General features: G+C 66.0%; 48 protein-coding genes (2 of these 48 running past the window's edge). 24 read left to right on the forward strand and 24 right to left on the reverse strand.

The genetic code is table 11. The features are described 5' to 3' along the window. The 6 genes from K7H93_RS05140 to guaA all read right to left on the reverse strand — a co-directional run. Positions 1-168, reverse strand: partial view of a hypothetical protein gene (locus tag K7H93_RS05140; RefSeq protein ID WP_230782761.1) — the start only. It extends 186 nt beyond the left edge of the window; only the first 168 of its 354 coding nucleotides appear in the window; the start codon lies at positions 166-168; the stop codon falls past the left edge of the window. Positions 169-223: 55 nt separating this feature from the next. Next, complete coding sequence (locus tag K7H93_RS05145) at positions 224-376, reverse strand: hypothetical protein (RefSeq protein WP_230782762.1); 153 nt, start codon at positions 374-376, stop codon at positions 224-226. A 146-nt stretch (positions 377-522) separates the two neighbouring features. Then, positions 523-1524 (reverse strand): zinc-dependent alcohol dehydrogenase family protein, encoded by a 1002-nt coding sequence (locus K7H93_RS05150; RefSeq protein ID WP_230782763.1) that lies wholly within the window; start codon positions 1522-1524, stop codon positions 523-525. Positions 1525-1576: 52 nt separating this feature from the next. Next, positions 1577-2719 (reverse strand): alkene reductase, encoded by a 1143-nt coding sequence (locus K7H93_RS05155; protein WP_230782764.1) that lies wholly within the window; start codon positions 2717-2719, stop codon positions 1577-1579. A 132-nt stretch (positions 2720-2851) separates the two neighbouring features. After that, on the reverse strand, positions 2852-4321 hold the full coding sequence (locus tag K7H93_RS05160) for a M61 family metallopeptidase (protein WP_230782765.1): 1470 nt from the start codon (positions 4319-4321) through the stop codon (positions 2852-2854). 21 nt (positions 4322-4342) lie between these two features. Next, positions 4343-5917 (reverse strand): glutamine-hydrolyzing GMP synthase, encoded by a 1575-nt coding sequence (gene guaA / locus K7H93_RS05165; protein WP_230782766.1) that lies wholly within the window; start codon positions 5915-5917, stop codon positions 4343-4345. 497 nt (positions 5918-6414) lie between these two features. Between guaA and K7H93_RS05170 the strand changes: the two genes are divergently transcribed. Beyond that, positions 6415-7200 (forward strand): PIG-L deacetylase family protein, encoded by a 786-nt coding sequence (locus K7H93_RS05170; protein ID WP_230782767.1) that lies wholly within the window; start codon positions 6415-6417, stop codon positions 7198-7200. 15 nt (positions 7201-7215) lie between these two features. On the opposite strand, the gene K7H93_RS05175 is transcribed toward K7H93_RS05170, so the two are convergent. Both K7H93_RS05175 and K7H93_RS05180 read right to left on the reverse strand, forming a co-directional pair. Further along, the gene (locus tag K7H93_RS05175; protein ID WP_230782768.1) at positions 7216-8613 is read right to left on the reverse strand and encodes an L-serine ammonia-lyase; all 1398 of its coding nucleotides are present in this window, start codon (positions 8611-8613) and stop codon (positions 7216-7218) included. 40 nt (positions 8614-8653) lie between these two features. Next, complete coding sequence (locus tag K7H93_RS05180; protein WP_230782769.1) at positions 8654-9358, reverse strand: ZIP family metal transporter; 705 nt, start codon at positions 9356-9358, stop codon at positions 8654-8656. Positions 9359-9480: 122 nt separating this feature from the next. Here K7H93_RS05180 and gyrB point away from each other — a divergent pair, with 122 nt between their 5' ends. Then, positions 9481-12000 (forward strand): DNA topoisomerase (ATP-hydrolyzing) subunit B, encoded by a 2520-nt coding sequence (gene gyrB / locus K7H93_RS05185; RefSeq protein WP_230782770.1) that lies wholly within the window; start codon positions 9481-9483, stop codon positions 11998-12000. Between the two features lie 64 nt (positions 12001-12064). Here gyrB and K7H93_RS05190 read toward each other — a convergent pair whose 3' ends face one another. Then, positions 12065-13201: an acyltransferase family protein gene (locus K7H93_RS05190; RefSeq protein ID WP_230782771.1), complete on the reverse strand. Its 1137-nt coding sequence runs from the start codon at positions 13199-13201 to the stop codon at positions 12065-12067. A gap of 118 nt (positions 13202-13319) precedes the next feature. Between K7H93_RS05190 and K7H93_RS05195 the strand changes: the two genes are divergently transcribed. Continuing rightward, on the forward strand, positions 13320-14501 hold the full coding sequence (locus K7H93_RS05195) for a BaiN/RdsA family NAD(P)/FAD-dependent oxidoreductase (RefSeq protein ID WP_230782772.1): 1182 nt from the start codon (positions 13320-13322) through the stop codon (positions 14499-14501). Between the two features lie 82 nt (positions 14502-14583). After that, positions 14584-16293 (forward strand): bifunctional metallophosphatase/5'-nucleotidase, encoded by a 1710-nt coding sequence (locus K7H93_RS05200; protein ID WP_230782773.1) that lies wholly within the window; start codon positions 14584-14586, stop codon positions 16291-16293. Between the two features lie 242 nt (positions 16294-16535). Here the strand turns inward: K7H93_RS05200 and K7H93_RS05205 are convergent, their stop codons facing one another. Next, positions 16536-18143 carry a carboxyl transferase domain-containing protein gene (locus K7H93_RS05205; RefSeq protein WP_230782774.1) on the reverse strand — a complete coding sequence of 536 codons (1608 nt, stop codon included), beginning with the start codon at positions 18141-18143 and terminating at the stop codon, positions 16536-16538. 85 nt (positions 18144-18228) lie between these two features. Between K7H93_RS05205 and K7H93_RS05210 the strand changes: the two genes are divergently transcribed. Continuing rightward, the gene (locus tag K7H93_RS05210) at positions 18229-18780 is read left to right on the forward strand and encodes a GNAT family N-acetyltransferase (RefSeq protein WP_230782775.1); all 552 of its coding nucleotides are present in this window, start codon (positions 18229-18231) and stop codon (positions 18778-18780) included. A 22-nt stretch (positions 18781-18802) separates the two neighbouring features. Here K7H93_RS05210 and K7H93_RS05215 read toward each other — a convergent pair whose 3' ends face one another. After that, positions 18803-19108 carry an alkylphosphonate utilization protein gene (locus K7H93_RS05215; protein WP_230782776.1) on the reverse strand — a complete coding sequence of 102 codons (306 nt, stop codon included), beginning with the start codon at positions 19106-19108 and terminating at the stop codon, positions 18803-18805. Next, the gene (locus K7H93_RS05220) at positions 19105-20274 is read right to left on the reverse strand and encodes an acyl-CoA dehydrogenase family protein (RefSeq protein ID WP_230782777.1); all 1170 of its coding nucleotides are present in this window, start codon (positions 20272-20274) and stop codon (positions 19105-19107) included. Before K7H93_RS05220 ends, K7H93_RS05215 begins: the two co-directional genes overlap by 4 nt. A 144-nt stretch (positions 20275-20418) precedes the next feature. Between K7H93_RS05220 and K7H93_RS05225 the strand changes: the two genes are divergently transcribed. From K7H93_RS05225 to K7H93_RS05235, 3 genes are read left to right on the forward strand one after another with little or no spacing between them, the layout of a single operon-like run. Next, on the forward strand, positions 20419-21930 hold the full coding sequence (locus K7H93_RS05225) for a sensor histidine kinase (RefSeq protein ID WP_230782778.1): 1512 nt from the start codon (positions 20419-20421) through the stop codon (positions 21928-21930). Positions 21931-21941: 11 nt separating this feature from the next. Beyond that, a complete protein-coding gene (locus tag K7H93_RS05230; protein ID WP_010233803.1) occupies positions 21942-22697 on the forward strand; it encodes an ATP-binding cassette domain-containing protein in 756 nt (251 codons plus the stop codon). After that, positions 22694-24244 carry an ABC transporter permease/substrate-binding protein gene (locus K7H93_RS05235; RefSeq protein ID WP_230782779.1) on the forward strand — a complete coding sequence of 517 codons (1551 nt, stop codon included), beginning with the start codon at positions 22694-22696 and terminating at the stop codon, positions 24242-24244. Before K7H93_RS05230 ends, K7H93_RS05235 begins: the two co-directional genes overlap by 4 nt. A gap of 22 nt (positions 24245-24266) precedes the next feature. On the opposite strand, the gene K7H93_RS05240 is transcribed toward K7H93_RS05235, so the two are convergent. The 3 genes from K7H93_RS05240 to lgt form a co-directional block, all read right to left on the reverse strand. Continuing rightward, on the reverse strand, positions 24267-24692 hold the full coding sequence (locus K7H93_RS05240; RefSeq protein ID WP_230782780.1) for a DUF2147 domain-containing protein: 426 nt from the start codon (positions 24690-24692) through the stop codon (positions 24267-24269). A gap of 46 nt (positions 24693-24738) precedes the next feature. Continuing rightward, entirely contained in the window at positions 24739-25734 is a 996-nt protein-coding gene (locus K7H93_RS05245) for a class I SAM-dependent methyltransferase (protein WP_230782781.1), read from the reverse strand. A gap of 65 nt (positions 25735-25799) precedes the next feature. After that, positions 25800-26684 (reverse strand): prolipoprotein diacylglyceryl transferase, encoded by an 885-nt coding sequence (gene lgt, locus K7H93_RS05250; RefSeq protein WP_197635286.1) that lies wholly within the window; start codon positions 26682-26684, stop codon positions 25800-25802. A gap of 140 nt (positions 26685-26824) precedes the next feature. Here lgt and K7H93_RS05255 point away from each other — a divergent pair, with 140 nt between their 5' ends. The 3 genes from K7H93_RS05255 to K7H93_RS05265 all read left to right on the forward strand — a co-directional run bounded on the left by K7H93_RS05255 (position 26825) and on the right by K7H93_RS05265 (position 33360). Beyond that, positions 26825-28516 (forward strand): class I adenylate-forming enzyme family protein, encoded by a 1692-nt coding sequence (locus tag K7H93_RS05255; protein WP_222824630.1) that lies wholly within the window; start codon positions 26825-26827, stop codon positions 28514-28516. Further along, positions 28513-31281, forward strand: a complete 2769-nt coding sequence (locus tag K7H93_RS05260; protein ID WP_230782782.1) for a [protein-PII] uridylyltransferase — start codon at positions 28513-28515, stop codon at positions 31279-31281. Before K7H93_RS05255 ends, K7H93_RS05260 begins: the two co-directional genes overlap by 4 nt. A gap of 492 nt (positions 31282-31773) precedes the next feature. Then, on the forward strand, positions 31774-33360 hold the full coding sequence (locus tag K7H93_RS05265) for a ComEC/Rec2 family competence protein (RefSeq protein WP_230782783.1): 1587 nt from the start codon (positions 31774-31776) through the stop codon (positions 33358-33360). 216 nt (positions 33361-33576) lie between these two features. Here the strand turns inward: K7H93_RS05265 and K7H93_RS05270 are convergent, their stop codons facing one another. Beyond that, positions 33577-34248, reverse strand: a complete 672-nt coding sequence (locus K7H93_RS05270) for a YggS family pyridoxal phosphate-dependent enzyme (protein ID WP_230782784.1) — start codon at positions 34246-34248, stop codon at positions 33577-33579. A 25-nt stretch (positions 34249-34273) separates the two neighbouring features. Between K7H93_RS05270 and K7H93_RS05275 the strand changes: the two genes are divergently transcribed. Then, a complete protein-coding gene (locus tag K7H93_RS05275; RefSeq protein ID WP_230782785.1) occupies positions 34274-34816 on the forward strand; it encodes a thiamine phosphate synthase in 543 nt (180 codons plus the stop codon). Positions 34817-34911: 95 nt separating this feature from the next. Then, positions 34912-37278, forward strand: coding sequence for an FtsK/SpoIIIE family DNA translocase (locus K7H93_RS05280; protein ID WP_230782786.1), 2367 nt, complete (start codon positions 34912-34914; stop codon positions 37276-37278). A 333-nt stretch (positions 37279-37611) separates the two neighbouring features. On the opposite strand, the gene K7H93_RS05285 is transcribed toward K7H93_RS05280, so the two are convergent. Next, entirely contained in the window at positions 37612-38670 is a 1059-nt protein-coding gene (locus K7H93_RS05285; protein WP_230782787.1) for a hypothetical protein, read from the reverse strand. Between the two features lie 366 nt (positions 38671-39036). On the opposite strand from K7H93_RS05285, the gene K7H93_RS05290 reads away from it, so the two are divergent. Further along, complete coding sequence (locus K7H93_RS05290; RefSeq protein WP_230782788.1) at positions 39037-39471, forward strand: DUF983 domain-containing protein; 435 nt, start codon at positions 39037-39039, stop codon at positions 39469-39471. A 24-nt stretch (positions 39472-39495) separates the two neighbouring features. Here K7H93_RS05290 and K7H93_RS05295 read toward each other — a convergent pair whose 3' ends face one another. Beyond that, positions 39496-40287 (reverse strand): hypothetical protein, encoded by a 792-nt coding sequence (locus tag K7H93_RS05295; protein ID WP_230782789.1) that lies wholly within the window; start codon positions 40285-40287, stop codon positions 39496-39498. On the opposite strand from K7H93_RS05295, the gene K7H93_RS05300 reads away from it, so the two are divergent. Continuing rightward, on the forward strand, positions 40286-40951 hold the full coding sequence (locus tag K7H93_RS05300; RefSeq protein ID WP_230782790.1) for a COG4705 family protein: 666 nt from the start codon (positions 40286-40288) through the stop codon (positions 40949-40951). The two genes, K7H93_RS05295 and K7H93_RS05300, sit on opposite strands and share 2 nt — an antisense overlap. 84 nt (positions 40952-41035) lie before the next feature. Here the strand turns inward: K7H93_RS05300 and K7H93_RS05305 are convergent, their stop codons facing one another. Continuing rightward, positions 41036-42145, reverse strand: a complete 1110-nt coding sequence (locus K7H93_RS05305) for a substrate-binding domain-containing protein (protein ID WP_054523480.1) — start codon at positions 42143-42145, stop codon at positions 41036-41038. A 195-nt stretch (positions 42146-42340) separates the two neighbouring features. On the opposite strand from K7H93_RS05305, the gene ald reads away from it, so the two are divergent. From ald to K7H93_RS05320, 3 genes are all read left to right on the forward strand, one after another. Next, positions 42341-43456: an alanine dehydrogenase gene (gene ald / locus K7H93_RS05310; RefSeq protein ID WP_230782791.1), complete on the forward strand. Its 1116-nt coding sequence runs from the start codon at positions 42341-42343 to the stop codon at positions 43454-43456. Positions 43457-43486: 30 nt separating this feature from the next. Beyond that, a complete protein-coding gene (locus tag K7H93_RS05315) occupies positions 43487-44482 on the forward strand; it encodes an oxidoreductase (protein WP_230782792.1) in 996 nt (331 codons plus the stop codon). Between the two features lie 687 nt (positions 44483-45169). Next, the gene (locus tag K7H93_RS05320) at positions 45170-45640 is read left to right on the forward strand and encodes a hypothetical protein (protein ID WP_230782793.1); all 471 of its coding nucleotides are present in this window, start codon (positions 45170-45172) and stop codon (positions 45638-45640) included. On the opposite strand, the gene K7H93_RS05325 is transcribed toward K7H93_RS05320, so the two are convergent. The 4 genes from K7H93_RS05325 to K7H93_RS05340 all read right to left on the reverse strand — a co-directional run bounded on the left by K7H93_RS05325 (position 45633) and on the right by K7H93_RS05340 (position 50351). Continuing rightward, entirely contained in the window at positions 45633-46055 is a 423-nt protein-coding gene (locus K7H93_RS05325) for an acyl-CoA thioesterase (RefSeq protein WP_230782794.1), read from the reverse strand. The genes K7H93_RS05320 and K7H93_RS05325 overlap by 8 nt on opposite strands. A 10-nt stretch (positions 46056-46065) precedes the next feature. Beyond that, positions 46066-46710 carry an HAD family hydrolase gene (locus K7H93_RS05330; RefSeq protein WP_230782795.1) on the reverse strand — a complete coding sequence of 215 codons (645 nt, stop codon included), beginning with the start codon at positions 46708-46710 and terminating at the stop codon, positions 46066-46068. 73 nt (positions 46711-46783) lie between these two features. Beyond that, on the reverse strand, positions 46784-48184 hold the full coding sequence (locus K7H93_RS05335) for a M1 family aminopeptidase (protein WP_230782796.1): 1401 nt from the start codon (positions 48182-48184) through the stop codon (positions 46784-46786). Between the two features lies 1 nt (position 48185). Then, positions 48186-50351, reverse strand: a complete 2166-nt coding sequence (locus K7H93_RS05340) for a S9 family peptidase (RefSeq protein WP_230782797.1) — start codon at positions 50349-50351, stop codon at positions 48186-48188. A 112-nt stretch (positions 50352-50463) separates the two neighbouring features. Between K7H93_RS05340 and K7H93_RS05345 the strand changes: the two genes are divergently transcribed. The 6 genes from K7H93_RS05345 to K7H93_RS05370 all read left to right on the forward strand — a co-directional run bounded on the left by K7H93_RS05345 (position 50464) and on the right by K7H93_RS05370 (position 56176). Further along, complete coding sequence (locus K7H93_RS05345) at positions 50464-52308, forward strand: aminopeptidase P family protein (RefSeq protein WP_230782798.1); 1845 nt, start codon at positions 50464-50466, stop codon at positions 52306-52308. Positions 52309-52380: 72 nt separating this feature from the next. Continuing rightward, positions 52381-52779 carry a VOC family protein gene (locus K7H93_RS05350; protein WP_010233720.1) on the forward strand — a complete coding sequence of 133 codons (399 nt, stop codon included), beginning with the start codon at positions 52381-52383 and terminating at the stop codon, positions 52777-52779. Next, on the forward strand, positions 52772-53170 hold the full coding sequence (locus K7H93_RS05355) for a cupin (RefSeq protein WP_230782799.1): 399 nt from the start codon (positions 52772-52774) through the stop codon (positions 53168-53170). The genes K7H93_RS05350 and K7H93_RS05355 overlap by 8 nt, the downstream gene beginning before the upstream one ends. A gap of 216 nt (positions 53171-53386) precedes the next feature. After that, complete coding sequence (locus tag K7H93_RS05360; RefSeq protein WP_230782800.1) at positions 53387-53977, forward strand: EF-hand domain-containing protein; 591 nt, start codon at positions 53387-53389, stop codon at positions 53975-53977. 4 nt (positions 53978-53981) lie between these two features. Beyond that, complete coding sequence (locus K7H93_RS05365) at positions 53982-54725, forward strand: response regulator (RefSeq protein WP_230782801.1); 744 nt, start codon at positions 53982-53984, stop codon at positions 54723-54725. Positions 54726-54730: 5 nt separating this feature from the next. Then, a complete protein-coding gene (locus tag K7H93_RS05370; RefSeq protein WP_230782802.1) occupies positions 54731-56176 on the forward strand; it encodes an ATP-binding protein in 1446 nt (481 codons plus the stop codon). Between the two features lie 91 nt (positions 56177-56267). On the opposite strand, the gene K7H93_RS05375 is transcribed toward K7H93_RS05370, so the two are convergent. Then, on the reverse strand, positions 56268-57671 hold the 3' portion of the coding sequence (locus K7H93_RS05375; RefSeq protein ID WP_230782803.1) for a helicase HerA-like domain-containing protein. Its footprint extends 171 nt past the window's final position; 1404 of the gene's 1575 nt are visible here — the last part of the coding sequence; the start codon falls outside the window, past its right edge; its stop codon occupies positions 56268-56270.

Genomic DNA, 57671 nt, shown 5'->3' on the forward strand with positions numbered 1-57671 from the left:
GGAGGTTTCCGAGCGCGTGCGCGCGCCGATCACACCCTGCACCAGCACCCATTCGGGCGCGCGCCTCTCCCTCGGCGCACGCTCGATCCGCCCGAACCGCTGGATCAGCCGCGGCTGAAGCTGGCGTAGCGTTTCGGTCCGCGGATCATCGCCAAGGGGAAGCTGCATCGCCCCGGCATAGGCTGGCGCTCGCAAGGACCGCAAGCGGCCTGGCAGATGATGGTCAGCCGCCCAGACCCGTCTTGGCGACGATCTTGCGGCCGACGAACCACGAGATCGGAACCGCGAGAACGAAGCCCGCCGCCGAGGCGACCGCAATCGGCCGCCACCCGGCCTGCATATCCATCGACAGGACGGCGATAACGGCGATGCCCATGAGAGTGGTCGCTACGATCGGTAAAAGGATCAGCGTTATTCGAAACATCAAACGGCTCCCGCATTGATGGCGATTGTGCCTCAATACAGCGGGCCTGCCGCAAGATCATTGACGCCGATCAAATCCGCGCGAGTCTTCGAGACGCGTCAGATGTCGATCGCAATCTTGCCGAAGTGCTTCTGATCCTGCTCGTGACGGAAGGCATCGGCCAGATCGGCAAGCGCAAAGCGGTCCGAGATCACCGGCTCGATCCCCGTAGCCTCGATCGCGGCGATCATGCGCAGCTGCATCGCGCGGCTGCCCACGGTCAGGCCCTGCAACCGCCCCATCTTGCGCATCAGTGCGGCGGTTTCGACCTCGCCCTTCTGTCCGGTGAGCACCCCAATGAGGTGGATGTGCCCGCCCGGACGGATCGCCTTGATCGCCTGATTGACCGTACCCGGCCCGCCGACCTCGACCACGTGATCGACACCTCCCGACCAGTCGAACGCCTCGTCGCCCCAGTCGTCATTGCTCTTGTAGTTGATCGTATGATCGGCACCCAACTCGCGCGCCCTCGCCAGCTTCTCGTCCGAGCTGGAGGTGATGATCACCCGCGCGCCCGCCGCCTTGGCGATCCTGAGCGCGAAGATCGAGACGCCGCCGGTGCCCTCCAGCAGCACGGTCTGCCCGGCCTGAAGATTGCCGTCCTCCATCAGCGCGCGCCAGGCGGTCAGCCCGGCGCACGGCAGACACGCCGCCTGCGCGAAGTCGAGATTGTCGGGCATCCGGGTGAAGGCACGCGCGGGCTTCACCACGGACTCGCAGGCGAACCCGTCGATCCCGTCGCCCGGCGTGGTCTCGAAACTGCCCATGGGTGGACGTCCATCCTGCCATTCGGGGAAGAAGACCGACATCACCCGGTCGCCGACCGCGAACTCCTCGACGCCCTCGCCAACCGCCTCGACCTCGCCCGCGCCATCGGACAGCGGAATGCGCCCGTCGTCGGTGGGGATCATCCCCGCGACGACCGCATAATCGTGGAAGTTGAGCGAAGAGGCGTGCAGCTTCACCCGCACCTCGCCCGGGCCGGGCTCGCCCGGAGCGTCGATGTCGACGACCTCGAGCGAGTCGAGACTGGCAGGATTGCGGACTTTGACGGCTTTCATATCGGGCTCCAGTGTCTGGAAAAATGGCGTGCTGATGAGTGGTTTCGCGTTCTTAGGCCGGGACCGGCAGCGGGTCCGTGACGCGGTCGAGCGTGGGATAATCGACGTACCCCTCGGCCCCGCCGCCGTAGAAGGTGTCTTCGTTGGCCTCTTCGTAGGGGCCGCCCGCTGCGATGCGGGCGGGCAGATCGGGGTTGGCGATGAACAGCCGGCCGAAGGCGATCGCGTCGGCATGGCCGTCGGCGACCCATTGCGCGGCTTCCTCGGTCGAGAATTCGCCATTGGCGACGAACACACCGTCGAACCGCTTGCGCATGTCCTTGACGATCGCGTTGCCCTCGTCCGATCCGCCACTGCCGGTATGGCCGTTGGGGCGCACGACGTGCAGATAGGCGAGCCCGCGCCCGGCGAGCTTGGCGGCGGCTGCGGGGTAGGTGTCTTCCGGCTTGGCATCGGACGAACCGCCCGGCCCGCCCATGGGCGACAGGCGCACGCCGACGCGGCCTGCGGGCAATACTTCGGTCACTGCGGCGACCACTTCGTCCAGCAGGCGCAGACGATTTTCGAGGCTCCCGCCGTACTCGTCCTCACGCCGGTTGGTGCTGCTGCGCAAGAACTGGTCGATCAGGTATCCGTTCGCCGCGTGCACCTCCACACCGTCGAACCCCGCGCGCGCCGCGCAGCGCGCGGCATGGCGGTAATCGTCGAGCAGGCGGGGAATCTCGCTCAGTTGGAGCGCGCGTGCCTCGGGGAAGGGCACGGTCGGGCCTTCGCTCAGCCGGTCGCCGACGAAGGCCTCGCCCTCGGGCGTCCACACGCTGGCGGAGACGGGCGCGCCGCCTTCGGGCTGGAACACCTGATGACTGATCGCGCCGACATGCCACAGCTGGCAGAAGATCCGTCCACCCGCATTATGCACCGCGTCGGTCACCAGCTTCCAGCTTTCGACCTGCTCGTCGGTAAAGATCCCCGGCGTCCAGGCATAGCCTTGCCCTTCGTGGCTGATCTGCGTGGCCTCGGAAACGATCAGGCCCGCGCCCGCCCGCTGCGCATAGTAGAGCGCGTGGAGCGGCGTCTGCTCGCAGTCGCCCGCCGTCGAGCGGCTGCGGGTGAGCGGGGCCATCCACACCCTGTTGGGCGTGGTGATATCCGCCATGTCGAGCGGGTCGAGCAGCGGTGCGAGGGTATCGGTCATGGAAAGCTCCGGGATAGCTGGCGCCGCGCAGGAATTGGCGGCTGTTCGCCAATCACAACGCGAGCGCAAAGCGGAGCGTTCCGGTCATCTTGCGCGAGAGCGCCGGGCGTATTCCAGGCTGATCCTCCCGCTTCAGGCCGGGCCGAGAATCTCCGCTCGGCAAGTGTCGCGGGACCTACCGCCCTCAATCGCGAAGCGCACCGTGCCGGAGGGCCCCTGCATCGCGACCACGCAGCGCGGCCGGGTCAGCGCCATCGGATTGAGCACCTGTCCCTGAACGACATAGCGCGCCAGATCGCTGTCGAATTGCGTGCCGATCCGTCGCGCCATTGCCGCGTGGATCCGCGCATCGGTCAGCTCTGCAGCGCCGCCCTCGTCGATCAGGTCGGCGATCGCCGCGTCGAGCGATGCGCCCCGCGCGCGGGCAAGCATGTCCCAGTGCCAGGCCAGCAGCGCGCCGCGCTGATAGGGCAGGCGCTGCGCCTCCTCGCTTTCGAAGATGCGCTCCGCCAGCTCGCCCGCAGGCAGCTCCCTCACGGGTGAGGAGAGGTACTCGTTCGCCAGATCGGACATGCCGGCGAGAAAGGCCTGCGTGTCGATCAGCCCGGCGGCGAGTTGCAGCTTCCACGCGAAGTACTCGGTCGCGCCTTCGGTGAACCACATGCGCTGCGCGTCGGTCGCTTCGTCGGTGGGCCCCATCCGGCGCGTGATCCATTCGTGCACGATCTCGTGCGCGATCGTGTGGCGCAGCCGCTCGGCATCGGCATTCTCGCTCGCCAGCAGCAGGAAGCTGCGATGCAGGCCGGTGCCCACGACCGCCGAACCCTGCGGCGGCGCGGGGATCGGGTTCACGGCGAAGAGGTAGGATGCGAAGGGCGCGTCGTCGAACCGCTTCGCCCCCTGGTCGAGCATTCCGGCCAGCACGCCGGACATTGCGTCCGCGTCCATCGCGAAGGAACCGCGAATGGCGCTGCGGACCGTGGTGTCCCCGGCCTGCCTCGTATCGAAGGCGAAGTCGCCGAGCGCGAGCACCGAATTCGCCAGATCGTCGAGAGCACAGCCGGTCGCGCAATCGCCGCGCGCAAAGCTGAAGGCCGCGCGCTGCGGGAGCGATTGCAGGTCGAGCGTCAGCGGCACGCCGCCCTGCGACCATGTGGGAAGGACAGTCTGGCCGAGGAGGAAGGCGTGGCTCTGTGCGGTCCGGGCCCGCATCCCGGGCAGCCGGTGGGTCTGCCAGTCGGGCTCCCCGTCGTAATCCTGCGCCACCGTATAGGCGATCCAGCCGCCGCCGGGAGCGACGCGGTAGGCCTCCCCCTCACCGGGCAGCCGTTCCAGCCCGCGAGTCGCGGTGTCTCTGCGCAATTGCGACAGGTCTTCTTCCGGCCCCCAGGATTCGGGAAAGGACAGCACCGATCCCGCCGCGGAAGCCGGCAGGTCGAGCCTTACCGTAACCGCCTCGAACCGGCCCGGCTGCGCGATGCCGAGCGAGAGCACGCCTAACTCCGCAGCGGCGCGGTCACTGGCATCGGGCTGAGGAGCAAGGGGAGCGCATGCAGCAAGCGCCAGAATGCCAAGAGCTGCCACCATCGCGCGAACCATCATCGTACCCCCCGATACGCCCGGCTATTCCCATTCGATCGTGCCGGGCGGCTTGCTCGTATAGTCGTAGACCACCCGGTTGATCCCGCGCACCTCGTTTACGATGCGCGTCGCCACGCGTCCGATGAACGCCCCGTCGAAGGGGTAGACGTCGGCGGTCATCCCGTCGGTGCTGGTCACGGCGCGCAGGGCGCACACGCTGTCGTAGGTGCGTCCGTCGCCCATCACGCCGACCGTCTTCACTGGCAGCAGCACCGCGAAGGCCTGCCAGATCGCATCGTAGAGGCCCGCATTGCGGATTTCCTCGAGATAGATCGCGTCCGCCTTGCGCAGGATGTCGCAGCGTTCCTTGGTCACTTCGCCCGGGATGCGGATCGCGAGGCCGGGTCCGGGGAACGGGTGGCGGCCGACGAACATGTCGGGCAGGCCCAGCTCACGGCCCAGATCGCGGACCTCGTCCTTGAACAGCTCGCGCAGCGGCTCGACCAGTTTCATGTTCATGCGTTCGGGCAGGCCGCCGACATTGTGGTGGCTCTTGATCGTGACCGAAGGCCCGCCGGTGAAGGAGACCGACTCGATCACGTCGGGATAGAGCGTGCCCTGCGCGAGGAAATCCGCGCCGCCGATCTTGTTCGCCTCTTCCTCGAACACATTGATGAACTCGCCGCCGATGAACTTGCGCTTCTTCTCGGGGTCGGTCTGGCCCGCGAGGCCCGCCATGAAGCGCTCCTCTGCGTCCACCACCACCAGCGGGATGTTGTAGTGGTCGCGGAACATGGTCTCGACCTGTTCGCGCTCGCCCATCCGCAGCAGACCGTGATCGACGAACACGCAGGTCAGCTGCTCGCCAATCGCTTCGTGGATCAGGATCGCGGCGACCGAGGAATCGACCCCGCCGCTGAGGCCACAAATGACCTTCGCATCGCCCACCTGCTCGCGGATTTCGGCGATCTTGGTCGCGCGGTATTCGGCCATCGTCCAGTCGCCCGACAGGCCGCAGACATGGCGCGCGAAATTGGCGAGCAGCTTCGCGCCATCCGGCGTGTGGAACACCTCGGGGTGGAACTGCGTGCCGTAATAGCGCCGCTCGTCATCGGCGATCAGCGCGAAGGGCGCCCCGTCGCTGGTGGCGACGATGCGGAAGCCCTCGGCGAACTGCGTCACCTTGTCGCCGTGGCTCATCCACACCTGGTGCCGCTCGCCGACGTTCCACAGGCCTTCGAACAATACGCAGGGCTCGGTCACGGTCAGGAAGGCGCGGCCGAATTCGCCGCCTTCGCCGGTTTCGTGCCCCGGCTTCACCTCGCCGCCCAGCTGGGTGGTCATCACCTGCTGGCCGTAACAGATGCCGAGAATCGGGAGCCCCGAGTCGAAGAGCACCTGCGGCGCGCGGGGCGAGCCTTCGTCGCACACGCTGGCGGGCGATCCGGACAGGATGATGCCCTTCGGCTTCATCCGCTCGAACGCCTCTTCGGCCTGGGTGAAAGGCGCAATCTCGGAATAGACGCCCGCTTCGCGCACGCGGCGCGCAATCAGCTGGGTCACCTGGCTGCCGAAATCGACGATAAGGATGGAATCGGGGAGATGGTCTGGCTGCATGGCCGCGCGGTAAGTGCTGCCCCGCCGCCTGTCCAGCGGGTGCCGTAGCGGTGCAGGTGAGGCTTTATACCGCGAGTTGCATCGGATCGAACCTGACGCCCTCCTCCCAAATTTCCGAAAGCCTGGCGCAAAAGCAATATTGATGCCCATACCGGGCCCGAAAATGACCTGAAGCCAGCCCATAGAGTTGGTTGCAAAAAACTGCACTGCCCTGCGTGTTTTCTCACTTTCATAAAGCAGGGCGTAAGATTATTTCCCTTCTCGAGCCGGCGGTGGATCGACCTCTCCCCCCCCTAAGATCCCCGCCGGCCAATTTTTCCTCCAGGCTGATGCGCCCCAAGCGGGCCTGCGTTGCCGGAGGGCGGTCCCTCTCTCTCCAAGGGGACCTCAAGGCCCGCGTGCTCCTCAGGGCGCGCGGGCCTTTTCGCGTGTGCGCTCGACATTGCGAAACGCGAGAGGCAGGGTTTCGCGCGGGAATGGAACAGGGGAGAATCGCAATGTCCAAGCCGCTTCTTGCAGGCGTGCCCGCCCTGCTGCTCGCCAGCGCGGCGCTGGCCCAGCCGTCCGGCGATGCGCGCCCGGTGATGGTGATTCTCGCGCACCCGGACGACGAGCTGCCGATGGCCCCCGCGCTCTCCGCCCTCGCCCGCGCCGAAGCCGACGTACGGCTGGTCTATGCGACCAGCGGCGATGCCGGGCCGGGCGTCTCTCAGCTGGAACCGGGCGAAGCGCTGGCCGCCGCGCGCGAGGATGAAGCGCGCTGCTCCGCCAAGGCGCTGGGCCTCGGTGCGCCGATGATGCTCGGCTATGGCGACGGAAAGCTGGCGGACGAGGCGCGCGGCAATCCCGATGGCGATGGCCTGATCGCCCGGCTCGCCAGCGAAATCGCGGCGGCCGATCCGGAGACGATCATCACCTGGGGGCCGGACGGCGGATATGGCCATGCCGACCACCGGCTGGTCAGCGCGTTTACCAGCCAGCTGGTCGAGGCGATGCCCACAGACAAGCGCCCCGCGCTGCTCTATTTCGGCATCCGGGCGGATCGGCAGGCACCGGTCGCGGAACTGGCCAACTGGGCGAAGACCGACCCCGCACTGCTTAGCGTGCGAATCGGCTATGACGAGACCGACCTGGCCGCTGCCGCCGCCGCAACCCAGTGCCACGCGACCCAGTTCGACGCCGCGAGTCGCGCCATGCTCGCCCCGGTATTCGATCAGGCAATCTGGCAGGGCGCGGTCGATTTCCGCCCCGCCTTCGCTTCGGGAGGCGGCTCCGCGGACTGAGCGCGCGTCAGCCGGTCAACACTCCACCACGTTGACCGCGAGCCCGCCCTGGCTGGTTTCCTTGTACTTGTTGCTCATGTCGAGCCCGGTCTGGCGCATCGTCTCGATAACCTGATCCAGCGTGACGAGGCTTTCCGCGCCCGTCCGGTGCAGTGCGAGGCGCGCGGCGTTGACCGCCTTGACCGCGCCGATCGCGTTGCGTTCGATGCACGGCACCTGCACCAGCCCGCCAACCGGATCGCAGGTCAGGCCGAGGTTGTGTTCCATCCCGATTTCCGCCGCGCTGGCGACTTGATGCGGGGTCGCACCCCATAGCGCGGCGAGGCCACCGGCGGCCATCGAGCACGCCACGCCGACCTCACCCTGACAGCCCATTTCCGCGCCCGAGATGCTCGCCCGCTGCTTGTACAGCAGGCCGACCGCACCTGCGGTCAGCAGGAACAGCCGTCGCTTCTCCGCACAGTCGGCATCATCGGCGGTCTTGCAATAGAAGCGGATCACCGCCGGGATGATTCCCGCCGCGCCATTGGTCGGCGCGGTCACCACGCGGCCTCCGGCGGCGTTCTCCTCGTTCACCGCCATCGCGTAGCAGTTGAGCCAGTCGAACAGCTGTTCGCGCTCGTTCGACAGGGGATTGCCGGAAAGCTTGTCCCACAGGTCGGGCGCGCGGCGCTGGACCTTGAGGCCGCCAGGCAGGATGCCGCGCTGGGTGAGCCCGCGATCGATGCACCCGTCCATCGCCTGCGCAATCCGGTCGAACCCAGCGACAGTTTGCTCGCGCGGGCGCATCGCGTCTTCATTGGCGAGGATCAGCTCGGCGACGGACAGGCCGTGCGCATCGCACAGCGCGAGCAGCTCCTGCGCCGAGCCGAACGGGTGCGGCACCTTCGCGCCCGCCTTCACCTGATCGTCCTTCGGCGGCTTCTTGAGCTGCGCCTGCGAGGCGACGAAACCGCCGCCGGTGGAGAAATAGGTGCCCTCGCGCAGCAGTTTGCCCGACGCATCGTAGGCGCGCAGGACCATGCCATTGGGGTGCAGATCGGGGATCACGTGGCCCGCCAGATCGATGTCTTTCGCCCGCTCGAAGCGGATCCGGCGATGGCCACCGTCAACCCCGCCGAGCGCGAGGCACTTGTCCGCATCGACCCCGCGCAGCGCGGCAGCCGCCTCGTCCGGGTCGGTCCGCTCGGGCCGGAAGCCCGCGAGGCCCAGAATGGTCGCATCGACCGTGCCGTGCCCGATCCCGGTCAGCGCGAGCGATCCCTGCAGTTCGACCGCCACCCGCTCGACCTGCGGCAATTCGCCTGCTTTTTCGAGAGCACGGACAAAGCGCCGGGCGATCCGCATCGGCCCGACCGTGTGCGAGGAGGACGGGCCGATCCCGATCCGGAAGATGTCGAGTACTGAGAGCATGCCCGTGCCGATGGGGCACGCCTTCCGCTACGTCAATCGCTCACCCTCCGCCGATTGAGCCGAGCATGAAGGCGAGCACCGCACCGATGGCGGTGGCTATACCGGCCCAGTAATCGTCTTCCCTGAAAGCCTGCGGGAAGACTTCGATCGCAAGGCTGGCGATCACCGCCCCTGCGGCAAAGCACCGGATTGCGCCCAGGTGCGTCTCGCTCGCGCCTTCGAGCAGCAGGTTGCCAGCGATCGCGGCGAGCGAAAGCAGCACGGCGGTGCCCGCCCACAGCGCAAAGATCTTGCCCCGCGACCGGCCGTCGCCGCGCATTTCCTTTGCGCCGCCCGCCGCCTCGGGCAGGTTGGAGAGCAGGATCGATCCGGCCAGCGCGGCGACCTCCATCGGCCCCGCACCGATCAGCGCGACGCCCAGCGCGAGGTTTTCAGGGATTCCGTCGAGGGTGATGGCAGCGAGCAACCCGCCGCCCGAGCCGCCGCCCCATTTTTCCTTCACCAGCCAGTCGGCCAGCGTGAACACACCCGCGCCTGCCAGCACGGCGAGCCCTGCAACCATCAGCGATCCGCGCTCTATCGAAGGCTGGATCAGTTCGCTGGTGACCGACAGCAGCAGCGCGCCCCCGGCCAGCGCGACCAGAAAGCCCTTGGTCTTCTTGTTCAGCGGCGCGTAGAGCCCCCAGGCCGCGCCCAGCAGCAGCGCGCCGGAGACGACTGCAACCACGATCAGTGTCATCATCATCGCTGCACTTACGGCTCTGTCCGGACAAAGTGCCCGTTCGGCACCGCCCACCTCGGGGAAAAGCCGTGTTTTTCCTTGCCGAAAGGTTTGGGAATCGGGCCATCAGCGCCTATATTCGCCCGATGGACGAGAACACGAAGAATGGCCGGAATACCGGCGAATATGGTGCGGATTCGATCAAGGTGCTCAAGGGCCTCGACGCGGTTCGCAAACGCCCCGGCATGTATATCGGCGATACCGACGACGGATCGGGCCTCCACCACATGGTGTTCGAGGTGTCGGACAACGCGATCGACGAAGCGCTGGCGGGCCATTGCGATCTCGTCCTGATCGAACTCAACCCCGACGGCAGCGTCTCGGTGGAAGACAACGGCCGCGGCATCCCGGTCGACATGCACAAGGGCGAAGGCGTCTCCGCCGCAGAGGTCATCATGACCCAGCTGCACGCGGGCGGCAAGTTCGAGAACACCAGCGACGACAATGCCTACAAGGTCTCGGGCGGGCTCCACGGCGTGGGCGTCTCGGTGGTCAACGCGCTGTCCGAATGGCTCGAACTGGTCATCTGGCGCGACGGCAAGGAGCATTGGATGCGCTTCGAGCATGGCGATGCGGTCGCCAGCCTCGAAGTGCGCGGCGATGCGCCGCCGGTCGATGCGAACGGCGACGAGAACGGCCTCAAGAAAGGCACGCGCGTCACCTTCAAGGCCAGCGAAGAGACGTTCAAGAACGTCACCGAGTTCGATTTCGAGAAGCTCGAGCACCGCTACCGCGAACTCGCCTTCCTGAACTCCGGCGTGCACATCAAACTGCGCGACCGCCGGGGCGAGGATGTGGCCGAGCATGACCTGTTCTACGAGGGCGGGATTGCCGCCTTCGTCAACTATCTCGACCGCAACAAGGAAGCGCTGATTCCCGAGCCTATTTCCGTTTCGGCGGAGAAGGACGGGATCGGCATCGACGTCGCGCTCGAATGGAACGATTCCTATTACGAGAACGTGCTCGCCTTCACCAACAACATCCCGCAGCGCGACGGGGGCACGCACCTGGCCGCGTTCCGCACCGCGCTGACCCGCACGCTCAACAACTACGCCGCGTCCTCGGGCCTGCTCAAGAAAGAGAAGGTCACACTTTCGGGCGAAGACATGCGCGAAGGGCTGACCGCGATCGTTTCGGTCAAGCTGCCCGATCCCAAGTTCAGCTCGCAGACCAAGGATAAGCTGGTTTCGTCAGAAGTCCGCTCGCCGTTGGAAAGCCTGATGGGCGACAAGATGACCGAGTGGCTGGAGGAAAACCCCAACCACGCCAAGACCATCATCCAGAAGATCGTCGATGCCGCCGCCGCCCGCGAAGCCGCACGGCGCGCGCGCGAAATGAGCCGCAAGGGCGCGATGAGCGTCGCGTCGCTGCCCGGCAAGCTCGCCGACTGCCAGGAACGCGATCCGAGCAAGTGCGAACTTTTCCTGGTCGAGGGTGACTCCGCCGGTGGTTCCGCCAAGCAGGGCCGCGACCGCAAGACACAGGCGATCCTGCCGCTGAAGGGCAAGATCCTGAACGTCGAGCGCGCGCGGTTCGACCGGATCATTTCGTCCAAGGAAGTCGGCACGCTGATCCAGGCGATGGGCACCGGCATCCGCGACGATTTCAACCTCGACAAGCTGCGCTACCACAAGATCGTCATCATGACCGACGCCGACGTCGACGGCGCGCATATCCGCACGCTGCTGCTGACCTTCTTCCACCGCCAGCTGCCCGAGATCGTGAGGAACGGCCACCTCTTCATCGCCCAGCCGCCGCTCTACAAGGTCGCGCGCGGGCGCAGCGAGGTCTACCTGAAGGACGAGCGCGCACTCGACCGCTACCTCGTCGCCGAGGGTCTGCAGGACCGCGTGCTCGACAGCCCTACCGGCGTGCGCGCGGGGGCGGACCTGTCCGCGCTCGTCGATCACGCGCTGCGAATGCGCAACCTGCTCGCCTACGCGCCGCGCAAGTACGACACCGCGATTGTCGAAACGCTCGCAATGGCGGGTGCGTTCGATCCGGAAAACCTCGCGGCGGGCGATGCGCTCGACCGCGCGGCAGCACGCCTCCAGATGGGCGACACCGAAGCCAAGTGGAGCGGCGAGCGTTCGCCCGATGGCGGGATCATGCTCAGCCGCCTGTGGCGCGGAGTGACCGACACGCACCTGATCGAGGAAAAATTCCTCGAAAGCGCCGAAGCGCGCAAGTTGCACAAGGTCGCCGCCGAAAACCTCGATGCCTACGAAAGCGCGGCAAAGTTGGTGAAGCCGAGCGCGGTCGAAGATTCTCCCGAACCCGACAGCGAGGATGACGGCGGCACGCCGGATCGCTCCGCTACCGTAGGCCAAGGCACGATCATTCGCCCGACCCAGCTGTTCGACGCAGTGATCGCGGCGGGGCGCAAGGGCCTGGCCGTGCAGCGCTACAAGGGTCTTGGCGAGATGAACGCGGAACAGCTGTGGGAAACCACGCTCGACCCGGACAACCGCGCGCTGTTGCAGGTGAAGATCGAGGATGCCGACGTGACCGACGAGATCTTCAGCCGCCTGATGGGCGACGTGGTCGAAACCCGGCGCGAGTTCATTCAGGACAATGCGCTGAACGTCGCTAATCTCGATATCTGACCAGCGTCAGACATCGGCTTCGCTTGGGGCCCTGAACGTCGCTAATCTGGACATCTGACCTGCGTCAGGCGGGTGCGCCCTCGCGCGCGCCCACCAGCAGGCCCCAGCCGCGCTGCTGCGGACGCACGCCGTTGAGCAGCCAAAGCGCCAGGGGGCTGCGGCGGACCAGCCGGTGCGCGGCATAGGGCAGCGCGAAAGCGCCCAGGCAGATCGCGATCCACGCCAGCAGTGGCGGAACCGCGGCGGTGATGCACACAATCACCAACCCGACCACCACCGGGTGGTGCAGCAGGTAGATCGTGAAAGAGGCGTCGACCATCCGGTCGACCCGCGCCGAAGGCTTGCTGAACAGGCGCAGCAAGAGTGCGAGGATGGTCTGCACGAGGCACACCGACGACAGCCCGTCGAACAGGATGTCGAGCGCCATCCCGATCGTCGAGCGATCCTCCCACAGGCCGACATGCAGCACCAGCGCGAGCAGCCCGATGAACGCCACCGCCGGATCGAACCGAGCGAAGCGATTCCACAGCGCGGGCGACCGCCGCATCGCGACACCCAGCGCAAAGAACGGCAGGAAGATCGCCAGCGATCGCAGATCCAGATATCCGCCTGCAAAGCTCAGATCGCTGTCCAGCACGTGCTCGGCGACGACCAGACCCAGCTCGTACACCGCCAGCCCCGCCGCCAGTGCGGTCACCGGCGGGGCGGCAAAGGCTCTTGCGCGGGCGACCAGCGGCCACACCGCCGCGAGCAGCGCGCACAGGATGAGCAGAGTGGGCAGGAACCACAGGTGCGCCAGCGGATGGGCCGCGGCAGCGGGGTCGACGATCCCGCGCGGCGCATATCGCAGGATCGCGGCCTGCAGCGGCAGGATGATCGCCATCCCGGTCAGCAGCGGCACGCCCAGACGCTCGGCCCGGCCCTTGAGCCACGCGCCGCGAGAGCGCCGCTCCAGCAGCATAGCGGCGAAGAACCCGGCGATCAGGAAGAACCCGGGCATGCGGAAATCGCTAAGCAGCGGCGGGACCAGCGCCAGCACCGGATCGCGCGATCCGCTCATCACCAGCCAGTGCCCGCCTGCGAAGGCAAGGCTCGCATGGAAGGGAATGCCCAGCAGCATGAACAGCGCACGCGCGGCGTCGAGGTGGTGGTAGCGCTGCGCGCCGGAGGGCGACCCGGGGTCCATGGATCGCCGTTGCACCGGACCCGGCGCAATGTCGCGCGCGCGAAATGCACCGTCTCCGGATAGGACGATGCGCGCGCCAATCCCTACCGCCCCCGCTCGACATGCGCGCGGGGAAGGTCCACGGCGCTGGCCCATGGATCATGATGCAATCATCCTCGGCGGTGGGGCCGCCGGGCTGTTCTGCGCAGCCGTCGCAGGCCAGCGTGGGCGGCGCGTGCTGGTGCTCGAAAAGGCCGACGCGGTGGGGAAGAAGATCCTCATATCGGGCGGGGGGCGGTGCAATTTCACCAATCTGGGCGCGGGGCCGGAGAATTACCTCTCCGCCAATCGCCATTTCGCCAAGTCTGCGCTGGCCCGCTACACGCCGCGCGATTTCCTCGATCTGGTCGAGCGGCACGGGATTGCTTGGCACGAAAAGACGCTCGGCCAGCTGTTCTGCGACGGGTCGGCGCGGCAGATCGTCGACCTGCTGCTGGCCGAGTGCGAAAAGGGCGGCGTCGAAATCCGCACCGGGCAGGAAATCGGCAGGATCGCGCGCGACGACGCAGGCTTCTCGGTCGAGGCGAACGGCGAAACCCACCGCGCGCCTGCGCTGGTGATTGCCACGGGCGGCCCGTCGATCCCGAAGATGGGCGCGACCGGCTTTGCCTATGATCTCGCGCGCCAGTTCGGCCTCAAGGTGGTCGAGCCGCGCCCCGCCCTCGTCCCTCTGACGCTGGGCGGGGAAGACGTGCTGTTCCGCGAGCTTTCGGGCGTCTCCGCCCCGGTCGAAGCCACCGCCGGCCAGGGGAAAACGGCTGCGAAATTCCGCGAGGCCGCGCTGCTGACGCACAAGGGCCTCTCCGGCCCCGCGATCCTGCAGGCCAGTTCCTACTGGCGGCATGGCGAGGTGCTGCGGATCGATTTCCTGCCCGATCTCGCGCCCGGCTGGCTGAGCGAGCGCAAGGCGAAGACCCCGCAGACGAGCATGGCGCAGGTGCTGCGCGAGCATCTGCCCGAGCGACTCGCGGTCACGCTGGCCGAGCGGCTGGGCCTCACCGGCCCGCTCCAGGGCCTCTCCGACAAGGCGCTGGTTCAGGCGGAGGAGCGGCTGCGCGGCTGGCAATTCCACCCCAACGGCACAGAAGGCTTCGCCAAGGCCGAGGTGACCGCAGGCGGCATCTCCACCGCCGAGCTTTCCTCGCAGACGATGGAGGCCAAGAAGGTCCCCGGCCTGTTCGCGATCGGCGAGGCGGTGGATGTGACGGGGTGGCTGGGTGGCTACAATTTCCAGTGGGCCTGGGCGAGCGGGCAGGCCTGCGGCGAGGCGCTGTAGCGGAGCGCTCCGTCCCCGCGCGGCTCATCGCGCGCCAACTGCCTTCTTGAACTTGCAACAGCGCTCGCGCATGCCGCGTCCCATGACCTTCGCAAAAGTTCTCGCCCCGCTCTTCGCGCTTTCGCTTGCCGCCTGCGCCACCGTCCCCGACCAGCGCGCGGCCGAGCCTGTCACCATCGGCATCGTCGGGCTCAACGATTTCCACGGCAATCTGGAGCCGATCACCCGGCCCGTGAAGCTGGGCGACGGGCGCGAGGCGAAGGCCGGCGGCGCGGCCTGGCTGGCCTCTGCGGTCGATGCGGTGCGGGCAAAGCACAAAAACACGATGGTGATCGCAGCCGGCGACCTGATCGGGGCGAGCCCGCTGGTCTCCTCGCTGTTCCTCGATGAGCCGACGATCGGCGCGATGAACCGCATCGGGCTGGATTTCAACGCGGTCGGCAACCACGAATTCGACAAGGGCTGGCGCGAACTCAAGCGCGTGCAGGATGGCGGCTGCGAGAAGCTGACCCTGCGCGATCCGTGCGCGGTCGAGCCGGATTTTGCAGGCGCGGACTTCGCCTTCCTCGCCGCGAACGTCGCGATGGAGGATGGCGGCACGCTGTTCCCCGCCTACGGGATCAAGACGTTCGAGACCCCCGCGGGCGAGATAAAGATCGGCGTGATCGGCCTGACGCTGAAGGAAACCCCCACGCTGGTGACGCCCAGCGGGGTCGACGGGCTGACCTTCGGCGACGAGGCGGCAGCGATCAACCGCACCGTGCCGCTGCTGGAGGAACAGGGCGCGGATGCGATCGTGGTCGCGATCCACCAGGGCCTGTACACCGATGTCGGCTTCAATGACAAAAGCTGTGGCGGCGTTGCCGGGCCGCTGATCGACATTCTCAAGCAGGTCGATCCGCGCGTGAATTTGGTCCTCTCGGGCCATACCCACGCCGCCTATGTGTGCGATTTTTCGAAGATCGACCCGGCGCGCAGCTTCCTCGTCACCAGTGCGGGCTATGGCGGTTCGCTGCTGACCGACATTGCGCTCACCTTCGATCCGGCGACGCATGATGTGGTGGGGGTCACCGCAGACAACGTCGTGGTGCAGAGCGCCGCGCCGCAAGACGCCAACCCCGACTTCGCCACGCTGATTCCGCGCAGCGACCTCACCGAATATGTCGCGCGCTACAGCAAGGCGGCGAGTGCGGCGGAGCAGCGCCCGGTCGGCCGGATCAGCGGCAATCCTGCGGCCCCCGGTCCCGCGACCGAGGAAACCCAGCTGGGCAATTTCATCGCCGACGCGCAGCTTTTCGCGACCCGCGATGCGGGCGCGCAGATTGCCTTCATGAACAATTCGGGCATTCGCGGCGCGGGGCTGGAGCCTGCGGCGGACGGCACGATCACCTTCGGCAGCATCTATTCGGTCCAGCCCTTCGGCAACACGCTGGTGACCAAGACCTTCACCGGCGCGCAATTGCTCGCGCTGCTCGAACAGCAGTTCGACGATGACGGCTTCGTGCAGACCTTCAGCCCGTCCGAAGGCTTTGCGCTTGTCTACGATATGAGCCGCCCGGTGGGATCGCGCGTCGTCTCGGTCACGCTCGATGGCAAGCCGATCGATCCCCAAGCCGATTACCGCGTCACGATGAACAGCTTCCTCGCCGCAGGCGGCGACAGCTTCACCGTGTTCAAGGACGGCACCGACGTGGTCACCGGCCCGGTCGATCTCGACGCGATCGAGGCCTACCTGGCGGGCAAGGACATGGTCGCCCTCCCCGCAACCGGGCGGATCACTGCGGTCGAGTAGGCGTATTCGCCGGGCCCACTGAGCTGGTGATCGGCGCGCCCGGGCCGACCTTCAGGCAACGGATTTTCCTACCTGCGTCCGGGGCGCTAGGGTGCGGACGGCTCTTTCCCATCGTCGTCCCTCACCTTCGCATATCCGCACGGCGTGAAAACCGTAAAAGCGTCACCCGAATGCAGATATCCCTTTGATTTCACGGAGACTTTTCAGGGTGACACGTGTCACCCTGCGTCAGTCGCCTCGCGCTACATCCGGAACACGCCGAAGCGCGGGCGATCCTCGATCGGGGCTTCGAGACACGCCGCAAACGCGAGGCCCAGCACGTCGCGGGTCTGCACCGGGTCGATCACGCCGTCGTCCCACATCCGCGCGGTGGCGTAGTAGGGATTGCCCTCGTCCTCGTATTTCTGGCGGATGGGGGCCTTGAACTCCTCGGCCTGTTCCTCGGTCCATGAATCCGCGTCGCGGTGGACTGTCGCGAGCACGGAAGCCGCCTGTTCGCCGCCCATCACCGAGATGCGGCTGTTGGGCCAGCTGAACAGGAAGCGCGGCGAGTACGCCCGGCCCGCCATGCCGTAATTGCCCGCGCCGAAGCTGCCGCCGATCAGGATGGTGACCTTGGGCACGCTCGCGGTGGCGACCGCCGTCACCAGCTTCGCACCGTGCTTGGCGATGCCTTCCGCCTCGTACTTGCCCCCGACCATGAAGCCGGAGATGTTCTGCAGGAACAGCAGCGGGATGCGCCGCTGGCAGGCGAGTTCGATGAAGTGCGCCCCCTTCACCGCGCTTTCCGAGAACAGCACGCCATTATTGGCGAGGATCGCCACCGGCATGCCCCAGATATGCGCGAAGCCGCACACCAGCGTGGAGCCATAGTCCTTCTTGAACTCGTGGAACTCGCTGCCGTCGACCAGCCGCGCGATTACCTCGTGCACGTCGTAGGGTGCGCGCACATCCTCGGGGATCAGCGCGTAGAGGTCTTCCGCGTCGAACTTCGGCGGCACCGGCTCCTGAAGGTCGATATTGGTCGCGGCATCGGTGTTCGCACCGAGATGGCTGACGATATCGCGCACGATGGTCAGCGCGTGCTCGTCGTTCTCCGCAAGATGGTCGACCACGCCCGATTTCTTGGCGTGCAAGTCGCCGCCGCCCAGATCCTCGGCGCTGATTTCCTCGCCCGTCGCGGCCTTCACCAGCGGCGGGCCTGCGAGGAAGATAGTGCCCTGATTGCGCACGATCACGCTCTCGTCGCTCATCGCGGGCACGTAGGCCCCGCCCGCGGTGCAACTGCCCATCACGCAGGCGATCTGCGGAATGCCGAGGCTGCTCATCTGCGCCTGGTTGAAGAAGATGCGCCCGAAGTGCTCCTTGTCGGGGAAAACCTCAGCCTGGTAGGGCAGGTTCGCCCCGCCGCTATCGACCAGATAGATGCACGGCAAGCGGTTCTCCTGCGCGATTTCCTGCGCGCGCAGGTGCTTCTTGACCGTCATCGGGTAGTACGAGCCACCCTTCACGGTCGGATCGTTGCACACGATCATCACCTGCCGCCCGGACACGCGACCGACGCCGCAGATCATCGAGGCGCCGTTGACGTCGCCTTCGTACATGCCGTTCGCGGCGAGCTGCCCGATCTCGAGGAAGGGCGAGCCCGGATCGAGCAGCCGCTCGACCCTTTCGCGAGGCAGCAGCTTGCCGCGCGAGACATGCCGCTCGCGGTGCTTCTCGCTCCCCCCCAGCGCCGCCTCGGCGACCTTCTCGCGCAGCTCGCTTGCCAGCGCCTTGTTATGATCGAAGCGCGCCTTGGCATCGGGCGCTTCACGGTCGAGCATCGAGGTGAGTACAGGTGCGGTCATAGTGTGATCGCCTAGCGGCTTGGCGGCGCGCTGAAAAGTTCGCGCGGCGTTTTCCTACGGCGAGCGTCTGTGCAATGGGCCGGTCATGGACCCCCGCCTGACCATCCGCACCGCCACCTCCGCCGACATTCCCGCGCTCAAGGCCATCATGGACCTCGCGATCGAACAATTGCAGGCGGGCTTCCTCTCGCCCGAACAGGTCGTCGCCAGCCGCGCGGTCATGGGGCTCGACACCCAGCTGGTGACCGATGGCACCTATCTGGTGGTGGAGGACGGCGGTACTCCGGTCGGCTGCGGCGGATGGAGCCGGCGCGCGACGCTGTATGGCGGCGACCACAGCACGTACTTGCGCAACGAAGCCCTGCTCGATCCGGCACGCGACGCCGCGCGGGTGCGGGCGATGTACACCCATCCCGACCACGCCCGGCGCGGGATCGGTCGCGCGATCCTCGACGAATGCGAAGCGCGGGCCGCCGCGGAAGGATACCGCACGGTCGAGCTGATGGCCACGATGAGCGGGCGCCCGCTCTATGCCGCCTGCGGCTATGCCGAGATCGAACCCGCCTTTGCCGACGTGGACGGCGTCGAAGTCCCACTGATGAAGATGGCCAAGCCGCTGGAACGCCAGCGCGTCTAGCGCCCCGCGGCGAGGCCGATCGTCACCGCTTCTTCACGAATTCCGCGCGCAGGACGAGGCCCTTGATGCCGGGGTACTTGCAGTCGATCTCCTGCGGGTCGCCGGTCAGGCGGATCGATTTGATCAGTGTGCCCTGCTTGAGCGTCTGGCCTGCGCCCTTGACCTCCAGATCCTTGATTAGCGTCACCTGGTCGCCATCGGCAAGCAGGTTGCCGACCGCGTCGCGCACTTCGACCGTGTCCGCCGCAGCCTGCTTCGCCGCCAGCTCCGAGGCGGGCATCCACTCGCCGCTTTCCTCGTCGTAGACGTAATCTTCGCTATCGCTCACCCTGCGGCTCCTATCAGTTCGCGGCCGATCAGCATGCGGCGAATCTCGTTCGTTCCCGCGCCAATGTCGAGCAGCTTGGCATCGCGCATATAGCGTTCCACCGGCCAGTCGAGCGTATAGCCCGCACCGCCCAGCGCCTGCACGCTTTCCGCCGCGACGCGGAAGGCATTCTCGCTCGCCAGCAGGATCGCGCCCGCCGCATCGAACCGCGTCGTCTTGTTCGCATCGCAGCTCTTGGCGACCGCGTAGGTATAGGCCCGCGCCGATTGCAGCGCGACATACATGTCCGCCACCTTGGCCTGCATCAGCTGGAACGAACCGATCGGCTTGCCGAACTGGGTGCGTTCGCGAAGATAGGGGATCACGGTATCGAGGCAGGCCTGCATGATGCCCAGCTGAAGCCCGGCGAGCACGACGCGCTCGTAATCGAGCCCGCTCATCAGCACGCCCACGCCGCCGCCGACCGGGCCCATCACGCGGTCCTCGGGGACGAAGCAGTCGTCGAACACCAGCTCTGCCGTAGGCGAGCCACGCATGCCGACCTTTTCGATCTTCTGGCCGATCGAGAAGCCCTCGTCGCCATTCTCGATCAGGAAGGCGGTGATCCCGCGCGATCCGGCCTCGCTGTCGGTCTTGGCATAGACAACCAGCGTATCGGCATAGGGCGCGTTGGTGATCCAGAACTTGGTGCCGTTCAGGCGGTAGCCGCCATCGACAGCGTCGGCCTTCAGCTTCATCGAGACGACGTCCGATCCCGCGCTCGCCTCGCTCATCGCCAGCGAGCCGACGTGTTCGCCACTGATCAGCCCGGGCAGATATTTCGCCTTCTGCTCCTCGTTGCCCCAGCGGCGGATCTGGTTGATGCACAGGTTGGAGTGTGCGCCGTAGCTGAGCCCCAGCGAAGCACTCGCCCGGCTGACTTCCTCGACCGCGATCACATGTTCGAGATAGCCGAGGCCAAGCCCGCCATCTTCGGGATCGACGGTGATGCCGTGCAGGCCCAGCTCGCCCATCTGCGCCCACAGCGCGTCCTTGGGAAACCAGTCCTCGCGGTCGATCTTCTCTGCCAGCGGGGCGATCTGCTCGTCGGCGAAGCGGCCGACGCTCTCGCGGATCATCTCCGCGCTTTCACCAAGCTGGAAGTCGAATTCAGGGGTTGCGCGCATGGGGGTATCCTTCTGTTTGCGGGTGCGCATAGCAAGCCCGCGAGCCCCCGCAAACCGGCCGGCAAAGTTTAACAAATATCATGCAATATAAACCTTTGGTGGCGGAACCGGTGCTGATGGTTATATCCTGTCGCTGACGGGATCATGGACACTCTTTTCGAAACCAAGAGCGCGGACGCGAATCGTCCGGATGCAGCGGTCAGTGCGCCGGGGGACCGCGCGCGTGAGCTTGCGCCCTTCGGTATCGATTCGCTGGAAGACGACTTCGAGCTCGAATCGATAGCCACCTTCGCCGCCAGACTGTGCGGCACACCAAACGCCAGCGTCACCATCGTCGAGGAACGCCGCCAGCGGTTCCTCGCCCGCCATGGGCTCGAGAGCAACGAGACGCCGCGCTCGGTCAGCTTCTGCGCCCATGCGATGCAGGGGGACGAGCTGTTCGTGGTGCCCGATGCCACGAAAGATCCGCGCTTTGCCGATAATGATCTGGTCACGGGCGAGACGCACCTGCGCTTCTACGCGGGTGCCCCGCTGGTGACCGAGGACGGGACCGAGCTGGGCGCGCTGTGCGTGATCGACACCGAGCCGCATCCCGAGGGCCTGAACGAATTACAGCAGGAGGGGTTGCGTGTGCTCGCCCGCTCCGCCGTGCGCCGCTTCGTCAACGAGCGCGAGGCACTGCGCTCTCGCGACCAGGCGAAGGAGCGCGCGCGGATGCTCAATCTGGTGCTCGATTCGGTGCCGGGCATTGCATGGTCCGCCGACGAGGATCTGACCTTCGATTTCTTCAACGCGCGCTGGGACGAAGTCACCGGCGCCGAACCTCCCCGCTCCACCGCCGCTTGGGAGGCGCACATTCACCCCGAGGACTTCGGCAGGACCATTGCCAAGTTCGAGGCGGCGGTGCAGCAAACGCGCGTGTTCGACGACGAGTGGCGACTGCGTCTGGCCGACGGATCATACCGCTGGGCGCTGAGCCGTGCGGTGCCGATCCAGCTGGGCAATGGCCGCTGGCGGTGGGTCGGCACGATCATCGATATCGACGATGCGCACCGCCTGTCCGAAAGCCGCGATCTGCTGGCGCGCGAGCTATCGCACCGGATCAAGAATATCTTCGCGGTGGTCGCCAGCCTGATCACCCTGTCGGCCCGGCGCGATCCGGACCTGCGCTATTTCGCGCAGGAAATGACCGACAAGATCGCCGCGCTGGGCCGCGCGCACGAATTCGTCGCGCCCACCGGCATGGTCCGCGAAAACACGCTGCACGGCCTGCTCGGACAGATCTTCGCGCCCTATAATTCTCAGCACGAACGGCGGATCACGGTGACCGGCTCCAATCCCACGATCCAGGCGCGCGCGGCGACTCCGCTGGCGCTGGTGTTCCACGAGCTGGCCACCAATTCAGCGAAGTACGGCGTGCTCGCGAACGAGGAAGGCGCGGTCGACGTCACCATTTCGCAGGCAGATCACGACATGCTGCGGATCGAATGGCGCGAACCCGGCGTGGCTCCGCAGGAGACCGGCGGCGAAGGCTTCGGCTCGCGCCTGCTCAAGATGAGCGTCGAGGGGCAGATGCAGGGGCGGATCGACCGCCAGTGGAGCGACGACGGCCTGTCCGTGGTGCTCGACCTGTCGCTTGCCGCGCTGGCGGGATAACGGCCCGCCGCATGGCAGCATCGCTCACGTTCGATAGCGTCACCAAACGCTATGATACGACCGAGGCACTGTCCGGTATCGACCTGACGATCGAGCCTGGCAGCTTCGTCGCGCTGGTCGGCGCGTCGGGCTCCGGCAAATCGACCCTGCTCAAGACCATCAACCGGCTGGTCGAGCCTACCACCGGGCGCGTACTGCTGGACGGCGAAGACGTCACCACCCGCGATGCGACCGCGATGCGGCGCCAGATGGGCTATGTATTCCAGCGCATCGGCCTCTTCCCGCATATGCGCGTGGGCGAGAACATCGCGATCGGCCCGCGGCTGGTCGGCGACAACCTGAGCCGGGAGCGGATCGGCGAACTGCTCGAACTGGTCGACCTCGACCCGGCGATGGCCAGCCGTCTGCCCGAGGAACTCTCGGGCGGCCAGCAGCAGCGCGTGGGCGTGGCCCGCGCGCTCGCGGGCGATCCCGATCTGCTGTTGATGGACGAACCGTTCGGCGCGCTCGACCCGGTCACCCGCGATGCGCTGGGCACCCGCGTGCGCGATCTGCACGACCGGCTCGAACTGACGACGCTGATGGTCACGCACGACATGGCCGAGGCGCTGATCCTCGCCGACCGCGTTCTGGTTATGGATGCAGGCAGGATCGTCGCAGACGAGACCCCGCAGGCACTCGCCAGCGGCGGCGGCGGAGAGGTCGCGCAGGGGCTGGTCGCGGTTCCGCGCCATCAGGCCGAACGGCTCAAGGAGCTTGAGACGTGAGCGGCGTGTGGGCCGCGCTGATGGGGCTTGGCGGCGTGCTCGCGCAGCATGTCATCCTGGCTGCCTGCGCAATCGGCCTGGGCATCGCGGTCGCGCTGCCGCTGGCGGTGTGGGCGAGCCGCAGTCAGGCTGTGTCGCGCGCCGCGCTGGGTTTCGCGAGCCTCGTTCAGACGATTCCTGCGCTCGCGCTGCTGGCGCTGTTCTTCCCGATCCTGCTGAGCCTGCGCGCGGTCTTCGGCGAAGACCTGCCAACGCTCGGCTTTCTGCCCGCACTGCTCGCGCTGGCGCTCTATGCATTGTTGCCGATTTTGCGCAACGCGGTGACCGCCCAGACCAATCTCGACCCCGGCGTGATCGAGGCGGCGGACGGCGTGGGGATGAGCTTCTGGCAAAGACTGCGGCTGGTCGAGGCACCGCTCACCGCGCCCTATATCATGGCGGGGATCCGCACCGCAGCGGTGTGGACCATCGGCGCGGCAACGCTTGCCACCACCATCGGCCAGCCGAGCCTTGGCGATCCGATCTTCGCCGGATTGCAGACGCAGAACTGGTCGCTGGTGCTGGCGGGTTGCATCGCCAGCGCAGGGCTGGCGATCATCGCCGACGCGCTGCTCGGCACGATCGAAGCGGGCTTCCGCCGCCGCGCCCGCCGCCTATGGCTGGGCGGTGCGATCGCGGTCGCCATCGGCGTTGCAGCGGCCTTCGTCAGCCAAGTCGACTGGAGCCGGGACGACGGGCGCGACACGGTGGTCATCGGGACCAAGCAATTCTCCGAACAGCTGATCCTCGGCCGACTGGTGGGGGCGCAGCTGGAGGAGGCGGGCTACAACGTCGAATATCGCGAAGGCCTCGGCTCGGCAGTGGTTGCGCAGGCTGTCGCCGATGGGTCGATCGACCTCTATTTCGACTATACCGGCACGATCTGGGCCAACCAGATGAAGCGGACCGACAATCCGGGCCGCGATGCGATGTACGAAGCGATCCGGAAATGGGAGCGCGAGGTGCAAGGCACCCGCGTGCTCGGCAAGCTGGGGTTCGAAAACGCCTATGCCTTTGCAATGCGCGAAGATCGCGCAAACGAGCTGGGCATTCGCACGATCGAGGATCTGGCGCGCGCGGGCCCCCAACTGGTCGCGGGCGGCGATCCCGAATGGTTCGAGCGGCCCGAATGGTTCGCGGTGCGCGATGCCTATGGCCTGAAATTCGCCAACCAGCGCAATTTCTCGCCCACCTTCATGTACGACGCGCTGCGCTCCAGCGAAGCCGACGTGATCACCGCCTATACCTCGGACGGGCGGATTGCGGCGGACAAGCTGCGCGTGCTCGAAGACCCGCGCGAGGCGCTGCCCAGCTACGACACGCTGATCATCCTCTCGCCGGAGCGGGCGAACGACGAGCGGCTGCTCGCCGCGCTACGTCCGTTGCTGGGCACGATCAATGTGGAAGCGATGCGCGAGGCCAACTTCTCTGTCGACCGCACCGACGGCGAGAAGAAAACTCCGCGCGAAGCGGCGCGCTGGCTCGCGAAAGAGGTCGGTCTGGAATAAGTGGCGTCAGCGCGCTGTCACGTCAGGGCCGCGTCCACACCTGCGTCTGGCAGAAGACGGTAACGCAGCCTTTCACCTCAAGCTCGTTGGGGCCCTTACGCTGGATGACCGAGCGGTAGGTCTTGCCCGACTTGGGATCGTAGATTTCGCCACGCCACTCGTCACCGTCCTGCCTGAAGCCGGTCAGCACCGGCAGGCCCATCAGCTTGCGGCTGCGCAGGGACTTCTTCGGGTTGTTGATGTCGCGCTGGTCCACTCCGCCGGGCGGGGTTTCGAGGAACTTGGTGATCTTGCCGCACACGCTGGTGCCGCAATCGCCGATCGTGACGACCGCGTCCTTGTCCTCGGTTACCCACTTCCCGCCGATCGGATCGGCAGCAAGCGCGGGGACGGCGAGTGCGGCCAGACCGGCAGCACCTGCAAGCATGGCGGGAAGGAGCTTTTTCATGATGGTCAAACACCTAGAGCCTTACGGTGTTCCGCAAGATGAACGGCTAGGCCAGCCCCGCGCCCATAGGCCAATCGGGTTGAGCGATTCCCAGAACCTTGAACAGGTCGCCCATCTGTTCGTCCGCGACGAGCCGGTGACGCGCCGCTTCGATCTCCTCCGCGCGCTGCGGCGCGGCCTGCGCCAGCGCGGCTGCGCGCGCGTCGATCCCCAGCGCGGAAAGAAACGCGCCCTGCGTAGCCGAGCCTAGCACCCGCGACCCTTCGCGCTGGGCGATCTCGGCCAGCGCGGCGAAATCGACATGCGCGGTGAGGTCCGCCGCGCCAGGCATCGCGAGCGGGTCGATCTTTTCATGCCGCGCGATCGCCTGAAGGGTGGAACCGGTGCGCGCGGCGAGATGGCCGTAGTCGATCGCCAGCGCCGCGCCGCCCTGCGCCACCAGCCGCCGGGCGATCTCTTGCATCACCGCTGCCGCTCCCGGGCACGTCTCGAGTATCGTGCCGGTCGGCGCATCGGACCAATCGGCGGGGACCGCGCTGTCCATCGGCTGGTCGCCGGACACGAAGAGGAATGCGTCATCCTCCCCCAGCCCGACCATGCGTTCGCGCCAGCCTTGTTCTGTACGGACTAGCTGGCGGACCGGAAGTGCGTCGAAGAACTCGTTTGCCACCAGCAGCAGCGGGCGGCCATTCGGCAGGCTGGTCGGGTCGTTGTGAAAGCGTGCGCCGGGCACGGATGCGGCCTGCAATGCCCGCAGCGGCGGCGATCCCTCGACGAAGTGCACTTCCGGCTGCAGGCCGAAGCGCGCCATGCTGCGCAGCGCGTCCGCCGCCAGAGTGCCCCGCCCCGGCCCCAGCTCAACATAGATCGCATCGGGCGGGCTGCCCGCGCGGGTCCAGATATCGGCCAGCCACAGGCCGACCAGCTCGCCGAACATCTGGCTGATCTCCGGCGCAGTGGTGAAGTCGCCCGCGCTGCCAAGCGGATCGCGCGCGGCGTAATAATGCGCGTTGCTCTCCCCCATGAAGCGCGCGACCGGCATGGGCCCGTGCGTCGCGATCAGCCGCCGGAACCGATCGCCCAGATCGCTGCGCTCATTGCTGTCGGTCAGGATTCGCTCGTCGCGGGCGCATCGACGCGGCCCGTCTTGTTCTGCATCGCGTAGACGATCACCGCGATTCCGACGAGGATCATCGGAATGCTCAGCCACTGGCCCATCGACAGCCCGGTGCGCATCGCGAATTCGGTTAGCTGCGCATCTGGCTGGCGGAAGAATTCGTTGATGAAGCGCGCGGTTGCGATTCCGGCGGTGAACACGCCGACCAGCAGGCCCGGCTTCCAGCGAGCTTTGGTGAGCCAGAACAACGACAACATGATCGCCATCATCGCCAATCCTTCCAGCCCAGCCTGATAGAGCTGGCTGGGATGGCGCGCGAGCTGGCTTGGGTCCGACGGGAAGACCATCGCCCATGGCACGTCGGTCGGGCGGCCCCACAGCTCGCCGTTCACGAAATTGGCGAGTCGGCCGAAGAACATGCCGAAGGGCACGTTGACCGCGATGTAATCCGACACCCGCAACCAGTTGAGCTTGTTGCGATAGCTCACCCACAGCAGCGCCAGAACCACGCCGATCACCCCGCCGTGGAAGCTCATGCCGCCATCCCACAGGCGCGGCAGGCCCCATGGCATCCAGCCTTCATGGCTGAAATCGACGAACAGTTCGGGGCGGTAGAAGATCGCGTAGCCCAGCCGCCCGCCGAAGATCACGCCCAGCGTACAGTAAAACAGCAGGTCGTCGACATGGGCCTGATTCATCGGCGCGCCGGGCGCCTTGATCATCCGCGAGAGGTGCCAATAGGCGAGGACGATGCCCGCGATATAGGCCAGCGAGTACCACCGCAGCGTGAAGAAGCCGAGGTCGATCCCCGGCGTCAGGCCAAGGTCCGACCAGTAAATCGGCTGGTTTGCAGCTTCTGCCAGTAGTGACAGCATTCCATCGACCCCTTAGAGATGCGCCCGAACGATCCCGCCTTGCGCCAACGCGGCTTGCATTGGCACAGGCGGATGTCAGAAAAAAGGACATTGCTCGCACGGCCACAGCGGTCGGCGGGTCACCCGGAGAGAGGAAATCAATGGCGACCGAGCTCGACACTACGCTGGATACCATCATGGACGGGCTGGTTGCGCCCGGCGGCCCGGCGGAGACCGTGCCGTTCACCCGCAACGGCGTTGCCATGCCCGCGTTCAAGAACGCGCCGCCCAGCCTGGCGCACTATTTCGCCCACTACTGCAACGAGCACCGGGACAAGGAATTCCTCGTCGATGATGGCTGCCGCCTGACCTTCGGCGAGGCCTATGACGCTGCGCGCCACGTCGCAGCGGGGCTGCTGTCGCAGCACAAGCTGATCAAGGGCGACCGGATCGGGATCGCTGCGCGCAACTCGGCCAACTGGATCATCGCCTATATGGGGATCACCATGGCCGGCGGATGTGCTGCGCTGGTCAACGGTTTTTCCAGCGGCGAGGAAATGGCCGACGCGCTCAAGATGGTCGGCTGCCGGATCGTGCTGGCCGATCGCAAGCGGGCCGAACGGCTCGAAGGCACGACGCACGGCGCGCAGATCGTCCCGCTCAAGCATGACTGCAATCCGGCCGACGGGCTGGAAGCGGTCTGGGGTGATCCCGCGGCAACCGCCCTGCCGGAACTCGGGCCGGACGACTACGCGACCCTGCTCTACACCTCGGGTTCGACCGGGCGGTCCAAGGGGGCCTATTCGGACCACCGCGGCGTGATCCACGGCACGATGAGCTATGTCATGCAGAGCCTGATGGCGCTCACCTACTTGTCGGGCAAGGGCGAGGCGCCGTCATTGCAGCCCTGCGCGCTGGTCGCTGTGCCGCTGTTCCACGTGACCGGCGAAATTCCGGTCTTCCTGCAAAGCTTCGCGCTGGGTCGCAAGCTGGTGCTGATGAAGAAGTGGGACGCGACCGAGGCGCTGCGCCTGATCGAGGCCGAGAAGGTGACCTATTTCACCGGCGTGCCGCTGATGAGCTACGAAATTGCGACCCATCCGGACCGCGACAAGTACGATACCTCGACCTGCACGTCTTTCGCCGCGGGGGGCGCGCCGCGCCCAACCGACCATGTCGAAAAGATCCACAAGGCCTTCCCCGGCGGGTTCCCGCTGCTCGGCTATGGCCTGACCGAAACCAACGCGATCGGCTGCGGCAATTTCAACGAGAACTACCTCGCCAAGCCGACCAGCACCGGCAAGGCCAGCCGCCCGCTGGTCGATCTGGCGATTCTCGACGATGCAGGCAACAAGTTGCCGACCGGCGAGATCGGCGAGGTTTCGATCCGTACGGTCGCCAACTTCCTGGGCTATTGGGACAATCGCGAGGCGACGCAGGAAGCCTTCACCGAGGATATGTATTTCCGCACCGGCGACCTCGGTCGGCTGGACGAGGACGGCTATCTGTTCATCGTCGACCGCAAGAAGGACATCATCATCCGCGGCGGCGAGAACATCAGCTGCCTCGAGGTGGAAGAAGCGATCTACGCGCATGACGACGTTGCCGAATGTTCGGTCTTCGGCCTGCCCGACGATCGCTATGGCGAGATCGTCGGCGCGGTCTACCTGACCCGTGACGGTGCAAGCCTGAGCGAGGCGGAGCTTGCCGCCTTCCTCGAAACGCACCTTCCGCCGTTCAAGCGGCCCGCGCATATCTGGCAGGAGCATGGCAGCCTGCCCCGGCTCGGCACGCAGAAAATCGACCGCAAGGCGCTGCGCGAGCAATACAGCAAGGACTTCGCCGCCGCTTGAGCGCTCCGCCCCTCTCCAACCAGCGCGCCATCGTCGACCGGCGCAAGCTCGCCCAGAAGATCGGTGAAACGATCGGCCAGGCGGACGGCGATGGCCGCAGCGCGCGTGACGCGGTGCTCGCCCTGCTGCGCAAGGCGTTGGAGAACGGGCGTACGGAACTGTCGCGCCGGCTGGCAGAGCATCCCTCTGCCGGCCACGCGCAATGCGGGGGGCAAAGCTTCCTGATCGACCAGCTGCTGCGGCTGATCCACGATTTCGCGAGCGACCACCTCGCCCCCGTGCCCGAGGGCAAGCCCGCACGGGCGATCACTCTGGTCGCCGCCGGCGGCTATGGGCGTGAGGAACTCGCCCCCCACTCCGACATCGACATCGCCTTCTTCGTCGAGCGGGCGGACGACCCGCGCACGGTCAAGCTGATCGAGGCGATCCTCTACCTGATGTGGGATCTGGGCCTGACCGTCGGCCATTCGGTGCGCACGGTGGACGACATTGTGAGCATGTCAAAATCCGACGGCACGATCCTCACCTCGCTGCTCGAATGCCGTTATTTGTGGGGCGACGAAGCGCTTTACGAAGAGGCACGGCGGCGCTTCTACGCCGAGGTGGTCGACGGGACCGAGCGGCAGTTCGTCGCCGACAAGCTGCGCGAGCGCGATGCCCGGCACAAGCGGATGGGCGACACGCGCTATGTGGTCGAACCCAATGTGAAGGAAGGCAAGGGCGGCCTGCGCGATCTGCAGGCGCTTTACTGGATCGGCAAATATATCCACCGGGTGCGCGACGCCGCCGAGCTGGTCGACGCAGGGCTTTTCACCAAGGCCGAGTACCGCAGCTTCCGCCGCGCCGAGGGCTTCCTGCTGGCAGTGCGCTGCCACCTGCACGAAATCACCGGCCGGGCGGAAGACCGCCTCACCTTCGACCTGCAGAAGGAGATAGCGCGGCGGATGCATTTCGCCGACCGGCAGGGCAAGGCCGCGGTCGAGCGGTTCATGCAGTACTATTTCCTGCAGGCGAAGCGGGTTGGCTCGCTGACCGGCGTGTTCCTCGGCCAGCTGGAGGAACAGTTCGCGAAGAAGCGCGCGCGGCGCGGCCTGCTCGCCGGGTTCAACGCGCGCCCGCGCATGGTCCGCGGCTACACCGCCTTCGCCGGCAAGCTCGCCGCGCCGGGTGACGACTGGTTCCGCAAGGACCCGATCCGCCTGATCGAGATCTTTCAGGTGGCCGAGTCCGAACAGCTGGAGATCGACCCGCGCACGATGCGCCAGGCCGATCGAGACAGCGGGCTGATCAACGACGAGGTGCGCGAATCCCCGCGCGCCAACGCCCTGTTCCTCGATCTGCTGTGCGGGCGCAACGACCCCGAAACCGTGCTGCGGTGGATGAACGAGGCGGGCGTGTTCGGCCGCTTCGTGCCCGATTTCGGGCGGGTCAACGCGCAGATGCAGTTCAACATGTACCACCACTACACGGTGGACGAGCATACCATCCGCGCGATCGGTTTCCTCAACGGAATCGAGAAAGGCTCGCTGTCGGAGGAGCATCCGCGTGCGAGCAGGGAGATCCACCGGCTCAAGAGCCGCCGGGCGCTGTTCGTCGCCACGCTGCTGCACGATATCGCCAAGGGGCGCGGGGGCGACCACTCCGTTCTGGGTGCCGAAGTGGCGGAGAAGCTGTGCCCGCGTTTCGGCCTGACCGAGGACGAAACCGCACTGGTCGCCTGGATGGTGCGGCAGCATCTGCTGATGAGCCACACCGCCTTCAAGCGCGACATCGCCGACCCCAAGACGGTCGAGGATTTCGTGGCCGAGGTCCAGACGCTGGAGCGGCTGCGCCAGCTCGCGATCCTGACCGCGGTCGATATCCGCGCGGTGGGGCCGGGCACGTGGAACAGCTGGAAAGGCCAGCTGCTTGGCGAACTCTACGACCTCTCGCACGAGCGGCTGCGGCTGGGCCACGCGACCAGCGGGCGCAAGGGCCGGGTCGCGGCCAAGAAGGAAGCGGTCCGCGCCGAACTGGGCGACAAGGCTGCGCTGATGGACACGCATGAGGACCTGTTCACGGCCCCCTACTGGATCGCCGAACCGCCCGACATCGCGGCGCGCAACATCGTCCAATATACGGTCGCGCGCGAGCTGGGCGAGGCACTGTCGGTCCATTGCGAGGCGGACGAGGAACGCGGCGCGACGCTGGTCACCGTGATCGCGGCGGACCATCCGGGCATCTTCATGCGGATCGCGGGCGCGATCCATCTGGTCGGCGGCAACATCATCGACGCGCGCATTCACACCACGCGCACCGGCTATGCGGTCGACAATTTCCTGGTGCAGGACCCGCTCGGTCGCCCCTTCGGCGAGGACGACCAGCTCGCCCGGATCGAGCGCAGCATTGCCGACGGTCTGACCGGCGGCGTGCAGCTGGTGCCCAAGCTGGCCAAGCGCCCGCTGCCCCGGCGCGGCGCGGGCGCGTTCGAGGTGCAACCCTTCGTCGCGTTCGACAACGACGCCTCGCACCGCTTCACCGTGATCGAGGTCGGCGCCCGCGACCGCCCCGCCCTGCTCAACCGGCTGGCGCGCGCGCTGTTCGAACAGCACGCGATGATCCGCTCCGCCCACATCACCCACTACGGCGAGCGCGCGGCGGACACCTTCTACGTAACCGACCTGACCGGCGACAAGATCACCGATCCCGGCCGCCTCGAGGCACTGCGCGCCGCCCTCTCCGACGCGGCCAGCGACGAGATGCAGGCCGAGCTAGAGCCTGCTTAGAGTCCGGTGGGACGCTCGCTTGCGCAAAACGCAAGTTGATGAAGCACATGCAGCGCAGCGCGTTTGACAGAGCGCGCGTGGAGGCGGCGCGAATTACGATGTAAAAGAGCGGACCTGCGACGCTAGCACCGGGCGAGCGAGTAGGAAAACGCGCGGTGGAGATTGTGTTCGGAAGACGGATGGCTGGTTTGCGCTCCACTTTCAGCCCTCAGAGTGCATGTCCGTTCATTCCGCAAGCGAACCTTCTGACACGAACTTCTTACACCGGTGGACCGGCACAAAGCAGTTCTTTGGTAGCAGTGTCAGAACCGTTAAATTGTAACACAAAGACCCATGGCAGAAGGCCGCTGCGCGGCAGGGCGTCTGGCGGTGAGGTAGCGAGCTTGAGTTTAGGTTTGTCCTGCAGCAACGGGAGCAGACAATAGTGTGCCCTGTCAGGAGTATTGCTTGGGAGAAAGAGACATCAACCGTGGCAGCTGCTACACTCCACCGATGACTGCTTCAAACCCGCTGACAATCGAAGAGATCGGCCTCATTAAGGGGCTTACACGCCGAGGTAACCTCACCCAGCAGGCTGTGATTGCGCACTTCTCGCACCCGTCGCGCACCGTCAGTCACAACCTCGTCTCCCAGATCGCTCGCGGTGTGAGCTACAGCAGCGACATCGCCTACCCGCCAGCGTCCGAAGCCGCCTGCGATTTCTTTCTTCAGCGAGCAAAGGACGGCCTTGTCGACGAATGCCTCCTATCTCTGGTTGCAGTGGCATCCAACCGCCGAGCGGACCCCGATGTCTATTCGTTCGCCTACTTCTACCACCCGGTCGGGCAGGGCCTGTTCTGCTCTGGACGCTTCTCGCGCCCCCATCAGCAGCCCTTCCGCTGGGTCTATGACTGCGGCACTGACCTCGGCCGACGCGGCGTCAAGCGCGGCGAACATGTGCACCGCGAAATCGCGCGGCTCGCCTCCGAACAAGCCGGTGACCCGCCCCATCTCGATCTAGTGACCCTGTCGCACTTCGATGAGGATCATCTGAGCGGCATTCTCGATCTCGTCGGAACCTTCACCATTGGCACCCTGCTGCTGCCCTACCTCACCCCTTGGCACCGGCTTGAGATTGCGCTCATTGAGGGCGCGGCTGTCGGGGACGACCTGCTCGACTTCCTCGCCGAACCGACAGCCTTTCTTCTTGAGCGCGCGGAGGGCAGGATCGAGCGCATCGTCCTTGTTCCGGCGAGTGGTGACGGACCAGCGCTACCGCCGCTGCTCGGACCGGATGAATCTCCGCCTGAGGGACGCGCGCCCGAGGGTGAGCCCGAAATCGAGATCAAGGCCGAGCCCGCCAAGGGCGAACCAGACGACGCCGCGGGCGCGGATGGCGGCCTTTCCGATCCGAAAGTATCCGTCTTGGTCCGCGGTGGCACAATCACCGTCGGACGGGCTTGGGAGTTCCTTCCCTATAACGACGCCATCTTCGCCAAGAGCGCCGACGCCGCGTTCCGCGCCAAGGCGCAGCCGCTTGCTGACCAGTTGCGTCGCTCAACGCCCGCCGCAGCTCGCAAGACCGCGCTCGATACCTTGCTGGCTTTATACGATGTAACCTTCAAGAAGGGGGCCAAGGTCACTCCGTTCGAGCGTAACGTAATCACACTGTTCCTCTACTCGGGGCCAATCGGACGCGTTGCTCTGCTCGACATCGTTGACCAGATTCCTCGTCATCGCCTCAAACCGATCGCGGTTTCTCCTTATCGATATTGGGAACATAATCGCTTTGGTCAGTTCCTCACCGGGGACGGCTACCTTAAAACACCCGCGCAGTGGGCGAGCTTCGAGACTTTCTACGGAGCCCAGCGCCTCAGCAGGGGCGGCATCTTTCAAGTCATGCATCATGGCTCAGCCAAGAACTGGCATAAGGGGATCGCTGCCAAGCTCGATCCGCAGGTGAGCGTGTTCTGCTCAGATCCGGCCAGCAAGCACGGTCACCCGGACTGGGACGTACTCAAGGATTTCTCCGGTTATAATCCGAAACAGGTTGATTATTGCCACGGGTGGGCCGTTGAAGGAAATTACAGGTTCCTCTGACGTGTATTGGGCCTGAGCCCGCCATCGACCCGGTAGAGTACGTGATGTTAAATGTTCCGCCCCGCAGTCCGACATGATCGCGCATATCAGGCTAGAACCAGTTATCTGATGGTGTCAAAGTCGGCGATTTGTGACACGCGCCAAGTGGCAGCTTTCTGCCGTTCCCGAACGGGAAGCTGCCTGTCAGCATGCGACCCCAAGAGCTGCCCCGCCGAGTCACCCCCGCTCACCAAACAGCGCGGACCCCACACGGATATGCGTCGCGCCGAGCATGATCGCGGTCTCGTAGTCTGAGCTCATCCCCATGCTCAGGCCCCAAGCACCCGGCTTGGGTTCGTGGCGCTTGGCCAGTTCGCCCAGCAGCGCGAAAAAGGGCGCGGGTTCCTTGTCCGCGGGCGGAATGCACATCAGGCCGAGCAGCGGGATCTCCGCCTCGCGCGCCTGATCGATCAGCGCGGGCAGATCGGCAATCGCGCAGCCGCCCTTCTGGTCTTCCTCGCCGACATCGACCTGGATGAAGCACAGCACGCGCCTGCCCAGCTTGTCATACGCCTTGGCCAGCGCCTTGAGCAGGCTGGGCCGGTCGAGCGAGTGAATGACGTCGAACAGCGCGGCGGCATCTTCCGCCTTGTTCGATTGCAGTTGCCCGATCAGGTGTAGTTCCACATCCGGGTACTGCTCGCGCAGGGTGGGCCACTTGTCCTGCGCCTCCTGCACGCGGTTTTCGCCGAACAGGCGCTGGCCTGCTTCCAGCACCGGTTCGATCCGGTCGACCGGGTGGGTCTTGCTGACCGCGATCAGGTTCACCTCTTCCCGCTCGCGCTTGGCGATTGTGCAGGCGCGGGCGATCCGCTCTTCGACTTGTGTAAGGGCTGCTGCGCTATCCATCGCGGGCCGCTATAGCGGCTGGGCGATGCCGATCCAGCCCCGACCCGAAGAACTGCCACGTCTGTGGCTGATGTCCGATGCCCGCAACGACGCCGTGCTGGAGGATGCCTTGGCGCGCCTGCCGGAAGGTTCTGCGCTCGTCTTCCGGCACTATCATCTGGGCAGCGTGGCGCGGCGGGAGCGGTTCGAAATGCTGCGCAGCATTTGCCGCAGCAAAGGCCTGCGCCTGATCCTGTCGGATAGCGCATCAGAGGCGCGTGCGTGGGGTGCGGACGGTGTCTACGGCCCGCCCGGCAGGCTCGGCGATGCTGCGGATATGCTGCGCATCACCACCGCGCATGATGGCGTCGAGCTTGCCGCTGCCGGGGCCGCAGATGCGCACGCGGTGATGATCTCCCCCGTGTTCGCTACGCGCAGCCATCCCGGTGCACCCGCATTGGGTCCGGAGGGCTTCCACGATCTCGCGCGGCGCACTTCACTGCCCGTTATCGCGCTGGGCGGGATGACGGCGGAGCGCGCCCGCGACCTTGGCGTTGCGCGCTGGGCGGCGATCGACGGGCTTTCCTGAGGCTCTCCGCAGCCCAAAAGCCTTGACCCGGCACCAGCCGAGGATTCATGATGCGTTCCCGTATTCCCCCCGCCCTTCCCTCGGGAGACTTCGCAATGGCCAGCAAGGCACTCGTTACGACCGAACAGGTCGACTGGCGCGACGCGCTGCGCCACTCGGTCAAGCGCGCGCTGCAGATGACCGGCGCGGTGATCCTGCTGGGCGCGATGCTGTTCCTCGCGCTGTCGCTGATCAGCTACACCCAGACCGACCCCAGCCCCTCCACCGCCGCTGCGCCCGATGGGCCGATCGGCAACTGGATGGGCACCGCCGGAGCATGGGCGGCGGAGCGCGCGCTGTTCCTGTTTGGCTGGATCAGCGTGCTCGCCCTGCCGCTGCTCTATATCGGCGCGCGCGGGCTGTGGCGTGCGGCGAACGACGACGAGACGGTGGAGCGGCACACGCGCTGGTGGCGCCCGGCGGCCGCACTCCTGCTGGCGATGACGCTGCTGTCGACCGTGGCCGCACTGACCTTCGCCAATGCAGCGATGGCGCTGCCTGCGGGTGCCGGCGGACTGACCGGGCTGCTCGGCGCGACTCTGACCGAGGGGATCGCAACGCGGCTGGTCGGCCCTGCGGCGGGCTGGCTGATCCTGGCCGTCGCGCTGGTGTTGCTGGCGGTCGGGACGACGCTGGTCGCGCGGGTCTTCGCGATCGACTGGCGCGGGCTGCTGACCCTGCCCAGCCTGCCGCGCCGGATGCAGCGCGAACGGGCCGAGCCCGCCCCTGCCAGACCCAAGCCGGACCGGCGCACGGCGAAGCGCGCTCCGGTCGAGGAACCCGCGATGGAGGAGCCTGCTGCCGAGCCTGCCGCAGCCCGCCGCGCGCCCAGGATCGTCGACCCCAAGGTCGCCCCGCGCAAGGCCGATGGCCACGCGATCACGCGGCAGAAGGACATGTTCGCCGCGTTCGACCTGCCCAGCCTCGAGCTGCTGTCCGACCGTGGGGAGGCCAACGTGGTCCCGCTCGACCGGCAGGCGCTGGAGCGCAATGCGCGGCTGCTCGAATCGGTGCTCGACGATTTCAACGTGAAGGGCGAAGTCACCGCCGTGCGCACCGGCCCAGTGGTCACCATGTACGAACTGGAGCCGGCGCCCGGCACCAAGGCCGCGCGCGTGATCGGCCTGTCGGAAGACATCGCCCGCAACATGAGCGCGATTTCGGCGCGCGTCAGTACGATCCCGGGCAAGACCGTGATGGGCATCGAACTGCCCAATGCCGAACGCCAGATGGTCGGCTTCAAGGAACTGGCCGCCTGCGCCGACTTCGTCGATGCGCCGGGCGACCTGCCGATCATCCTGGGCAAGGACATCGCGGGCGAACCCGTGATCGCAGACCTTGCCGCGATGCCCCACCTGCTGGTCGCGGGGACCACCGGCAGCGGTAAATCGGTCGGCCTCAACACGATCATCCTCTCGCTGCTCTACCGCTTCACGCCCGCCGAGTGCCGCCTGATCATGGTCGACCCCAAGGTCCTGGAGCTGAAGAGCTACGAGGATATTCCCCACCTCCTCTCCCCCGTCGTGACCGAGCCGGAGAAGACCATCCGCGCCTTGAAGTGGACCATCGAGGAGATGGAGCAGCGCTATCGCAAGATGAGCGAGGTCGGCGCGCGCAACCTCACGGGCTTCAACGAACGCGTGCGCTCCGCAAAGGCCAAGGGCGAACCGCTGGGACGGCGCATCCAGACCGGCTACGATCCCGAAACCGGCGAGGAGATCGTCGAGGAGAAGGAGCTCGATTACGAGGAGCTGCCGCTGATCGTGGTGATCGTCGACGAGCTCGCGGACCTGATGGCGGTGGTGGGCAAGGACATCGAGATCCTGATCCGCCGCCTGACGCAGAAGAGCCGCGCGGCGGGCATCCACCTGATCATGGCGACGCAGCGCCCTTCGGTGGACGTCATCACCGGCGTCATCAAGGCCAACCTGCCCACCCGGATCAGCTTCAAGGTCACCAGCCGGATCGACAGCCGCACGATCCTGGGCGAACAGGGCGCCGAAACGCTGCTCGGCAAGGGCGACATGCTGTTCAAACCCAATATCGGCAACCTCACCCGCGTCCACGGCCCGTTCGTGAGCGACGAGGAAGTGGAGGCCGTGGCCGAGCACTGGCGCCAGCAAGGCTCGCCCGCCTATGTCGACGCGGTCACCGAAGAGCCGATGGATGGCGGCGGCGGCTTCGCCTTCGAGGACGAACTGACCGCGAGCGACAATCCCGAAGAGCGCAAGTACCGGCAGGCGTGCCAGGTCGTGTTCGAGAACCAGAAGGCGAGCGGCAGCTGGCTCCAGCGCCAGATGGGCGTGGGCTACAACACCGCCGCCAAGTGGATCGAGCGGATGGAGAGCGAAGGCCTGGTCGGCCCCGCCAACCACGTCGGCCGCCGCGACGTCTACCGCGACAAGGATGGCAACCCGCTCTGACGCCTGCGATTGCGCCCGTAGGGTTCCTGACACACCTGACACACTGTCCTGGGGGAGAAAAACCCCGCCCCTGGTGAGGCGCGATTCCGGCAGGGGATCGACGATATGAAAGAGCGCTGAGGAGGATAGCTCGAGCGGCGCGTGTAGGACAGGGGGTGCTTTGAGCTCGTAGCAAACTCACGGAAAGCCTCCCATCTAAAACCTCGAAATTGACACCTCAGATTAAACCCGCATGCTGCCGGAAATTTACTTATCATTATCGATCCGTCTGACTTCTACATGCGGCACATCTGAAGACACCATCGAGACCGCGCTGAGGTGCTGCCCTTGTGCTTACCGGCTTCGTTCGCGGAGCATCTGATCGATTCTTCCGACCAGTTCGGACGGAACGGACACAACGCGTTCCGACCACTTGGGTAGGGCTCCGCGCACCAGAGAGCCAAAACGACGGTCGGCCCTCCATAGATCAACGTGCGGAAGGTAAAGTGTGTGCACGAGATCTCCCCCGAAACTGTGCTCTATTTTCGGTGCGCCTTCTCCTCCAACCATAATCTGTCGGGTATACGCAGCTAAGAGAGTTCCGACGACCTGCCCCGCCGGTATCGCAGATGCAGCTTCAGGATCGGACGCCACGTCCTCAAGCTGATCCGCGCTTAGTCCGAATTCAGATAGGGACGAGGAGGCTAACGTGACTGTAGCGCGAGCCAATCTCGGCCCCGAATCCAATAAGAGCCCCTCAAGCGCAGACTTTGCCTCCGGGAGATCAATAAAAGGTAGCATGAGCTCTCTCATTTGCTCGAAAATTTCTTGAAATCGCATCCCAAAAATGCGCATCCAGTCCGGAAGAGCGCACTCAGACTCTACGTGTTCGAAATAGATTTGCACAAACTTGGTCGGCTCAGCGATCGCTCCGAACAGCTGCTGACTAGCCTCTTCCGCCGTCGCCCGACCTGAAAGATAAGCCACAATAGAGCGGCGGAAGACGCTTTCGGGCAGACCGTAGGTGGCCGCCATCTCCGGTGCAGCCTCTCGCGCCACCTTCGCAGGATTCATCTTTCGCGCCATACTGGCAACACCCCGCCGCGCTTTGCGCGAGGTCAAGCCCATCGCGAGCACCTCTTGCGGAACTCTGGCCCTGATTCGCTCCCCAAAGCCGACTAACTGGTCTGATAGGTCAGGAAACCAGTAGCGCTCGGCGGAGAGAATTCCGATCTCATCGGCGCGGGCGGAGGGATCGCGACCACGCGTGTATGCAGCAAGCTCAGCAGCGACCAGCCGAGAGGGGTAAGCAAGAGCCCACCCGCCGCAAAGCCGTTCGACCGCCTCTGCTTTACGCAGCGTGGTTTCGCGAAAATCCGGGTGATATTGTAGAAGTTCTGCGAGCAGTGGCATGGAGGTAGCAAAGACCACTCCTTCCGCGTTCCTCCGCTCCTCCAAGGCTCGGAAAAGGCCCTCTGATGTCTGATCGCCTTTTCCCCTAAGGACATCTCCGAACCGGGAGAAGTCTTGGCTATCAAGGTACACCACCAATGGCCGCATCATTTATCGAAACTATCTTGCAGAGCCTAAGTCGGCAATCACCCAATGGGCCACCGAACGATTGTCAAGAATAACTGCCCACGGTCACACCAATGCGCCCCGCGCAACCCGCATGAACGTCAACGCAATTGCGCTTTGCCCGCCGAACCTCCACGGTCGGCCACAAAAGCGCGTGCCGCATGGCAGGGCGATGGTCGCGCATACGCCTGGAGGCGAGAGATGAAATTCGAAGTCAACGAACATGCCGCATGGGTGTTCAAGGCCGGCTGGAAGGGGCTGTGCCCGCGGTGCGGCAAGGGCAAGATGTTCAAGTCGTGGCTCAAGGTCAGCGACAAGTGCGATGTGTGTGGGCTGGATTACCGCTTCGCCTCCCCCGATGATGGCCCTGCCTTCTTCTCGCTGTGCTTCGTCGCCTTTCCGCTGGTCTTCCTGATGGTCTGGGTGCAGGTTGCGCTGGAACCCCCGATCTGGCTGCTGCTGATCATCGCGGTGCCGCTGATAAGCCTCGGCTGCTTGCTGCCGCTGCGCCCGATCAAGGGCTGGCTGGTCGCCTCGCAGTATGTGAACCGTTCGGTCGAGGCAGGCACCGAGAAGCTGTGGGCGGAAATGCACGCGCGCGAGGACGAGCAGAAGCGCGGTGAGCGCCGCGACTGAGCGGCACGCGCCCCGCCCGCGCCCTCAGCCGCCGAACCAGCGCCTGAGGCCGGCCGATCGCAGGCCGATCGCCGCGCCGGCAATCACCAGCAGCGCCGCGACACCCGTCGCGATGGCGACCGGCTCCGAGCGCTGTCCGCCCGCGGCGTAGATCGCCGAAAGCGCCCACAGGAACACCACCGCGTAGAACGGATTGCCCCGCCCCCTGACGAGCGCGAGACAGGCGATGATCCCGCCGGTCAGCACCACCAGCGCCGAAATCAGCGGCGCGGCCTCTCCGCCATCGACGCCGTAGAACAGCAGCGTGGCGGCAATGTTGACGATGGTCGCGGCGGTCAGCCACGCGGCCAGCGCGCTCAATGGCAGGACCGCGAGCCAGCGCTCTCCGGTCGAGAACTTCGGCTCCCACCGGGCGAACACGCGGTAGATCGCGATGAGGCATGACAGGGTGAGGATGATGATCACTGCGGAGAACACCGCCAGCCCGAAGAACTGCGTGTAAAGCGCCCACAGCGCATTGCCGAGGAAGGCACCCGCTGCAGGCAGGCGGATCTGCGCCAGAAGCCTGTTCGTCCGCTGCCCGGGCAGGGCCTGGTAGATCGCGAAGGCGATCGTACCGGCAAACAGCGGCCCCCAGATAGAGAAGGCCCAGCCCGCGGGCGTGATCAGCGTGCGCACCGCATTCGACTGCGAGCCGATCGGGTCGCCGATCCCTAGCGCGGGCAGAGAGGTCGTGACGATCTGGAGCAGGGCCGCGACGATCACGGCCCCGACCAGTGCGGGATTGGCGGTTATCCGGGTGTCGCTGGGTTTCATGATGGGAAAACCGCGGCGTACCGATTTCGTTTCTGCATATGCGCGTGCGAAAGCCCCTGCAGGCTCAGCCCTGTGTGTCATCCACCGCCAGCGGGTCGATCAGCTGCGCCATCGCGCCCCGCGCCACGCCCAGCGCCCGTTCGCTGTGCCACGCATCGGCCAGAAGCCGCTGCGTGTAGCGCGCGCCCAGGAAATAGAGCGCGGCGATCCCCTGCAACGCCACGAAGGCGGAGGCGGCGAGCGCAGCCCGGCGCTCGGCCGGATTTCGGCGGCCTCGGTCCATACCCGCGAGGCGGAACTGTTCTACTGGATCACGATCACCTTCTCGCAGACGCTGGGGACGGCGCTGGGCGACTGGGTCGCGGACGGGCGGCTGGGCTATCTGGGCGCAGCGGGCATCTTCGGCGGCGCGCTCGCGCTGGTGGCACTGGCGCACTACACCATGCGCATCTCCAAGCCGCTGCTGTTCTGGTCGGCCTTCATCCTGACCCGCCCGCTGGGCGCTGTGGTCGGCGATTTCCTCGACAAGCCGGTGGCGCATGGCGGGCTCGAACTGAGCAGGCTGGCGGCATCGGCCGTGCTCGCCGCAGCAATCGTGCTGCTGGTGACGCTGCTGCCGCAGCGGCCCGAAACGGTAACGCAGCAGGAGCGGCTGGAGAGCTGACCCGTCGCGGCGAGGCACACGAAAAGGCCGCCACGCTCGAGAAGAGCGGGCGGCCTTTTTATTAGCAGTGGGTGGCGGCGGGCCCTACTCGGCCGCTTCGCCCTGCGTGCCGTTGGCGGTCTGCGCCTCGGCCCGCTCCGCCTCGAGCACGCTGTCGCTCTCGAGATCGGCGGCGGTCAGCTTGGGGTGCTGTTTGATGCGGCTGGCCATTTCTTCCATCGTGCCGGCAGGCAGCGCGACGAGGCCGATCTTGGCCAGCGGCCCGTCACGGTTCCACATATCCATCCACTGGTCGAGATAGGCCTGCAGCCCGGGAATCGCCTGCAAGTGGGCCAGCTTGACGTAGATGTAGAGCGGGCGCGCGCCCGGATACTTGAAGCTGGCGATGTTGTCGTAGGTCGGCTCGACCCCGTTCATCGGCAGGCCCTGCACCTTGCCCTCGTTCTCTTCGAGGTAGGAATAGCCGAAGATGCCGACGGCGTTCTTGTTGCCCTGGATCTTCTGGACGATCAGATTGTCCTGCTCGCCCTGGTCGACATATTTGCCGTCGGAGCGGACTTCGGTGCAGGTCCGCTCGAACGCGTCCTTGTCGCTGTCCTTCAGGGCTTCCATCGCCGGGTCGGTTTCGCAACCCGCGGTCAGGACCAGTTCCTTCAGCGCGTCGCGCGTGCCGCTGGTCGAGGGCGGGCCGTAGACCAGGATCGGGGTGGCGGGCAGCGAGGGGTCGACATCGGCCCAGGTCTCGTTGGTCTGTTCCTTGCCGTAAGGATTGGCGGCGAGCGCCTTGTACACGATTTCCGGCGTCAGGTTCATCATGATCCCGCCCTGCGCGCTGGCAAAGGCGATCCCGTCCAGCCCGACCTGGATTTCGGTAATATCGTTCACGCCGTTCGACTGGCAGGTTTCGAACTCGCTCACCTTCATCCGGCGCGAGGCATTGGCCATATCGGGCGTATCCGCGCCCACGCCCTTGCAGAACAGCGCGATGCCGCCGCCGCTACCGGTCGATTCGATCAGCGGCGAACGCATGCCGGGATTGGAGCGCGAGAAGCTCTCCGACACCAGCTTGGCGAAGGGATAGACGGTGGACGAGCCGACCGCGCGGATCGATTCGCGGGTGCCGCCGCTGCTGTCGCACCCGGTCAGCATCAGGCCGGCAGCCGCCGCCATCGCCAGAACATGCGTGATTTTCATTGGGAAACGCCTTTCTCTCAAATTGGTAAGGCCTGCAAAGCCGGGACGGCTAGAGTGCAAGTGTGACACTCATATGACCGGACCGGTGGTGATCGCTCCTGCTCGCGCCGTCGCACTCGTGCCCGCTTTGCCTTGCCGTGGACCGCGCGCCAACCTAACGAGCGCGACGTAACGGAAAAAAGGCTTTTCTCACCCATGCGCATCGGATGCCCGAAGGAAATCAAGAACCACGAATACCGGGTCGGGCTGACCCCCGAAAGCGCCGGCGAGCTGGCGCGCCACGGCCACGAGGTTTGGATCGAAAGCGGTGCCGGCCTCGGCATCGACGCGACCGACGCGGAGTACACGGCCGCCGGTGCGCGGATCGTCGACGGGCCCGACCCGATCTTCGCCGAGTGCGAGATGGTGGTGAAGGTGAAGGAACCCCAGGCGGTCGAGCGCAAGAAGCTGCGCGAAGGCCAGATCCTCTACACCTACCTGCACCTTGCGCCCGACCGCGAGCAGACGGTCGATCTGGTCGATTCGGGCGTCACCGCGATCGCCTACGAAACGGTCACCGGGCCCAACCGCTCGCTCCCGCTCTTGAAGCCGATGAGCCAGGTGGCAGGGCGCATGAGCGTGCAGGCGGGCGCGACCGCGCTGGAGAAGGCGCATGGCGGACGCGGCGTGCTGCTGGGCGGCGTGCCGGGCGTGATGCCGGGCAAGGTCGTGGTGATCGGCGGCGGCGTGGTCGGCTTCAACGCGGCGCAGATGGCCGCGGGCGTCGGCGCGGACGTGACCATCCTCGACCGCGATCCCGAAGTGCTGGAGCGGGTCGGCACCCATTTCGAAACCCGCGCCAAGACGCGCTTCTCCAACGCCGCCAACCTGCACGCGGCAGTGTGCGAGGCGGACCTGGTGATCGGCGCGGTGCTGATCCCCGGCGCGGCGGCACCCAAGCTCGTCACGCGCGAGATGCTGCGCGACATGCAGAAGGGCGCGGTGCTGGTCGATGTCGCGATCGACCAGGGCGGCTGCTTCGAAACCAGCCAGGCGACCACCCACGACAACCCGACCTATGTGGTCGACGGCATCGTCCACTACTGCGTCGCCAACATGCCCGGCGCGGTCGCACGCACCAGCACCTATGCGCTCAACAACGTGACCCTGCCCCACGCGCTGCAGATTGCGGATAACGGCTGGAAGGCCGCGATGCGCGCCAATCCGCACCTCGCCGAAGGGCTCAACGTGTGGGACGGCAAGGTCACCTACAAGGCGGTGGCCGAAGACCTGGGATACGAATATGTTCCGGTCGAAAAGGCACTTGCCTGATACGACAATGACCTGAGCGGGAGAGAGACGATGGGCATCCAGCAACCGGTGAATTCGGGCTTCGGCCGGACGAGTGAACCGCAGGAGGTGCTGGACGGCATCGATCTCTCCGGCAAGGTCGCGATCGTTACCGGCGGCTATTCGGGCATCGGGGTGGAAACCGTGCGCGGGCTCGCCGGTGCGGGCGCGACAGTGATCGTGCCCGCGCGCGACCATGCCAAGGCGGTGGGCAACCTCTCCGATGTGGTGGGCGACGTCACGATCATGGCGATGGACCTCGCCGACCTCGCCACGGTGCGCGCCTTCGCTGCCGAGTTCATGGCACAGCACGACCGGCTCGATCTGCTGATCAACAATGCCGGGATCATGGCGTGCCCGCTGACCCGATTGGATCAGGGTGGGGGCCCGGGCTGGGAACAGCAGTTCGGCGTCAATCACCTCGGCCACTTCGCGCTGGCACAGGCGCTGATGCCGCTGCTCGTCAAGACCGCCGACCAGCCGGACAGCGACGTGCGCGTGGTCGCGCTGTCCTCCACCGGCCACAAGCTCTCGGATATCCGCTGGGACGATCCGCACTGGGAATCGGGCGAATACGACAAGTGGAAGGCCTACGGACAGGCCAAGACCGCCGACGCGCTGTTTGCCGTGGGCATGAACACGCGGCTGGCCGAGCATGGCGGACGCGCGTTCTCGGTCCACCCCGGCGGGATCATGACCCCGCTGCAACGCCACCTCGATACCGAGGAAATGACCGCACTGGGCTGGATGAACGAGGATGGCGAGCTGTCCGAACAAGCCGCCAAGATGTTCAAGAGCGTGACGCAGGGTGCCTCGACCACTCTGTGGGCCGCGACCTCGCCGGCGCTGAAGGACCGCGGCGGCGAGTATTGCGAGGACTGCGACATCGCACAGCTGGCCGATCCGGAGAACCGCAGCCGCTACAACAAAGTGCAGCCCTACGCGGTCGACGAGGACAACGCGCAGCGCCTGTGGGCGATGAGCGAGGAGATGGTCGCGGCGGTGTGATTGGTCGAGAAAAGCTCAAGGCGGACGGAGCGACATCTATCCCCTCGGACGAGATCAAAAATATGAAGGGCTATTTCGGCGGCGGCGTTCGCTAAATGCGATAAGTCACACAATAGCGTACGCAACGCTTTGTGAGGGCGCCCCCTCTGACAACTCCCCCATACCGCGACACCGTGACACCGCGATACCCTGACACCGTGATACCGCGATACCATTATAATCCATAATTAGCTTATTTAACAATGCCTTGAGGCAAACTTTGCGCGTATACGCGCAAACTGGCGAAGCGGGCTGGTAGATATGCGCGGACTCAATTCTTGGAAAAGTCAGAAAAATGTCGTGTTGAAGTCAAAACTACTGAAAGTCCGCATTGGACTTTTGATTCGCTTGCTGCGATATTGCAATCATCGTGAACGTCGAGAGGGTTAGCCAGGGTCCAAACCTGTGCCGGACCTCCTAAAGCCAGCATTCTTCACGGTGGTGATGGCGAGACTGCGTAGCGAAGGGTCCGGCGTCAAACCCGGACCCGTTTTAATTCTGGGGATCGAGATGGCCAACCGACGCGCAAGTGCAGTTTTAAAGCGTCAGCTTAAAACACGCGCTCGGCTGTGGCCCGATGTTCGCAGCGAGGAATTATGGAGCCTCGATAATGAGGGTTGGGCCCCGCTGCCCCGACTAATGCCTTTAATGATGAGCATTATGGATGATTTGGCGGGAAAGGGGACACCCGTCAGTCGAGTATATCTTGAGTTATGGTCACGGCTTCGCGAAGAAGCGTTCCTCTCACTTGGCAATGCTCAAGAAATGGCGTTTCATGCTGGGTTTGAGGGGCAAAGGGCGCTCCGGACATGGCGTGATCGCGTCGCAAGGTTAGCCGAGCTTGGCTTTATCGAGTTGAAAGACGGCCCTTTTGGTGAACAGTCCTATGCACTGTTTCCTAACCCTTACCATGTGGTGAAACGGCATTTTTTGAAGGGCAATGTGCAGGAACGCAAATGGCAGGCGCTCCTTGTGCGGGCAGAAGAGATTCCGGCATTAGACATCGATGATATTGATGATCAGGGAAACCTCATCCTTGAAGAGGAGGATGATCCCAAAGAGAGCGAGAAACCTGAGAAGAGGATCATCCGGCGGACTGTAAAGCGCCCGGCTAAGTGAAATCGCGAAACGGCGCCGCAATCTCCGCCGTGATCCGCGCCGGGCGCATGGTCTCGCGGTCGAGCATCGCCCAGCGGGTCACCGCCGCGACCAGCACCTTGCCCGCGTCGTCAACGAACTGCACCTCGCGCCCGAACTGCGCGCCTTTTGGTTCGCCATGCACGCGGGTTCTGCCATGCGCCGTCTCGCCCGCCTTGATGTTGCCGCGATAGTCGATCTCGTGCCGGGTCACGACCCAGATGTAACGCTCGCGGTGCTCCTCGGGTGCGACCGCGTGCCAGTGCGACACCGCGATGTCCTGAATCCAGCGGACCCACTCGGCATTGTTCACATGGCCGAGCTCGTCGATATGCTCGGGGCTTGCGGTGTAGTCGCGCTCGAAGGCCCAGCTATTTTCGGAAGTCTCGTCGCTCACGCCATCCTCCTCACGCCGCCTCCAGCTGGGCGTCCGGGTCGACGTGGATGCTGCGCAGGTCCGCCTCCGCCTGCGCGGTGGTGGTGAAGACGAAGCTTTCCATTCCCACCGCCTTCGCGCCCGCCACGTTCTTGGGCAGGTCGTCGAAGAACACGCATTCCTCCGGCACCAGATCGTAGGTTTCGGTCAGCCAGGTATACATGCGCGGATCGGGTTTGAGCGTGGAGTGATCGGCGGAGACGCACGCACCGTCGAACAAAGGCCAGAAGTCGTAGCGCCCGCGGAGGTAGGCGACGATTTCGTGCACATTGTCGGTGATCGCATAGATGCCATATCCGCTCGCCTTGAGGCGGCGCATCAGTTTGGGCGTCTCCTCGATCAGCACGAGGCTTTCGAACAGCGCGGAAACCAGCCGGTCGCAGGTCTTGCGATCGAAGCCGTGGCGCTCGCCGAACATGCGCTGGGTTTCGGTGAGGCTCATAGCGCCGCGGTTGAGCGCGCGGAAGATGTCGCCGCCGAACAGGTCCTGGCTGGTGATCCCGGCGGGCAGATCGTGGCCGAAGGCTAGCTCCACGATCGTCTGCGGCTCCCACCGGACGATCACGTTGCCGACATCGAAGACGATGTTGCGGATGGGGGTGGCGCGCTCGGTCATGCGGTCTCGCTATGGCTGGAGGGTTCTGGTCTCAGCCGGTCCCATAGAAGCGCAAGCCGCGCCGATCCACCGCTCAGTCGGCTACCGCGGCGCATCCGGGGGCTGCGCGGTCCACGCGGGCGAGCATCGCGCACAGATCGCCCTGCGGATCGTCGGTGCCCTGATAGACGAAGGCCTTCAGCTGCGCCGCCAGCTCCGCATCGCCACTCTCCGCGACCAGCTGGCCGAGCCAGTCGTCGACCGAGACGACACCGTCGCCGCCCGCATCCTCGCGGTTGGCCGCGACCAGTGCGGCGACGAAATCGAAGAAGTCGCGCCCGCCGTTTGTCTGCGCGGCGCCTTCGGCGATCATGCCGAGCACCGTTCCGCAGGCGTAATTGGCGTCGTAGTCGCGCCGCGCGCTCGCTTCCGCCAGCGGCTTGTCGACCGACATCGCGAGGCAGGTCTGCCAGCTGTTCGCCAGTTCGGTGCCAGCGTTATATTCGGGATCGATCTGCTCGATCAGCCGGAAGGCGAGCAGGTTGGCTCCGCCCTCCATGATCCACGCATCGGCATCGGTTTCGTATTCGACTGTCTGGCCGAGCCAGAAATGCGCGCCTTCGTGGGCGATGAACCAGCGCATTCCCTGCAGGGCCTGCGTGCTCTCATTTACCAGCCCCTCGCCCTCCAGTCGCACGGTCAGCAGGCCCGGAAGCACACTGCCGCCCTGGCTGTACAGCTCCGGCGTGGGCCCAGCCCAGCTGGACAGCACCATCGGCTTGCCGTTACCGGCCTGATCGCCCAGCCGGTCGGCATAGATGGCGAAGGTCTGCGGAAGGAAATCGAGCATCTCGCGGCGCAGCCACGCGGGCGTCTGCGGGTCGATGATTGCGGTCAGGTGATCGGTGCTGATCGGCTGCGGATCGCCGAAGACCACGTAGGTGGAATCGTCGCGCGTGCTCGCGCTGTCGTAGGGCAGGCCCTTGTAAAGCAGCGGGCCGTCCGCATCGCGGAAGATCATCTCCACGACCGGGCCGTCTTCGGCCATCTCCCGCGTATCGCGCAGCCAGGGCATGACCGCGAAGTGGCCCGTAAACAGCGCGAGCGTGCCGTCGGTGAACTGCAGCGCGGGGTCGTAATCGGCCATCAGATCGTCGGCGAAGGGCACGAAGCGGACGGTCACTTCGTGCGGCAGCGCCCCGCCATCATCGGCCAGCAGCACATCGGTCTCGTCGATCCGCTGGAGCGAGACGCCGTCCGTCTCCACCGTCCAGCTCAATTCGCGCCAGCCGGTGTCCTGTCTTCGCGCCCGGTTGGAGCGGGGGAAGGCCCAGCCCTGCGCATCGGCGGGGAAGTGAAACGTCGCACTCCAGCCGTCCGCATCGTGCAGCACCTCGACTCGCACGGGCGTTTCGTCCGGCGCATCCTGCGCGGTGGCGATGGCCGGGACGAGGAGCGCGAGAAGCGCGACGACCATCACCACCAGGCGCTTCACGTCAGTCCACCACGTCCAGCTGGGTCAGGATGAAGGCGAATTCCTCCGCCGTCTCGTAGAGCGAGGCGAAGCGGCCGGACTTGCCGCCGTGTCCTGCGCCCATGTTAGTCTTGAGCAGCAGCGCGTTGTCGTCGGTCTTGGTCGCGCGCAGCTTGGCGACCCACTTGGCGGGCTCCCAGTAGGTGACGCGCGGATCGTTGAGGCCGGCGGTGACCATGAGCGGCGGGTAATCCTGCGCCACCACCTGATCGTAGGGGCTGTAGCTGAGCATGTAGGCAAAGGCCTGCTTGCTCAGAATCGGGTTGCCCCATTCGGGCCATTCGCCAGGCGTCAGCGGCAGATCCTTGTCGAGCATGGTGTTGAGCACGTCGACGAAGGGCACATCGGCGACCACCGCGCCCCACAGGTCGGGATCGGTGTTGACCACCACGCCCATCAGCTCGCCCCCGGCGCTGCCGCCGCTGGCGCTGATCTTGCCCTTTTCGGTGTAGCCCGCGTCGATCAGGCCCTTGGCCACGTCGACGAAGTCTTCGAACGTGTTGGTCCGCTCGTTCAGCTTGCCCTGCAGGTACCAGCGGCGGCCCAGATCGTCGCCGCCGCGAATATGCGCGATGGCGTAGGCCATGCCGCGATCGACCAGGCTGAGGCGGCTGGTCGAGAAGCCCGGGGGGACCGCATAACCATAGGCGCCATAGGCATAGAGGTGCAGCGGTCCGCCCATCGGACGGTCCTTGCGCATCACCACGCTGACCGGAACCTGCGTGCCGTCGCGCGCGGTGATCGTCAGCCGCTCGGTCTTGTAGAGCGTTGCGTCGTAGCCGCTCGGGATTTCCTGCTGCTTGAGCAGTTCGAGCGCGCCCGTCTTCACATCGTAGTCGTAGACCGAGCCGGGTGTGACCATGCTCTGGTACGACAGGCGCAGCTTCTGCATGTCGTATTCGGGGTTGTTGGAGAGGCCCGCGACGAAGCTCGCCTCAGGGAAGCGAATCGGGGTCATGTCGTCCGCATCGTCGTAGGCGCGCAGCTGCACCTGATCGAGCCCGGCGAGCCGCCCCTCGGTGACGTAGAAGTCCTTGAACAGCTCGAAATCGGTCAGGTAGAAATCGTCCGAGCCTTCGATCAGCGTGGTCCACTCGCCCGGAGCCGCGAGCGTCGCGGTCGCAAGGCGGAAGTTGATGTGATCATCGTTGGTGTGGACGAACAGCGTGCCGTCGCGCACGTCGACGTCGTACTCCACGCCCTTCTCGCGCGGCTTGACCAGAATCTGCTCCCCGGTCGGATTGTCGGCGCTGACCAGCCGGATTTCGCTCGTCTCGTTATCGCCGGTGGCGATCACGAGCCAGTCTTCCTGCGCGGTCAGCCCCGTGCCGACACCGAAGCTTTCATCGGCTTCCTTGTAGAGCGTCACGTCGCTCGCAACCGGCGTGCCGATCACATGGAGCTTGGCCTCCAGCGTGCGCCATTCTTCGGTCGACGGGCCGTAGACGAGCGCGCTGTCGTTCGCGACCCAGGTGAGGCCGCCGCGCAGGTTGGTCAGTTCGTCGGGCAGCAGTTCGCCCGTCTCGAGATCCTTAATCCGCGCGGTGTACCGCTCCGACCCGTTATCGTCCGACGAGTAGGCGAGGAAGCGTCCGTCCTTGCTGATCGAGAAGGCACCAAGGCGGAAATAGTCCTTGCCCTCTGCCAGCTGGTTCTCGTCCAGCAGCAGCTGCGGCTCGCCGCCCGCGACCGGCTTGCGGTAGTGCAGGCGGTATTCCTTGCCCTCTTCGAATTCGGACCAGTAGAGCCAGTCGCCATCCTTCTGCGGGACCGTGGAATCGTCTTCCTTGATGCGGCCCTTCATCTCTTCGAACAGCGTGTCGACCAGCGCCTGATGCGGCGCCATCTGCGCTTCGAACCAGGCGTTCTCCGCCTTGACGTAGGCAAGCACGTCCTCGTCATCGACGGTCGGGTAGGACGGGTCCTTCAGCCAGTGGTAGGGATCGGAGAGCGTGATCCCGTGGTGCGTATAGGTATGCTCGCGCCGCTCCGCCACGGGGGGAGAAGTAGGCGCCTGTTCGCTCGAATTATCGCTCACGCTGGTATCGGCTCCGTTGGATTGCGCCACTGCGCCGACCGGCAGGGAGAGCGCGGTCAAGGCGATTGCGGCGGTAAAAAGCTTGCTCATTGGTGTCGGTCCCCCTGTGCGCGATGGCTCACGGCTTTGAAAGCCTTGCGTTGCTGGGGTATGACCCCAGATCGGGGGCAGAGCCAGACACAAGAACCACAGGATCGACAAAATGCTGATGCAGACCCACGAAGCCCGCCTTTCCGCCCTGCGCGAGGAACTCAAGCGGCGGGGTCTGGACGGGTTTGTCGTCCCCATCGCCGATGCGCACATGAGCGAATATGTCGGCGAGGATGCGCAGCGGCTGCGCTGGCTGACCGGTTTCGGCGGCTCGGCAGGCAGCGCGGCGGTGCTCCAGAACAAGGCGGCGATCTTCGTCGACGGGCGCTACACCGTGCAGGTGCGCGACCAGGTGGAAGAACGCCTGTTCGAATATCGCGGCGTGCCCAAGGACAATCCGGCGAACTGGCTCGCCGAGAATGCCGGTGAAGGCGCGCAGATCGGCTACGACGCATGGCTCGCGACGCCGGGCTGGGTCCGCTCCACTAAGGCTGCGCTGGAAAAGGTCGGCGCGAAGCTGGTCCCGGTCGATGGCAACCCGATCGACGCCGTGTGGCAGGACCAGCCCGCGCAGAGCGATGCCGAGGCGCGCGTCCATACCGACACGCATGCCGGCCGCAATGCGCAGGAAAAGCGGCAGGCTATCGCCGACTGGCTGGGCGAGGAAAAGCTCGACGGCGTGGTGCTGAGCGCGCTCGATTCGGTCGGCTGGGCGTTCAACATCCGCGGCGGCGACATCGCGCATACGCCGGTGACCATGGCCTTCGCGCTCGTCCAGCAGGACGGCACGGCGCAGCTCTTCATCGAAGAGAACAAGGTCGGGCCCGAGCTCAAGCAGCACCTCGGCAATGCGGTGACCATCCGTCCGCGCAGCGAGTTCGAAAGCGCGCTGGGTTCGTTCGAAGGCAAGCGCATCGCGCTCGATCCCGAATATGGCGTCGCCGCGATTGCCCAGGCGCTCGAGGCGGGCGGCGCGAAGGTGATCGAGACGCGCGATCCCACGATCCTGCCGCGCGCGATCAAGAACGAGGCGGAGGTCGACGGCCACCGCGATGCGCAGGCGCGCGACGGTGCCGCGGTCTCCCGCTTCCTCGCGTGGATCGAGGCGGAGGCGCCCTCGGGCAAAATCGACGAGCTGACCGCAGCGGCCAAGCTGCTCGAATTCCGCTCGGTCGACGGCGGGCTGAAAGATACTTCGTTCGACACGATCTCGGCCGCAGCGGGCCACGCCGCGCTGCCGCACTACAAGGTGGACGAAGACAGCAACATCGCGATCCCGCCGGGCAGCATCTTCCTGTGCGATTCGGGCGGCCAGTATATTGGCGACGAGCGCGCGGGCACGACCGACATCACCCGCACCGTGTGGGTCGGCAGCGCCGACGGCAAGGCCGAGCCGAGCGCGGAAATGAAGGACCGCTTCACACGCGTGCTCAAGGGCCACATTTCCATCGCACGCGCGGTCTTCCCCGAAGGCACCACCGGCGGCCAGCTCGATACGCTGGCGCGCATGCACCTGTGGGAAGCGGGCTGCGACTATGCGCACGGCACCGGTCACGGCGTCGGCAGCGCACTGGGCGTGCACGAGGGCCCGCAGCGGATCGCCAAGACCACCGGATCGCAGGGCGGCACGATGGAACCGCTCGCCGCGGGCATGATCTGCTCGAACGAGCCGGGCTACTACAAGGCGGGCGAATACGGCATCCGGATCGAGAACCTGGTCCTGATCGAGGAGCGCACGATCGAGAATGCGGACGAGGGCACGTGGTTCGGGTTCGAGAACCTGACCTGGGTGCCGATCGACCGCACGCTCATCGACGTCGACCTGCTGACGCCCGAGGAACGCGACTGGGTCGACCACTACCACGCCTGCTGCCGCGAAATTCTCAAGCAGCGCGTCGCCGAGACCGGCGACGAGCGGGCGGCGGACTGGCTGGAGCGGCACACCCAGCCGCTCTGAATGCCGCTTGCGGGTCGGTCAGTGTTCTCGTAATGTTCCTTTCGCGACATTCGCGATTCGGGAGACAGTTCGATGATCGGTTACGTAACGCTGGGCACCAATGACCTACAGGGCAACGCGCCCTTCTACGATGCCATCGCCAAGGAGATGGGCGTGGGGCGGATGATGGACTTCGACATGTACATCGCTTGGGGTGAGCCCGGCGGTGCGGCAGGTGTCGCGCTGACCAAGCCATTCGACGGGAACGAGGCGACCGTCGGCAACGGCACGATGGTCGCCTTCGAGGCGAAGGATAAGCAACAGGTCCACCGCCTGCACGAGATCGCGCTGGCCAATGGCGGCACCGACGAGGGCGCGCCCGGCCCGCGCGGCGAGGCGGACGAGAACGGGCTGGTGTTCTACGCGTCCTACTTCCGCGACCGCGACGGCAACAAGCTCAATGCCTTCTGCATGGCCCCTGCGGATGGCTAAGGTGCGAAAGCTCTCCGAAAACCCGGTCCACCTCGGCCTGGGGGCGACTGCGCAGGCGCAGCCGCCCTTCACCGGGATGGACTGGTATGCGGATTATGCGCAGCGCACCGCCGCCGATGGCGTGGAGGGCCGGCTGGTCTCGCTGCATTCCTTCGCCGAGAGCTGGGACAGCTGGGAAATGCACCCGCGCGGGCACGAAGTGGTGGTCTGCACCGCGGGCACGATCGTGCTGACGCAGGAATTTCCCGACGGGCGGATCGAACAGGTCACACTGACGGCAGGGGAATACGCAATCAACGACCCGGGCGTGTGGCACACCGCCGATGTCGAGGCAGAGGCGACCGCACTGTTCATCACCGCTGGCGAAGGCACGCGACACCGCCCGCGCTGAGCAGCCCTGCGAGAGCCGCGCCCCTGCCCCGCTCCATTGCACCTGGGTGAACGGGGCACCGATCCTGCGACAATTCGTTACAAAGCGGCCGGTTCGTGGCAAACCGGCGCGACAATGCGCGGGTAGAAGAGGTGTCATGAGCTGCGAGGCGGGTTTTCGATCTCCCCCTAATCCCCCTGCCCGTCTCGCAGCTCTTCCACCAACAGGAGCACCCCTATGAAAACCCCCATTCTCGCCCTCGCAGGCATTTCGCTGCTGGCAGGCACCGCCGCGCTGGCTCAACCCGGCGATCGCACCCCCGGCCCGATGACCCGCGCCGAAGTCTCCCAGAAGGCCGCCGAGCGCTTCCAACGCATGGACATGAACAGCGACGGCGTGCTCGATCTCGCCGACCGCGAATTGCGCCGCGAACAGCGGATCGCGCGCCTCGATACCGACGGCAACGGCGCGATCAGCAAGGCCGAACGCGATGCTGCCCGCGAAGCTCGCCAGGAACGACGCGCCCAGCGGATGGCCGAACGCGGACAGAGCGCCGAAGCGGGCGAACGTCGGGCTCGCGGCAAGCATCATCGCGGGATGCGCGGCTGGAATCGCGGCGGCGGCATGATGGCCAAGGCCGACACCAATGGCGATGGTCGCCTGACGCTGGAGGAGTTCCAGACCCATGCGCTGGCCCGGTTCGACCGCGCCGATGCGGATAGCGACGGCACCGTGACCCAGGCCGAACGCAAGGCCGCGCGTGAGGCGATGCGCGCCCAGATGGCCGAGCGCCGCGAAGCGCGCCGCGCCGAGCGTGCAGGCCAGTAACCCGATGACGATGGCCGCGCACGCAGCCGACACGGCCGTCACCATCCTGCTCGTCGACGACGAGCGCACCTTGCGCGAACCCCTGGTCGACTACCTCGTCGGTCAGGGGTTCGTGGTGCTGGAGGCGGACAGCGCGGCGAGCGCGCGCAGCCTCCTGCGCGAAAAGAAGGCCGACCTCGCGCTGGTCGATATCATGATGCCGGGCGAGGACGGCCTCTCACTGACCCGCCACCTGATCGAAACCCAGAACCTGCCCACCATTCTGCTAACCGCGATGAGCGAGGCGACCGACCGGATCGTCGGGCTGGAAATCGGCGCGGACGACTACGTGACCAAGCCGTTCGAGCCGCGCGAACTGGTCGCACGCATCCGCTCGGTCCTGCGCCGCGCGGGCCGCGCCGCCGCCGGGGACGAGAGCGAGGACGCGCATTACCTCTTCGAAGGCTGGCGGCTCGATCCGCTCAAGCAGCGGCTGACCGATCCCGAGGGCGCGGTGATCCCGATCTCGACCGCAGAATTCCGCATGCTGCGCGCCTTCCTCGACCACCCGCGCGCCGTGCTCGACCGTGATCGCCTGCTCGACATGGTGCAGGGGCGCGAGGCGCATCTGTTCGATCGTGCGGTCGACAACCAGGTTTCGCGCCTGCGCCGCAAGATCGAAGACGACAGCAAACAGCCGCATTTCATCCAGACCGTGCGCGGCGGGGGCTATCGCTTCGCCGCCGATGTCACCCGGGTGCCGGGCTGAAACCATTGGCCCGCTTCTTCCCGAAAAGCCTGTTGGGCCAGAGCCTGCTTGCGATCGCGGTCACCCTGCTGATCGGGCAGGCGGTTTCCGGCCTGCTGCTGTACCGCGCGGCGCAGGACCGACGCGATGCGGCGACCGTCAATGCCGCCGCGTTCCACCTGCTGCGGATGGTCAACCGCGAAACCGATTCGCCGCGCGACATCCGCCGCGCGCTGCGCCGCGCAGAGCCTGAGCGGCGGATCGACATCGGGCGCGGCAGAGGCGAGCGGCGACGCGGCCTTCCCCCGCGCCTCTCCGGCATGATTGCCGATGCTTCACCACTGCTGCCCGGGGAGCGGCGCGCAGCGGGCGAGGAGGCGCAGCTGCGCGAGATACTGGCACGGCAGGGCGTCGCTGCGGAGGCGCTCGTGGTCACTATCCGCCCCGTTGCACAAGATACGCTGCTCGCCTCGCTTGCGGACGAATTCCCGCGCTTCCGCGCCCGCTGGCGCGATGGCCTGAGCGAGCGCGAGGTGATGGTCGCCGCGCTGCGCATGCCGGGCGAGAGTCGCTGGATCGTCGCGCGCGCGCTGCGCCCCCCGGTAGAGGCGGGCGTGCTGTGGCTGATCGCGGCGCAGACCGTGCTGCTGTTCCTGGTGCTGCTCGCCGCGACGTATCTGGTGCTGCGCCGGATCACCCGCCCGCTCGCCCGCCTGACCGACCGGGTCGAGAGCTTTGCCCGCACGCACGAGGCGCGCGAGCCGCTGCCTGAGCGCGGGCCGGAGGATGTCAGCCGGCTGATCGCGGCGCACAACCTGCTCGAACACCGGATTGCCGCGCTGCTGGACGAGAAGGACGTGATGCTCGGCGCGATCGGGCACGATCTCAAGACGCCGCTCGCCGCTCTGCGGGTGCGGATCGAATCGGTCGCGGACGAGACACAGCGCGCGCGGATGGCCGAAGTGATCGAGGATCTGCGCCGCTCGCTCGACGACATCCTCTCGCTCGCGCGGATCGGTCGCGCGAAGGACCCGCCCGAGGCCGCCCAGCTCGCCGCGCTGGTCGCAAGCGTGGTCGAGGAGTTCGAGGACATGGACCGGCCCGTCGCCATCGCCCACACCGATCGGATCGTCGCCCCGGTGCAGGTCACCTGGCTGCGGCGCGCGCTGCGCAACCTGATCGAAAATGCGCTGCGCTACGGCGGCACCGCACAGATCTCGCTCTCCCGCGAGGGCAGTGCGGCGGTGATCGCGGTGGAGGACGAGGGGCCGGGCATCCCGCCGGAAGACATGGCGGCGATGCTCGAGCCTTTCAGGCGGGGCGAGGCGAGTCGCAATCGCGGGACCGGTGGTGCCGGGCTCGGCCTCACGCTCACCCGCGCAATCCTCGCCGAACATGGCGGAGAGCTACGTCTCGCCAACCGCACGCAAGGCGGCCTGCGCGCCGAGATGCGGCTACCTTTGTCGGCTTAGTTCGGCGCCGGCCCGCACCCCCGCCCGGCCAACCCATCGGCAGTATACTGTGTGGGTTGGCCGGGCGGGGTGAGGGCCGGAACCGCGATCCCTAACGCATCAACCCGCCGACGAGGTTGCGCACGAAGCTGCCGACGACCGGTCCCGCAAGATCGGTCGCGATCGAACCCGCAGCCGAGGTAACACCCGAGGCCATCGGATTGGCGCGCGATTTCTTGCCCAGCACGGTGCGCGCGGCCATTCCTGCGGCAGAGCCAGCCGCGACCTTGGTACCGCGCGAGATCGCCTTGCCCCAGATGCTGGTGCTCTTGCGCTCCCGCTTGCGGACCTCGGCCTCGCCCTTCTCTTCCACTTCCTGCGCGGTCTCGGCCGCATCGACCATCTTCCGCGCGATCACTTCCGCCGCACTTTCGCGGTCGACCGGCATATCGTACTTGCCCGCCAGCGGGCTCGCGCCGAGGATCACCGCACGCTCGCCGGGAGACAACGGGCCGAGGCGGCTTTGCGGCGGCTTGATGAGCGTGCGCTGGACGACCGACGGCGCGCCATCCTCGCCCAGCGTGGAGACCAGCGCCTCGCCAGTCTTCAGCTCGGTGATCGCCTGCGCCACGTCGAGATCGGCGTTGATGCGGAAGGTCTGCGCGGCGGCCTTGATCGCCTTCTGGTCGCGCGGGGTGAAGGCGCGCAGCGCGTGTTGCACGCGGTTGCCGATCTGCCCGGCAACATCGTCGGGCACGTCGATCGGGTTCTGGGTAACGAAAAACACGCCCACGCCTTTCGATCGGATCAGGCGCACCACGGTCTCGATCGTGTCCTGGAACGCCTTGGGCGTGTCGTCAAACAGCAGGTGCGCCTCGTCGAAGAAGAACACGAGCTTCGGCTTTTCCGGGTCACCCACCTCGGGCAGCGTCTCGAACAGTTCGGCGAGCAACCAGAACAGATAGGTCGCATAGAGCTTCGGGCTGCGCATCAGCTTATCCGCGGCGAGTATGCTGATGAACCCGCGCCCGCTGGCATCCACGCAGAACAGATCGTCCACCTCCAGCGCGGGCTCGCCGAAGAACTTGTCCGCCCCTTCGCTCTCGAAAGTCAGCAGCGCGCGCTGGATCGCGCCGATGGAGGCCTTGGTGACGCGGCCATACTGACCCGAGACTTCGTCCGTATGGTCCGCCGCCCACGCGAGCAGGCTGCGCAGGTCCTCGAAATCGAGCAGCAGCAGCCCGTTGTCGTCCGCGTGGCGGAAGACGATCTGGAGCACGCCCTCCTGCGTCTCGTTGAGGTCGAGCAGGCGCGCGAGCAGCAGCGGGCCCATCTCCGAAACCGTGGTGCGTACGGGATGGCCCTGCTCACCGAACAGGTCCCAGAAGATCACCGGGAAATCGGCATAGGCATAATCGTCCATGCCCAGTTCGGCTGCGCGGCCTTCCAGCTTGTCGGCATGTTTGAACTTGGACGAGCCCGGCACTGCGAGCCCGGCAAGATCGCCCTTCACGTC

Origin of the sequence: Citromicrobium bathyomarinum (assembly GCF_021021475.1) — a bacterium.
Taxonomy (GTDB): Bacteria; Pseudomonadota; Alphaproteobacteria; order Sphingomonadales; family Sphingomonadaceae; genus Alteriqipengyuania; species Alteriqipengyuania bathyomarina.

Excerpts from the sequence above, each read along its gene's own strand:
- K7H93_RS05345 (WP_230782798.1), top strand. The coding sequence starts at position 50,464 with ATGCTGATGCAGACCCACGAAGCCCGCCTTTCCGCCCTGCGCGAGGAA.
- lgt (WP_197635286.1), bottom strand. The coding sequence starts at position 26,684 with ATGCTGTCACTACTGGCAGAAGCTGCAAACCAGCCGATTTACTGGTCG.
- ald (WP_230782791.1), top strand. The coding sequence starts at position 42,341 with ATGCGCATCGGATGCCCGAAGGAAATCAAGAACCACGAATACCGGGTC.
- K7H93_RS05360 (WP_230782800.1), top strand. The coding sequence starts at position 53,387 with ATGAAAACCCCCATTCTCGCCCTCGCAGGCATTTCGCTGCTGGCAGGC.
- K7H93_RS05270 (WP_230782784.1), bottom strand. The coding sequence starts at position 34,248 with ATGGATAGCGCAGCAGCCCTTACACAAGTCGAAGAGCGGATCGCCCGC.
- K7H93_RS05145 (WP_230782762.1), bottom strand. The coding sequence starts at position 376 with ATGGGCATCGCCGTTATCGCCGTCCTGTCGATGGATATGCAGGCCGGG.
- K7H93_RS05210 (WP_230782775.1), top strand. The coding sequence starts at position 18,229 with ATGGACCCCCGCCTGACCATCCGCACCGCCACCTCCGCCGACATTCCC.
- K7H93_RS05285 (WP_230782787.1), bottom strand. The coding sequence starts at position 38,670 with ATGCCACTGCTCGCAGAACTTCTACAATATCACCCGGATTTTCGCGAA.
- guaA (WP_230782766.1), bottom strand. The coding sequence starts at position 5,917 with ATGCAGCCAGACCATCTCCCCGATTCCATCCTTATCGTCGATTTCGGC.
- K7H93_RS05350 (WP_010233720.1), top strand. The coding sequence starts at position 52,381 with ATGATCGGTTACGTAACGCTGGGCACCAATGACCTACAGGGCAACGCG.
- K7H93_RS05365 (WP_230782801.1), top strand. The coding sequence starts at position 53,982 with ATGACGATGGCCGCGCACGCAGCCGACACGGCCGTCACCATCCTGCTC.
- K7H93_RS05150 (WP_230782763.1), bottom strand. The coding sequence starts at position 1,524 with ATGAAAGCCGTCAAAGTCCGCAATCCTGCCAGTCTCGACTCGCTCGAG.
- K7H93_RS05275 (WP_230782785.1), top strand. The coding sequence starts at position 34,274 with ATGCCGATCCAGCCCCGACCCGAAGAACTGCCACGTCTGTGGCTGATG.
- K7H93_RS05355 (WP_230782799.1), top strand. The coding sequence starts at position 52,772 with ATGGCTAAGGTGCGAAAGCTCTCCGAAAACCCGGTCCACCTCGGCCTG.
- K7H93_RS05295 (WP_230782789.1), bottom strand. The coding sequence starts at position 40,287 with ATGAAACCCAGCGACACCCGGATAACCGCCAATCCCGCACTGGTCGGG.
- gyrB (WP_230782770.1), top strand. The coding sequence starts at position 9,481 with ATGGACGAGAACACGAAGAATGGCCGGAATACCGGCGAATATGGTGCG.
- K7H93_RS05300 (WP_230782790.1), top strand. The coding sequence starts at position 40,286 with ATGATGGGAAAACCGCGGCGTACCGATTTCGTTTCTGCATATGCGCGT.
- K7H93_RS05315 (WP_230782792.1), top strand. The coding sequence starts at position 43,487 with ATGGGCATCCAGCAACCGGTGAATTCGGGCTTCGGCCGGACGAGTGAA.
- K7H93_RS05160 (WP_230782765.1), bottom strand. The coding sequence starts at position 4,321 with ATGATGGTTCGCGCGATGGTGGCAGCTCTTGGCATTCTGGCGCTTGCT.
- K7H93_RS05330 (WP_230782795.1), bottom strand. The coding sequence starts at position 46,710 with ATGACCGAGCGCGCCACCCCCATCCGCAACATCGTCTTCGATGTCGGC.
- K7H93_RS05290 (WP_230782788.1), top strand. The coding sequence starts at position 39,037 with ATGAAATTCGAAGTCAACGAACATGCCGCATGGGTGTTCAAGGCCGGC.
- K7H93_RS05225 (WP_230782778.1), top strand. The coding sequence starts at position 20,419 with ATGGACACTCTTTTCGAAACCAAGAGCGCGGACGCGAATCGTCCGGAT.
- K7H93_RS05280 (WP_230782786.1), top strand. The coding sequence starts at position 34,912 with ATGGCCAGCAAGGCACTCGTTACGACCGAACAGGTCGACTGGCGCGAC.
- K7H93_RS05245 (WP_230782781.1), bottom strand. The coding sequence starts at position 25,734 with ATGCCGGTCGCGCGCTTCATGGGGGAGAGCAACGCGCATTATTACGCC.
- K7H93_RS05170 (WP_230782767.1), top strand. The coding sequence starts at position 6,415 with ATGTCCAAGCCGCTTCTTGCAGGCGTGCCCGCCCTGCTGCTCGCCAGC.
- K7H93_RS05155 (WP_230782764.1), bottom strand. The coding sequence starts at position 2,719 with ATGACCGATACCCTCGCACCGCTGCTCGACCCGCTCGACATGGCGGAT.
- K7H93_RS05320 (WP_230782793.1), top strand. The coding sequence starts at position 45,170 with ATGATGAGCATTATGGATGATTTGGCGGGAAAGGGGACACCCGTCAGT.
- K7H93_RS05265 (WP_230782783.1), top strand. The coding sequence starts at position 31,774 with ATGACTGCTTCAAACCCGCTGACAATCGAAGAGATCGGCCTCATTAAG.
- K7H93_RS05195 (WP_230782772.1), top strand. The coding sequence starts at position 13,320 with ATGGATCATGATGCAATCATCCTCGGCGGTGGGGCCGCCGGGCTGTTC.
- K7H93_RS05200 (WP_230782773.1), top strand. The coding sequence starts at position 14,584 with ATGACCTTCGCAAAAGTTCTCGCCCCGCTCTTCGCGCTTTCGCTTGCC.
- K7H93_RS05230 (WP_010233803.1), top strand. The coding sequence starts at position 21,942 with ATGGCAGCATCGCTCACGTTCGATAGCGTCACCAAACGCTATGATACG.
- K7H93_RS05305 (WP_054523480.1), bottom strand. The coding sequence starts at position 42,145 with ATGAAAATCACGCATGTTCTGGCGATGGCGGCGGCTGCCGGCCTGATG.
- K7H93_RS05205 (WP_230782774.1), bottom strand. The coding sequence starts at position 18,143 with ATGACCGCACCTGTACTCACCTCGATGCTCGACCGTGAAGCGCCCGAT.
- K7H93_RS05340 (WP_230782797.1), bottom strand. The coding sequence starts at position 50,351 with ATGAGCAAGCTTTTTACCGCCGCAATCGCCTTGACCGCGCTCTCCCTG.
- K7H93_RS05240 (WP_230782780.1), bottom strand. The coding sequence starts at position 24,692 with ATGAAAAAGCTCCTTCCCGCCATGCTTGCAGGTGCTGCCGGTCTGGCC.
- K7H93_RS05220 (WP_230782777.1), bottom strand. The coding sequence starts at position 20,274 with ATGCGCGCAACCCCTGAATTCGACTTCCAGCTTGGTGAAAGCGCGGAG.
- K7H93_RS05175 (WP_230782768.1), bottom strand. The coding sequence starts at position 8,613 with ATGCTCTCAGTACTCGACATCTTCCGGATCGGGATCGGCCCGTCCTCC.
- K7H93_RS05180 (WP_230782769.1), bottom strand. The coding sequence starts at position 9,358 with ATGATGATGACACTGATCGTGGTTGCAGTCGTCTCCGGCGCGCTGCTG.
- K7H93_RS05255 (WP_222824630.1), top strand. The coding sequence starts at position 26,825 with ATGGCGACCGAGCTCGACACTACGCTGGATACCATCATGGACGGGCTG.